The organism is Clostridium sp. ATCC 25772 (assembly GCF_001573875.1).
GTDB classification, from domain to species: domain Bacteria; phylum Bacillota; class Clostridia; order Clostridiales; family Clostridiaceae; genus Clostridium_J; species Clostridium_J senegalense.
Map to the genome: position 1 here is coordinate 1 of NZ_LFRG01000014.1, position 57,671 is coordinate 57,671.

Annotated in this window: 55 protein-coding genes and 1 riboswitch (1 of these 56 running past the window's edge); of the genes, 45 read left to right on the forward strand and 10 right to left on the reverse strand. The window is 27.5% G+C overall.

Going from position 1 to position 57,671, the window contains the following annotated elements; all coding sequences use genetic code 11:
* Positions 1-340: 340 nt before the first annotated feature.
* The 6 genes from AZI32_RS07670 to AZI32_RS07690 all read left to right on the forward strand — a co-directional run bounded on the left by AZI32_RS07670 (position 341) and on the right by AZI32_RS07690 (position 5,203).
* On the forward strand, positions 341-1,531 hold the full coding sequence (locus AZI32_RS07670; RefSeq protein ID WP_061995290.1) for a M20 family metallopeptidase: 1,191 nt from the start codon (positions 341-343) through the stop codon (positions 1,529-1,531).
* Between the two features lie 171 nt (positions 1,532-1,702).
* Entirely contained in the window at positions 1,703-2,275 is a 573-nt protein-coding gene (locus tag AZI32_RS07675; RefSeq protein WP_061995291.1) for a nitroreductase family protein, read from the forward strand.
* Between the two features lie 332 nt (positions 2,276-2,607).
* Complete coding sequence (locus AZI32_RS19100) at positions 2,608-2,763, forward strand: VOC family protein (protein WP_157450866.1); 156 nt, start codon at positions 2,608-2,610, stop codon at positions 2,761-2,763.
* 193 nt (positions 2,764-2,956) lie between these two features.
* Positions 2,957-3,655, forward strand: a complete 699-nt coding sequence (locus AZI32_RS07680) for a lantibiotic protection ABC transporter ATP-binding protein (RefSeq protein WP_061995292.1) — start codon at positions 2,957-2,959, stop codon at positions 3,653-3,655.
* 11 nt (positions 3,656-3,666) lie between these two features.
* Complete coding sequence (locus tag AZI32_RS07685; protein ID WP_061995293.1) at positions 3,667-4,425, forward strand: lantibiotic immunity ABC transporter MutE/EpiE family permease subunit; 759 nt, start codon at positions 3,667-3,669, stop codon at positions 4,423-4,425.
* Between the two features lies 1 nt (position 4,426).
* A complete protein-coding gene (locus AZI32_RS07690; RefSeq protein ID WP_061995294.1) occupies positions 4,427-5,203 on the forward strand; it encodes a lantibiotic immunity ABC transporter MutG family permease subunit in 777 nt (258 codons plus the stop codon).
* Positions 5,204-5,303: 100 nt separating this feature from the next.
* On the opposite strand, the gene mgtA is transcribed toward AZI32_RS07690, so the two are convergent.
* Together mgtA and AZI32_RS07700 are read right to left on the reverse strand one after the other, a co-directional pair.
* Positions 5,304-7,949, reverse strand: coding sequence for a magnesium-translocating P-type ATPase (mgtA, locus tag AZI32_RS07695; protein WP_061995295.1), 2,646 nt, complete (start codon positions 7,947-7,949; stop codon positions 5,304-5,306).
* A gap of 395 nt (positions 7,950-8,344) precedes the next feature.
* Positions 8,345-8,505, reverse strand: a riboswitch (M-box (ykoK) riboswitch).
* 311 nt (positions 8,506-8,816) lie between these two features.
* A complete protein-coding gene (locus AZI32_RS07700) occupies positions 8,817-9,557 on the reverse strand; it encodes a class I SAM-dependent methyltransferase (protein WP_061995296.1) in 741 nt (246 codons plus the stop codon).
* A gap of 337 nt (positions 9,558-9,894) precedes the next feature.
* On the opposite strand from AZI32_RS07700, the gene AZI32_RS07705 reads away from it, so the two are divergent.
* From AZI32_RS07705 to AZI32_RS07790, 19 genes are all read left to right on the forward strand, one after another.
* A complete protein-coding gene (locus AZI32_RS07705) occupies positions 9,895-10,596 on the forward strand; it encodes a response regulator transcription factor (protein WP_061995297.1) in 702 nt (233 codons plus the stop codon).
* A complete protein-coding gene (locus tag AZI32_RS07710; RefSeq protein ID WP_061995298.1) occupies positions 10,586-11,695 on the forward strand; it encodes a HAMP domain-containing sensor histidine kinase in 1,110 nt (369 codons plus the stop codon). The genes AZI32_RS07705 and AZI32_RS07710 overlap by 11 nt, the downstream gene beginning before the upstream one ends.
* Positions 11,696-11,776: 81 nt before the next feature.
* The gene (locus tag AZI32_RS07715; RefSeq protein ID WP_061995299.1) at positions 11,777-13,717 is read left to right on the forward strand and encodes a serine hydrolase domain-containing protein; all 1,941 of its coding nucleotides are present in this window, start codon (positions 11,777-11,779) and stop codon (positions 13,715-13,717) included.
* A gap of 107 nt (positions 13,718-13,824) precedes the next feature.
* The gene (locus AZI32_RS07720; RefSeq protein WP_061995300.1) at positions 13,825-16,194 is read left to right on the forward strand and encodes a peptidoglycan-binding protein; all 2,370 of its coding nucleotides are present in this window, start codon (positions 13,825-13,827) and stop codon (positions 16,192-16,194) included.
* A 348-nt stretch (positions 16,195-16,542) separates the two neighbouring features.
* Positions 16,543-16,701: a hypothetical protein gene (locus AZI32_RS18935; RefSeq protein WP_242865282.1), complete on the forward strand. Its 159-nt coding sequence runs from the start codon at positions 16,543-16,545 to the stop codon at positions 16,699-16,701.
* Positions 16,702-17,087: 386 nt separating this feature from the next.
* Positions 17,088-18,689 carry a Na/Pi cotransporter family protein gene (locus AZI32_RS07725; RefSeq protein WP_061995301.1) on the forward strand — a complete coding sequence of 534 codons (1,602 nt, stop codon included), beginning with the start codon at positions 17,088-17,090 and terminating at the stop codon, positions 18,687-18,689.
* A gap of 235 nt (positions 18,690-18,924) precedes the next feature.
* A complete protein-coding gene (arcA, locus tag AZI32_RS07730; RefSeq protein ID WP_061995302.1) occupies positions 18,925-20,151 on the forward strand; it encodes an arginine deiminase in 1,227 nt (408 codons plus the stop codon).
* Between the two features lie 39 nt (positions 20,152-20,190).
* The gene (argF, locus tag AZI32_RS07735; RefSeq protein ID WP_061995303.1) at positions 20,191-21,189 is read left to right on the forward strand and encodes an ornithine carbamoyltransferase; all 999 of its coding nucleotides are present in this window, start codon (positions 20,191-20,193) and stop codon (positions 21,187-21,189) included.
* Between the two features lie 199 nt (positions 21,190-21,388).
* On the forward strand, positions 21,389-22,795 hold the full coding sequence (locus AZI32_RS07740) for a basic amino acid/polyamine antiporter (protein ID WP_010298033.1): 1,407 nt from the start codon (positions 21,389-21,391) through the stop codon (positions 22,793-22,795).
* Positions 22,796-22,826: 31 nt separating this feature from the next.
* Positions 22,827-23,777, forward strand: coding sequence for a carbamate kinase (gene arcC / locus AZI32_RS07745; RefSeq protein ID WP_061995304.1), 951 nt, complete (start codon positions 22,827-22,829; stop codon positions 23,775-23,777).
* A 190-nt stretch (positions 23,778-23,967) separates the two neighbouring features.
* Positions 23,968-24,609 (forward strand): response regulator transcription factor, encoded by a 642-nt coding sequence (locus AZI32_RS07750; protein WP_061995305.1) that lies wholly within the window; start codon positions 23,968-23,970, stop codon positions 24,607-24,609.
* Between the two features lie 49 nt (positions 24,610-24,658).
* Positions 24,659-25,972, forward strand: a complete 1,314-nt coding sequence (locus AZI32_RS07755; protein ID WP_242865283.1) for a HAMP domain-containing sensor histidine kinase — start codon at positions 24,659-24,661, stop codon at positions 25,970-25,972.
* A gap of 158 nt (positions 25,973-26,130) precedes the next feature.
* Positions 26,131-26,544 carry a hypothetical protein gene (locus AZI32_RS07760; RefSeq protein ID WP_061995307.1) on the forward strand — a complete coding sequence of 138 codons (414 nt, stop codon included), beginning with the start codon at positions 26,131-26,133 and terminating at the stop codon, positions 26,542-26,544.
* Between the two features lie 154 nt (positions 26,545-26,698).
* A complete protein-coding gene (locus AZI32_RS07765) occupies positions 26,699-27,526 on the forward strand; it encodes a metallophosphoesterase (protein WP_061995308.1) in 828 nt (275 codons plus the stop codon).
* A 74-nt stretch (positions 27,527-27,600) separates the two neighbouring features.
* On the forward strand, positions 27,601-28,335 hold the full coding sequence (locus AZI32_RS07770) for a Fic family protein (protein WP_061995309.1): 735 nt from the start codon (positions 27,601-27,603) through the stop codon (positions 28,333-28,335).
* Between the two features lie 166 nt (positions 28,336-28,501).
* Positions 28,502-28,804: a hypothetical protein gene (locus AZI32_RS07775; RefSeq protein WP_206406631.1), complete on the forward strand. Its 303-nt coding sequence runs from the start codon at positions 28,502-28,504 to the stop codon at positions 28,802-28,804.
* A gap of 573 nt (positions 28,805-29,377) precedes the next feature.
* Positions 29,378-29,989, forward strand: coding sequence for an IS607 family transposase (locus tag AZI32_RS07780; RefSeq protein ID WP_061995310.1), 612 nt, complete (start codon positions 29,378-29,380; stop codon positions 29,987-29,989).
* A complete protein-coding gene (locus tag AZI32_RS07785) occupies positions 29,973-31,133 on the forward strand; it encodes an RNA-guided endonuclease TnpB family protein (RefSeq protein ID WP_061995311.1) in 1,161 nt (386 codons plus the stop codon). Before AZI32_RS07780 ends, AZI32_RS07785 begins: the two co-directional genes overlap by 17 nt.
* Positions 31,134-31,345: 212 nt before the next feature.
* Positions 31,346-31,507: a hypothetical protein gene (locus AZI32_RS07790; protein ID WP_157450867.1), complete on the forward strand. Its 162-nt coding sequence runs from the start codon at positions 31,346-31,348 to the stop codon at positions 31,505-31,507.
* 56 nt (positions 31,508-31,563) lie between these two features.
* Here the strand turns inward: AZI32_RS07790 and AZI32_RS07795 are convergent, their stop codons facing one another.
* From AZI32_RS07795 to AZI32_RS07825, 7 genes are read right to left on the reverse strand one after another with little or no spacing between them, the layout of a single operon-like run.
* Positions 31,564-32,436 carry a nucleoside hydrolase gene (locus tag AZI32_RS07795; protein WP_061995312.1) on the reverse strand — a complete coding sequence of 291 codons (873 nt, stop codon included), beginning with the start codon at positions 32,434-32,436 and terminating at the stop codon, positions 31,564-31,566.
* 20 nt (positions 32,437-32,456) lie between these two features.
* The gene (locus AZI32_RS07800; RefSeq protein WP_061995313.1) at positions 32,457-33,146 is read right to left on the reverse strand and encodes a TVP38/TMEM64 family protein; all 690 of its coding nucleotides are present in this window, start codon (positions 33,144-33,146) and stop codon (positions 32,457-32,459) included.
* A gap of 27 nt (positions 33,147-33,173) precedes the next feature.
* Positions 33,174-33,836 (reverse strand): TVP38/TMEM64 family protein, encoded by a 663-nt coding sequence (locus AZI32_RS07805; RefSeq protein WP_082761177.1) that lies wholly within the window; start codon positions 33,834-33,836, stop codon positions 33,174-33,176.
* Positions 33,823-34,971 (reverse strand): (Fe-S)-binding protein, encoded by a 1,149-nt coding sequence (locus tag AZI32_RS07810; protein ID WP_061995315.1) that lies wholly within the window; start codon positions 34,969-34,971, stop codon positions 33,823-33,825. The genes AZI32_RS07805 and AZI32_RS07810 overlap by 14 nt, the downstream gene beginning before the upstream one ends.
* Positions 34,955-35,638, reverse strand: coding sequence for a TIGR04282 family arsenosugar biosynthesis glycosyltransferase (locus tag AZI32_RS07815; RefSeq protein WP_061995316.1), 684 nt, complete (start codon positions 35,636-35,638; stop codon positions 34,955-34,957). The genes AZI32_RS07810 and AZI32_RS07815 overlap by 17 nt, the downstream gene beginning before the upstream one ends.
* 20 nt (positions 35,639-35,658) lie before the next feature.
* Positions 35,659-36,660, reverse strand: a complete 1,002-nt coding sequence (locus tag AZI32_RS07820; RefSeq protein ID WP_061995317.1) for a phosphotransferase — start codon at positions 36,658-36,660, stop codon at positions 35,659-35,661.
* A gap of 5 nt (positions 36,661-36,665) precedes the next feature.
* Entirely contained in the window at positions 36,666-37,340 is a 675-nt protein-coding gene (locus AZI32_RS07825; RefSeq protein ID WP_010297993.1) for a TIGR04283 family arsenosugar biosynthesis glycosyltransferase, read from the reverse strand.
* 639 nt (positions 37,341-37,979) lie between these two features.
* On the opposite strand from AZI32_RS07825, the gene AZI32_RS07830 reads away from it, so the two are divergent.
* The 10 genes from AZI32_RS07830 to lexA all read left to right on the forward strand — a co-directional run bounded on the left by AZI32_RS07830 (position 37,980) and on the right by lexA (position 45,801).
* Entirely contained in the window at positions 37,980-38,951 is a 972-nt protein-coding gene (locus AZI32_RS07830) for a sulfurtransferase (RefSeq protein ID WP_061995318.1), read from the forward strand.
* 129 nt (positions 38,952-39,080) lie between these two features.
* On the forward strand, positions 39,081-39,521 hold the full coding sequence (locus AZI32_RS07835; RefSeq protein WP_061995319.1) for a GNAT family N-acetyltransferase: 441 nt from the start codon (positions 39,081-39,083) through the stop codon (positions 39,519-39,521).
* Between the two features lie 178 nt (positions 39,522-39,699).
* Positions 39,700-39,903, forward strand: coding sequence for a helix-turn-helix transcriptional regulator (locus AZI32_RS07840; RefSeq protein ID WP_010297983.1), 204 nt, complete (start codon positions 39,700-39,702; stop codon positions 39,901-39,903).
* Between the two features lie 4 nt (positions 39,904-39,907).
* Entirely contained in the window at positions 39,908-40,354 is a 447-nt protein-coding gene (locus AZI32_RS07845; RefSeq protein WP_061995320.1) for a hypothetical protein, read from the forward strand.
* A 28-nt stretch (positions 40,355-40,382) separates the two neighbouring features.
* Positions 40,383-40,592: a hypothetical protein gene (locus AZI32_RS07850; RefSeq protein WP_061995321.1), complete on the forward strand. Its 210-nt coding sequence runs from the start codon at positions 40,383-40,385 to the stop codon at positions 40,590-40,592.
* Between the two features lie 240 nt (positions 40,593-40,832).
* Positions 40,833-41,036 (forward strand): hypothetical protein, encoded by a 204-nt coding sequence (locus tag AZI32_RS07855; RefSeq protein ID WP_010297976.1) that lies wholly within the window; start codon positions 40,833-40,835, stop codon positions 41,034-41,036.
* A gap of 1,449 nt (positions 41,037-42,485) precedes the next feature.
* Positions 42,486-42,677 carry a ferredoxin gene (locus AZI32_RS07860; protein WP_010297973.1) on the forward strand — a complete coding sequence of 64 codons (192 nt, stop codon included), beginning with the start codon at positions 42,486-42,488 and terminating at the stop codon, positions 42,675-42,677.
* 78 nt (positions 42,678-42,755) lie between these two features.
* Positions 42,756-42,944, forward strand: coding sequence for a ferredoxin (locus AZI32_RS07865; protein ID WP_010297970.1), 189 nt, complete (start codon positions 42,756-42,758; stop codon positions 42,942-42,944).
* A gap of 298 nt (positions 42,945-43,242) precedes the next feature.
* Complete coding sequence (locus AZI32_RS07870; protein WP_010297965.1) at positions 43,243-44,277, forward strand: pentapeptide repeat-containing protein; 1,035 nt, start codon at positions 43,243-43,245, stop codon at positions 44,275-44,277.
* 66 nt (positions 44,278-44,343) lie between these two features.
* Positions 44,344-45,801: a transcriptional repressor LexA gene (lexA, locus tag AZI32_RS07875; RefSeq protein WP_061995322.1), complete on the forward strand. Its 1,458-nt coding sequence runs from the start codon at positions 44,344-44,346 to the stop codon at positions 45,799-45,801.
* A gap of 1,296 nt (positions 45,802-47,097) precedes the next feature.
* On the opposite strand, the gene AZI32_RS07885 is transcribed toward lexA, so the two are convergent.
* A complete protein-coding gene (locus AZI32_RS07885) occupies positions 47,098-48,159 on the reverse strand; it encodes a DnaD domain protein (RefSeq protein WP_061995324.1) in 1,062 nt (353 codons plus the stop codon).
* A gap of 158 nt (positions 48,160-48,317) precedes the next feature.
* Between AZI32_RS07885 and AZI32_RS07890 the strand changes: the two genes are divergently transcribed.
* The 10 genes from AZI32_RS07890 to AZI32_RS07935 all read left to right on the forward strand — a co-directional run.
* Positions 48,318-48,539, forward strand: coding sequence for a DUF1659 domain-containing protein (locus AZI32_RS07890; RefSeq protein ID WP_061995325.1), 222 nt, complete (start codon positions 48,318-48,320; stop codon positions 48,537-48,539).
* A gap of 179 nt (positions 48,540-48,718) precedes the next feature.
* Positions 48,719-48,937 carry a DUF2922 domain-containing protein gene (locus AZI32_RS07895; protein WP_061995326.1) on the forward strand — a complete coding sequence of 73 codons (219 nt, stop codon included), beginning with the start codon at positions 48,719-48,721 and terminating at the stop codon, positions 48,935-48,937.
* A gap of 154 nt (positions 48,938-49,091) precedes the next feature.
* Positions 49,092-49,613 carry a hypothetical protein gene (locus AZI32_RS07900; protein WP_061995327.1) on the forward strand — a complete coding sequence of 174 codons (522 nt, stop codon included), beginning with the start codon at positions 49,092-49,094 and terminating at the stop codon, positions 49,611-49,613.
* 239 nt (positions 49,614-49,852) lie between these two features.
* A complete protein-coding gene (gene murI / locus AZI32_RS07905; RefSeq protein ID WP_061995328.1) occupies positions 49,853-50,629 on the forward strand; it encodes a glutamate racemase in 777 nt (258 codons plus the stop codon).
* 841 nt (positions 50,630-51,470) lie between these two features.
* Positions 51,471-51,860, forward strand: a complete 390-nt coding sequence (locus AZI32_RS07910; RefSeq protein WP_061995329.1) for a hypothetical protein — start codon at positions 51,471-51,473, stop codon at positions 51,858-51,860.
* The gene (locus tag AZI32_RS07915) at positions 51,860-52,936 is read left to right on the forward strand and encodes a cache domain-containing protein (protein WP_061995330.1); all 1,077 of its coding nucleotides are present in this window, start codon (positions 51,860-51,862) and stop codon (positions 52,934-52,936) included. The genes AZI32_RS07910 and AZI32_RS07915 overlap by 1 nt, the downstream gene beginning before the upstream one ends.
* A gap of 187 nt (positions 52,937-53,123) precedes the next feature.
* Positions 53,124-53,645 carry a peptidylprolyl isomerase gene (locus AZI32_RS07920; protein ID WP_010297934.1) on the forward strand — a complete coding sequence of 174 codons (522 nt, stop codon included), beginning with the start codon at positions 53,124-53,126 and terminating at the stop codon, positions 53,643-53,645.
* Between the two features lie 697 nt (positions 53,646-54,342).
* Entirely contained in the window at positions 54,343-54,714 is a 372-nt protein-coding gene (locus AZI32_RS07925; protein WP_061995331.1) for a DUF3783 domain-containing protein, read from the forward strand.
* Between the two features lie 38 nt (positions 54,715-54,752).
* The gene (locus tag AZI32_RS07930) at positions 54,753-55,421 is read left to right on the forward strand and encodes a helix-turn-helix transcriptional regulator (RefSeq protein WP_061995332.1); all 669 of its coding nucleotides are present in this window, start codon (positions 54,753-54,755) and stop codon (positions 55,419-55,421) included.
* A gap of 296 nt (positions 55,422-55,717) precedes the next feature.
* On the forward strand, positions 55,718-57,671 hold the 5' portion of the coding sequence (locus AZI32_RS07935) for a S8 family serine peptidase (protein WP_061995333.1). The gene runs 1,652 nt beyond the window's last position; only the first 1,954 of its 3,606 coding nucleotides appear in the window; it begins with the start codon at positions 55,718-55,720; the stop codon falls past the right edge of the window.

Consider the following 57,671-nt stretch of genomic DNA (forward strand, 5'->3'; position numbering starts at 1 on the left):
ATTATTTTAATTAAAAGTTAAGAGTGAATAGTGAACAGTTGTAGTTATTACTACTCACTTTGTTCCTAGTAATTCTCAACGTATCTTTTTATAAATTTGCAAAGCAAATTATATTGATATATTTTTTAAAATCATTTTCAGAAAGTGGTTGCCACTTTCATCCTAAATTCTTAATTCATAATTCTTAACTAACTATATTTGTACTTATTTTTCTCAACTGATAACAAAAATTTGATGAATAAATTTAAATGGGAGCTTGTTTCCCTATAAAAGCTTTATCCAAGCTAGAGTTTTTACTTGAAATTGTTAAATTACTAGTTGTTTAAAGGAGAAGATAAATATGAAGATGATAGATAGAGCTAAAAATATTGAAAAAGATATTATAAATTGGAGAAGAGATATTCATAAAAATCCTGAAGTGGGATTAAATACACCAGCAACTCAAGAATATGTAAAAAAAGAATTAGAAAAAATGGGAATAGAATGCAAAACTTATAAAAACTGCTCAGGTATAAGTGCTGTAATAGGAAAAAAAGAAGGAAAAGTTATAGCATTAAGAGCAGATATAGATGCACTTCCTATTAAAGAAGAAACAGATTTAGAATTTAAATCTACTAATGGAAATATGCATGCATGTGGCCATGATGCTCATACAGCTATGCTTTTAGGAGCAGCTAAAATTTTAAAAGAAAACGAAGATATATTAAATGGAAAAGTAAAACTTATATTCCAGCCTGGTGAAGAAATTGATGGCGGAGCAAAAGTTATGATTGAAGAAGGTGTGTTAGAAAATCCTAAAGTGGACGCACTAATAGCTCAACACGTTGCAATAGCTAAAGGTTTTGAATCAGGTAAAATAGCATTGAAAGAAAATCAAGTTTTAGCATCATCAGATAAAGTTTTTATAAAAATTAAAGGTAATGGAGGTCATGCTTCAACACCAGAGCTTTGTATTGACCCTATAATGGCATCTGCTCAACTTATAAATAATATTTATAGTATAGTTAGCAGGGAATTAAGTGCCACTGATTCAGTAGCTTTAAGCATAGTAAATGTAAAAAGTGAGCAACCAGAACATGCTGTTACTAATATAATACCTAATTATGTAGAAATGATGGCGTCAGTTAGATCTTTAGATAATAATTTAAGAGATTATATAAATGAAAGAATAGGTCAAATATTAGAATCTAATAGTTTATCTATGAGAACAAGCTATGAATATAAGTATGTATATGGCTATCCAGCACTTATTAATAACAATAATATGGTGAAACTAGTGGACAATACATGCAATGAATTATTAGAAAAAGGTTCCGTTGTAAAATTACCTAAGCCTGCTATGGGTTCTGAAGATGCAGCTTATTACTTACAACAGGTTCCAGGAGTATATTTTGCATTAGTAGTTGGTGATTTAGGTAAAGAAGGTTATTATCCACTTCACAATCCTAAAATGAAACTTGATGAAGAAGTGTTATATAAAGGAACTGCTGTTTTAGCAGAAAGTGCTATAAACTATTTAAATGAAAAATAAAAATTAATTAAATTTATATATAAGAATATGCTCATATGAGTATATTCTTTTTTAATAATAAATTAATAGAAATATCCTTTTAACTCCTTATAATAAAAAGAAAAATACAAACACTAAATAATAGATAAATTTAACCTACAAACAAAAGAGTATTATAAAAGGAGATTAAAAATGGAAAAGATTTTTTTAGATGTAATAAAAAGTAGAAGAAGTGTAAGGGCATATAAAGATGAACAAGTAAAAGACGAGCAACTTGAACTTATATTAGAAGGTGGAATGTGGGCTCCAAGTGGGATTAATCAGCAGTCATGGCATTTTACTGTGGTTCAAAATAAAGAACTGTTAAATGATATAAGTAATGAAACTAAAAAGATTTTACAAAAGGGTGAAAATGATTATTTAAGAAAGTTAGGTGAAAATGAAAACCTTCAAATATTTTATAATGCACCTACAGTAATATTAGTTTCAGGGGATGAAAAAGCTGCAACTCCTATGGAAGATACTTCAGCAGCAGTTCAGAATATGCTTTTAGTGGCAGAAAGTATGTCTATAGGAACTTGTTGGGTTGGAACAATACAAGGTTTATTTTCTCATCCACAATTAGGTGAAATATATAAAAAGAAATGTAATATACCAGAAGGTTATAAAGTGTATCATGCTGTTTCAGTAGGATATAAAAAAATAGAAGGTCAAAAGGCTCCAAGAAGAAAAGAAAATAAGATAAATTATATAAAACATTTATAGGAAAATAAGCTCAGATTTAAGTTTATTCATCAAATTTTTGTTATTAGTTGATAAAAATAAGTATAACTGTAGGTAGTGAATAGTTAATAGTTAAAAGTTAAAAGTTTAGGATGAAACTGGAATCCAGTTTTCTTTAATCTAATAATATAATTTGCTTTGCAAATTTATATAAAATAAAAAAAGTATGTTTAATATTATTAGGAATATAGTGAGTAATAATAAACGCAACTATTAATATGATTTTAATCTTAAGCTTTTTCATTTGATAAATAAATTAAAATAAGTAATATAAAATTTTTATAATACAAAAGAAGAAAATGTTTTTATAAAGCATGAGGAGGAATACTAGGATTAACAAAATTAGAAAAATAACATTATATGTTAATAATCAGCAAGAGGCAGTAGAGTTTTGGACTAAAAAGTTAAACTTTGTAATTAAGTTTGAAAAACAAATGGGACCTAATATGAAGTACGTAGAAGTTGGATAAATATGGAAATAACTATTTAGTTCGTGAAGATAACTATTAAATAAAATTATAAAAATAACAGTCTATTTGTAAGAGAATAGGCTGTTTTTACTTTACACTAAAATATTTTTAAAAAAAATTAAAAACTTTATAAAGTCTTTAAAATTAGTTGTTAATATACACATATCAGATAGAAATATAAGAGGTGTAAAGAATGAGTGAATATATAGTACAAACTAAAAAATTAACTAAGAAATTTAAAAATCAATTAGCAGTTAAAGATGTTAATTTAAATATTAAATCAGGAAAAATTTATGGATTATTAGGACCTAATGGTGCTGGGAAATCTACAACTTTAAAGATGTTAACTGGGTTGTTGCATCCAACATCAGGGGAGATACATTTTGATGGACATCCTTGGACTAGAAATGATTTAAAAGATATTGGTGTTTTAATAGAGTCACCAGCCCTTTATGGAAACCTTACAGCAGTAGAAAATCTTAAAGTTCATGCAAAATTATTAAATGTATCAGATAGAAGAATTGAAGAAGTTCTTGAAATTGTAGGTTTAAAAAATACAGGTAAAAAAAGAGCATCTCAATTTTCTTTAGGGATGAAACAAAGGTTAGGTATAGCAATAGCCCTTTTAAATAATCCAAAATTATTAATTTTAGATGAACCAACTAACGGATTAGACCCAGTAGCAATACAAGAACTTAGAGATATGATTAGATTCTTTGCAAAAGAAGGAATAACAGTAATTTTATCCAGTCATATATTATCAGAAGTTCAACAGGTTGCTGACTACATAGGAATTATTAATGACGGAAACCTTATGTATGAGAATGAGATAAAAAAAGATGAAGATTTAGAATCATTATTTATGAATGTAATAACTAGAAAAATTGGATAGGGTGATGAAAAATGTTTAATATGATACAATCAGAAAACTTAAAATATAAAAGAACTTTTTCAAGAAAAATGCTAGTTTTAATGCCACTATTAATAGCTCTTTTCGGAATATTTTTACTTAGGTATTTTGACCCTAATGCAGCGGTGTTTTCCAGTTATTTTTCTCAGAGTGCTATTAATTATTGGTGTATAACTATAATGCCAATAGGTATGGCACTGTTAGCTTCTCTTTCTGCTATGAAAGAAAAAAAGTCAGGACAATACAGAGCTTTAAAATCTAAAAATGTTAGCATAAGTAAAATGTGGATTAGCAAAATAATAGTTATATCATTTTATACTTTAATTACAACAATATTAGTTATGGCTGTAATAATAGCGTTATATTTATATGAAAATAAATTTATAGGGAATTTATCACAAATGTTAATAGCATATCTAGTTGTTTGGGTAACTACATTAGCATTAATTCCTATATATTTATTTCTTGCAGAACTATTTGGAACCTTTGCTGCTATATTAGCAAGTATTGTTGGGATTATAGTAAACGTATTTATTTCAATTAAACCAATGTGGTTTATATGGCCTTGGAGTTGGAGTGCTAGATTAATGTGTCCTATAGTAAAAGTACATCCTAGTGGAGTTTTACTAGAAGGTGTAGATCCACTTTTAGACCCATCTGTAATAACATTAGGAATGGCCATATCAATAATAACTTTTTTAGTATTATCATTTTTAACAGCAAAATGGTTTGCTAAAAGGGAGGTCCTATAATATGAGTATTTTAAATAAAATATCTTCAGATTGGATGCGAACAAAGCATACACCTATAAGAATAATGGTATACTTTTCTCCCATAATATACCCTATTTTAATGCTTTGGTATTCATCTTTTAGTAGAGGCAGTGAGTTATGGCAATTAAATATTCATAGTATTTTTAGTCAAGGGCTAGGAATCTTGTTACCAATGATTGTGGCACTACTAACAACACTTGTAGTTCAACAAGAAGAACAGGCAGCATCTTTTATTGGATTATTAGCAGAACCAGTTTCTAGAAAAAGTATATATGTTAGTAAGTTACTTATGGTTATTTTTATAACTATAATTGATTTACTTTTAGCTACAGCAATATTTTTAGTAGGAATGAAATTTGTATTACATGTAGAAAATATTTATTATATTAAATTCTTTGAATCAGCATTGTTATTAGCACTTGGTACCTTATTCTTATATGGTTTTCATCTTATAGTTGCTTTTATGTTTGGCGTAGGACCGAATATAGTAATTGGCTCTATAGGACTTATAGCAGCAGGATTAATGGCAACAGGTTTAGGCGATGGAATATGGCAGTATATACCTTGGGCATGGCCTATTAGATTAGGTGGAATGATAGGTGCAACTTTTCCTGAATATTCTTATTCATCTGTAATAGCGAATTATTTTAATAGTGAATTACTTAAAGGAGTAGTTCCAGCTGTAATATTATTTATTTTAGTATTAATAATAGGTAGTTTATGGTTTGAAAGATGGGAAGGTAGAAAAGAAGATTAATGAGGGAGTAAATAAAAAGGTTTGAAAAAATATATTTTTTCAAACCTCTTTTATATAGTTTCAAGATTAATATGATATTTATAATTGATAGCTTATTTTATTATAACCAACTATTAAACTTTTTAATATACCATGTTTTTACAAATTGTGTTACTATGCAATATGATAGTAAAATACCTACAAGCCATGGAAAGTAAGATAGTGGTAATGCTTGTAAACCTACTGAAGCTCCGAAGGCTGTGAATGGTATACAAATACCGACTACCATTATAAGGCTTGTTAATAAAAGAACAGGAGTTGTAGCTCTACTTTGAACAAATGGTATTTTTTTAGTTCTAATCATATGAACTACAAGGGTTTGAGATAATAATCCTTCAATGAACCATCCTGATTGGAATAAAGATTGCATTTCTGGAGCATTAGCTTTAAATACAAACCACATAACAAGGAATGTAGTTATATCAAATATAGAACTTATTGGTCCTATAAATATCATAAATCTTCCAATATCATCTGCATTCCACTTTTTAGGCTTTCTTAAATATTCTTTATCCATAGTATCCCATGGAATGGATATCTGAGAGATATCGTAAAATAGATTTTGTAGTAAAAGATGTATAGGAAGCATAGGTAAAAATGGTAAGAATGCACTTGCAACCAATACACTAAATACATTACCTAAGTTTGAACTTGCAGTCATTTTTATATATTTTATGATGTTACCAAATATTTTCCTACCTTCAATAACACCTTCTTCTAGAACCATCAAGCTTTTTTCAAGTAAGATTATATCTGCAGATTCTTTTGCAATATCTACAGCAGTATCAACAGAAATACCAACATCTGATTGACGAAGAGCAGCAGCATCATTAATACCATCACCCATATAACCTACAGTATGACCTTTATCTTGAAGTATCTTAATTATTCTTGATTTTTGAAGTGGAGAAAGCTTAGCAAAAACGTTAGTAGTATCTACTAGAGAAGATAATTTTTCATCACTCATATCATCCAGTTCTGTTCCAAGAACAACGTTACTAACCTCTAAACCAACTTCTGAACATATTTTTTTAGTTACTGAATCATTGTCACCTGTTAATATTTTTACTGCTACACCGTTATTGTGTAGTGCTTTTATTGCAGCGGCTGCAGAGTCTTTTGGTGGATCTAAAAATCCTATATATCCCATTAGAACCATATCATTTTCGTCTTTTACACTGAAATTATTCTCATCTGGAATGTTATTTTTTTGTGCAACTGCAATAACTCTCATACCGTCATTATTTAGTTTTTCTACCATATTAAGAACTTTAGTTTTAATTTTATCAGTAAGTTCTACAACATTTCCTTTGTATTCTGCATAAGAGCAACTTTCAAGCATTTCCTCAACAGCACCCTTTGTTATAAGTTGTCTTTTTCCTTCATGATTTTTTAATACTACAGACATTCTTCTTCTAGAAAAATCAAAGGGAATTTCATCTACTTTTATATAATCTTTTTCAAGCTTATCAAAACCATTGGTTACTCCATGTTCTAAAATTGCAACATCCATTAAATTACGTAAGCCTGTTTGATAAAAACTGTTTAGATATCCATGTCTTAAAACTCTTAAATCTTCTTCACCGTGGATATTTAAGTGTCTTTCAACAACTATTTTATCGCAAGTTAAAGTACCTGTTTTATCAGTACATAATACGTCCATTGCACCGAAGTTTTGTATTGCATCAAGTTTTTTAACTACAGTTTTATGCTTTGCCATTACAACAGCACCTTTTGCAAGGTTTGTTGTTACAATCATTGGTAGCATCTCAGGAGTAAGACCTACAGCAATTGATATTGCAAAAATTAGTGCTTCTAACCAGTCACCTTTTGTAATTCCATTTATTAAAAATACTACAGGAACCATTATAAGCATAAATTTTATAAGTAGTGCGCTTACACTGTTTACTCCTTTTTCAAAACTAGTTTGAGTTTTAGTGCCAACTAAAGTTAATGCCATTGAACCTAAATAAGTATTATTTCCAGTAGCTATAACCACAGCTGTAGCACTTCCACTTATTATATTAGTACCTAATAAACATATATTATCAAGATCTGTGACAGTTAGATCTTTAGTGTCATTTTTTAATGTTGAATATTTTTCTACTGGCTCTGATTCACCAGTTAAGGAAGATTGGCTAATGAATAAATCCTTACTACTTATTATTCTTACATCAGCAGGAATCATGTCTCCAGCGGCAAGATATACTATATCTCCCGGTACAATGTCTGCCATGTTTATTTCTTTAACCCCAGATTCTTTTCTACATATAGCAGCAGTTGTTTTAACTAATGCTTTTAACTGCTGTGCAGCTTTTCCTGATTTAAATTCTTGAAAAAATTGTAAAAGACCACTTAGCGTTACCATTATTGTTATAACAGCTACAGTTGTAAAGTTTTTCTCTGCTGGAGAGACTAATATAACATCTGTGATTAAGGACACTATAGCAAGTGCTATTAAAACTAAAATAAAAGGATTGATAAAGGCTTTAAGTAATTGAATATACCATGGTGATGGTTTTTCATGGGCAAGTTCATTTAGTCCATATATTTCAGCTCTTTTTTCTACCTCTTCTTTGGATAGTCCATTAACTTCTGTATTCAACTCTTTATAAACTTTATCTAAATCCATTTTGCTAAAATTAAAAAGTTTATTTGTAGAATAATTTGCTTTGCTTTGAGTGTTCACTTTTCTTTTTTTTATCATAATTCACACCTCCGAATTCTTAAAAAAGACAATAAACAACTAAAGGTTAATAAGTACATTTTTTAAAAACCCTAATTTATTATTTCTATATATAGTTTTACTATTTTTTTGTTTATAATACTTGTGAATTGATATTAGTAAAGAAACAGTGAAGATGGTATAGATATGATTCTATTAATTGCATTTATTTTAAACGTGAATTTTTATAAGATGGAGTCACATTATAATCAGTTTAAAAGACTGGATGTGACTAAATAATATATTAAATTTTTGTCATAAATATGCGTATCTTCACCGTCTAAACTACTACCGTCTACTTCCATTCTTTTTCACCTCCAATATTTTTAAAATAACGTAAAAAAACTTCGTCAACTTGAACGTGACGAAGGTATATAACAACACTTTCTCGTTCAAGTTTTGGCTCTGCAAGGCGATGAAGTTGCGTTAAGTTAAGCCTTCTTTGTTCGGCAAAACCTGCTAACCAGTTCAGAATGTTTCCATCCTTTTACGGCAGCAACCCGTATCCTTGTAGTAACCTCCCCTACCGAGGCAATATTCATTTACATGAAAAGTATAGCTATGTTTGTTGAATATGTCAATTGAATTTTTTTAAAACAAATTAATAAAAAATATTATATAAAGAAATTATATTGGATTATGTAAATGTTTTAATTATAGCAAAACGGACAAAGAACAAACTCGAATAAAGTCGAAATTTGTTCAAAAAAAATTAAAAAATAAATTAAAAAAATATTTTAAGAAATTGATTTTAAGTTTTATTTATAACTTTTAACCAACTATAGTTGTATTTAGTATTTTAAACTGACAATAAAAAGGAAGCACGTATCTAATGCTTCCTTTTTATTGTTATACTTGGCATTCATATAAAAACATTTCAGCGTTATTATCTTTTGCTATTTTTTTAGAAAAAGAAGAATATACTTTTATTTCACTAAAACCTATTTTATATAAAATCTCTTCCAATTCTCCTAATTCATATAATCTTATTTGAAAATCCATTGATTCAGCTTTAATAATTTTTTCCTTATCTCTTAATTCATAAATACTAGGAGAATAGAGAATTTTATTTGTTGGGTTATAAATATTTTTAGTTTTTAACACCAAATCAAGTCCATTTCTTGTTTTGACTTTTTCAATAATTTTATATTCATCTTCATTCTGGCCTTTATTGGCTACTGTATCAACAGCAAATACAAATTTGCCACCTTTTTTCAGTAATGTATATATCTTTTGTAGAATAGATTTGCATATATTCATATCAGTGAATAAAGATACGGAACCAGAGGATATAAAAATATAATCAAACTGTTCTTTCGGATTATAACTTTCAAGGGATACATTAGTCACTTGAGCTTCTGGTAATTTTTCAGTCAGCTTACTTAACATTTCTTTAGATAGGTCAAGTCCTTTAATATTAAATCCACTTTCATAAAAGGGTATTAAGAATCTTCCACTACCACATAAAGGTTCAAAAATTTTCATTTTTGATGTTGCATATGAAAGATAAAAAGCTAGTTCATCTTCTGGAGCTTTTTCGTGTAAAATCTCATACATTTCTGTACATAAGTTACCATAATAATTTATCATAAATTTTCCTCCTAAACTTTTTTCTAAGTATAACAATTTTAAAGTGAGAAAACTGTTCCAATATTGCTAATTTACTATAGTCTACCTTCTATATAAAAATGGCTAAATTAAAAGATTATATTAATTTGTGTAAATGTTATAATTATATAGGGAAACAAGCGGGAATTTAAATTTATACATCAAATTTTTGTTATCAGTTAAGAAAAAATAACAACAACTGTTAACTATTCACTCTTAACTTTTAACTAAAAAAATCTGTTAGTTATTGATAAAATATTAATTTAAGTTTTCTTATTTGATAAATATGAAAAATTTATAAAGAGAATAGGGGTAATTTATGAGTAGTGAAAAAATTCTTATAGTAGATGATGATAAAGAAATATTAGATTTAGTTAGCTTTTATTTAAAGAATGAAGGATATGATATTTTAAAAGCCAATAATGGAGAAGAAGCAATTAAAATTATTGAGGGTAATTCTATAGATTTGTTAATTGTTGATATAATGATGCCTGGAATTGATGGTATTGAAGTTTGTAGAAGGGTAAGAATGAAAAAAAATATTCCAATTATAATAGTAAGTGCAAAATCTTCAGAGATAGATAAAGTTATAGGTCTCAGTTCCGGTGCAGATGATTATATGATAAAACCTTTTAGTACGATAGAACTAGTGGCAAGGGTTAAAGCACAACTTAGAAGATATATTTATCTAAATAATAATGAAAAAGAAAATGTAAAAAAAGATTTGATAAAAATTAATGGATTACAAATAAGTAAAGAAAATTTTACTGTTAAAGTTTATGGAAGAGAAGTTAGTTTAACTAAAACAGAATATGAAATTGTATTGCTTATGGCTGAAAATCCAAACAGAGTTTTCCCTTTAGAAGAAATTTTTGAAAGAGTATGGAAAGAAAAATATTTTCATGGTAACAATACAGTTATGGTACATATCGCTAGAATTAGAGAAAAAATTGAAGAAAATCCTAGGGAACCTAAAATTGTAAAAACTGTTTGGGGGGTAGGATATAAAATTGAAGATTAATTTATTTAAAGGAATTCAGTTTAAAATATTAAAGTCATTTTTATTAAGTATTTTATTATCATTTTTTTTAGTTCTTTTTTTAGTATTAAAATTTTTAAATATAAAATACAATGTTACTTATACTAATTGGGGAAATTGGGCCAATGAAAATCTTATGTTAAATACATATATATTAATTATATTTTTTCTAATGTTTATTTTAGTTACTACAATGTTTTTTTATATATTCACAAAGAAGTTTATAAAACAGATAGATGATATAAATAAAAAGATTTCTATAATTTCAGAGGGTAATTTTAGTACAATAATTCCAGTAACTACAGATGATGAGATTGGAAAGTTAGCTAACAACATTAATATAATGTCTAAAAAACTTGAGGCTCTAATTAAAAAAGATGCGAAAAATGAAAAACTTAAAAATGATATGATAAGCAATATTTCTCATGATTTAAGAACACCACTAACATCAGTGATAGGCTATGTGGAAATTATGAAAAATTTGCAGTATAAAGATAAAACAGCTTGTGATAATTGTATAGATATTATATTGAAAAAATGCGATGAGCTAAAAAACTTAGTTGAAGATTTACTTGAATATACAAGCATAAATTTTAAAGGAATTAACATAAAAAAAGAGCCTATAAGCATAAAAGATGTAATAGAGCAGATAATGATTGGTTTTATACCAAACCTTGAAAAAGTAAAAATGTCATTTAGCATTAAAGCACCAGATGGAAAAATATTTATAGATGGTGACATGAATTTAATAATAAGACTTTTTGAAAATATAATAAATAATAGTATTTTTTATGGACAAAAGGGTAAAAAAATAGATGTTGAAATTGGTGAAATAAATAATATGGTTTCCATAAAAATAATAAATTATGGAAAGAGAATATCACCAGAAGATCAAGCCTATATTTTTGAAAGATTTTATAGAGGTGAAAAATCTAGAAATGTAAACACTGGCGGAAAAGGTATGGGACTTGCCATTGCTAAAAGCATTGTTGATTTACATAAAGGAAAGATTAATGTGGATAGTGATGATAATAAAACGGTCTTTGAAATTTTATTGTTACTTTCACATGAAAAATTGTAAGATTTTCTTAAGAATTTATTAAACGGTTTGTAAGATGTTTTTTCTAAACTTATTTTGAGTTAAAGTTTAGGAGGAAAATTTATGAAATATGTTAATAAGTTCTTATTTTTTTTAGTCACTGTTTTTACTTTTATAAGTTTATTAAGTCCGTGCAATGTATTTGCTACAGAGCTTAACAATGAGGATTTAAAAATATTTTTAGATAATATAACAAAAGAAAACTTTGAAAAATATAAATTACCAAGTTTATCTATGATAGTTGTTAAGGATGGAAAAGTAATTTATGAAAATTCCTTAGGGTATGAGGATGTTGAAAATAAAATTAAAGCTAATATAAACACTACTGCGTATAGAATAGGGTCTACATCAAAACTTTTTACAGAGACTGCAATAATGCAACTTTATGAACAAGGAAAAATTGATTTGAAAGAAGATGCTAATAAGTATTTAAAGGATGTTCAGATTGAAAATAAATTTACAAAAAAAGTAACTGTAGAAAATTTACTTACACATACTTCTGGAATAGATGAAGCTACAACTACATATATTGGTGCAAAAACGGAAAAGGATATGATGTCTTTATCACAGTTTTTCAAAAAACACACACCAATAGTTGTAACTGAACCAGGAAAGGTATGTTTATATAGCAATATAGGAATAGATTTGTTAGGAAAAATTATAGAAGATGTATCTGGTTTGAAATATGAAGATTATATAGAAAAAAATATCTTTAACCCTTTAGAAATGAAAAATAGTAAAGTCGCATTACCTTTAAACAATATGGCAAAAAACTATGATGTGCTGGCTCAAAGTGAATATTATTACTATAATGATAACCCTGCTGGTGGAATAAACTCAACGGCATCGGATATGGCAAAATTTATGATAGCCCATCTTCAAAAAAGTGATAAAAAAGAAAATAATATTTTAAATGAGTCTACATTAGAATTAATGCATAAAGAGCAATTTTCAAATGATAAAAGTTTGTTAGGCGTTACCTATGGGTTCTGGGAAAAAGACTTTAATGGAAAAAGAGTTATAGGCCATGAGGGGGCACTTGCTATAGGCTTTTTTGGTGATATGCTACTTTGTCCTGAAGAAAATGTTGGGGTTTATATTGTATCAAATAATTTAACTAAAGCTGCACCAGCTATAACCAATATAGAGAATGATTTTTTTAATAGATATTATCCTAAAACCGAAGATAAAGAATATAGTAACAAAAAACTTGATTTAAATGATGAGAAAAGATACATAGGAACTTATAAGTCCTATCATGATAGTGCTAAAGGCAACTTTTCAAAATTTTTGAGTTTTTTAGGTTCTATTGAAGAAAATGAAGATGTGAAAATTAGATACGATGAGAAGAAAAATTCTTTAATTTATAATGGAACAAGTCATTTAAAAGAAAGTGAAGAAACTATTTTAATAAAAGTTTCAGATAATCTTTTTAAAAGAGAAGATAACAATGAATTAGTTGCTTTTAAAGAAGAAGATGGCAAAATTCAATATGTATTTTTCAATAATATGCCTTATGATAACTTTGAAAAAGTGACTTTAAAGGATAACTATAAATTAAACTTAACAATATTTATCATTGGAGTAGCTTTTTTTATTATTCAAATAATGAAAACTATAATCTTATTTTTAAAAAGCTTTTATAAAAAGAAAGTTTTATGTAATGAAGTAAAAAGTACCAATTCAACAGGTATTATAAGTAAAAAATTTAGGTTAACAATTTTTTTTATAAGTTTATTAAATGTAATTTCTTTATTTATAATTATGTATTGGATAATATCTTTTGATATGTACTATAGTGCTACATGGTATGTGAAAATAGCATTGATTCTTTTAATAGTTTCAATAATTTTAAGCCTTATTGTTAGCATTTTATTTTTAGTAAGTATTAAAAAAGAAAAAACTAATATTTATTATAAAATTTCTGGAGTCATTAGTTTAGTAGTTATATATTCTTTCCTATTATTTTTGTACAATTGGAATTTAATTGGATTTAAATGTTAGTAAAATTAAGAAGGTGAGCTTTTAGCATATAATAAGTTTACATTTATTCACAATAAGATATGAAGCTGTATAAAATGATATGAGAATAATTTTAAAAGGTGAAAATATTGGGAAAAGGGTATATATTAGTAAGGTTATTTAAATTTAAAAATGCTTTGCCAAAGACAACAGGTAAACTTAAAATTACAGATTCAGATAGTGGTAATGTAATTTATGAAAGTGATGATGCTTTTGATATTAGTGGAAGAAGTACATTAATAGAGGTACCAACTCCAGATAAAAGTCTATCTCAAAAGCCATATGAAGAGGGGGTAACACCCTACGGACGATATAACATATATATTTCAACTAATGGTTATAGGGACGTTGAGGTAGATAATGTAAGTGTTTTTGATGAAACTACTTCAATACAAAATATTGAAGTAGAAGAGGAAAATGGGCTTAGTAAACTTGGCAAGTCTACAGAAAAAATTGTATTACCACCACAGCAATTAGTATTTAATGCCCCAAGAGATAAACAAGTGGGTACAATGGTAACACCCTTTGTTTTAGAAAGGCCATATATACCAGAATTTATTATAGTTCATTTAGGACCACCAAGTGTTCCAGCTGAAAATGTAACGGTAGGATTTATTGATTATGTTAAAAATGTTGCGTCAAGTGAAATATATCCAACATGGCCAGAAGAATCATTAAAAGCAAATATATATTGTCAAATATCTTTTGCATTAAATAGAATTTATACAGAATGGTATAGAAATAAAGGATACCCATTTCAAATAACAAATTCTACAGCTTATGATCAATATTTTGTTAAGGGTAGAAATATATTTGATAATATAAGTAAAATAGTGGACGAAATTTTTAGTGAATATATTGTAACTATAGGCAATAAAACACCATTTTTCGCACAGTATTGTAATGGAACAACTGTTACATGTGCCGGATTATCACAGTGGGGAACTGTAACATTAGCTAATAATGGAATGAAAGCTTTAGAGATTATAAGGTACTATTTTGGATACGATAAAGATTTAGTTAGAGCTACAGTGATTGAAGGAATTCCAGAATCATATCCAGGAAGTCCTTTAAGGCTTAATGATGAAAATGAGAATGTTGCAGTGATTCAAAAGCAATTAAATAGAATATCAGATAACTTCCCTGCTATTCCTAAAATACCTGTAACAAATGGTAAGTTTGATAAGACAACAGAGGATGCAGTTAAAACATTTCAAAAGATTTTTAATCTAACTCAAGATGGTATTGTAGGTAGAGCTACTTGGTATAGTATATCTAATATTTATGTTGCTGTTAAAAGACTGGCAGAACTTGAACAGGAACCAGAACCAGAGGGACCTGGTGGAGAAGGACAATATCCAGGACAGATATTGAAATATGGTTCAACAGGAGAAAAAGTTCGAGAAATGCAAGGTTATTTAGCTGCAATTTCTAAAGAATATAATATACCAACTATTAGACCAGATGGAATATTTGGGAATATGACAAAGGAAGCTGTTATAGCGTTTCAAAGGTTGTTCAATCTAGTTCCTGATGGCTTAGTAGGAGTGGAAACTTGGAATAAAATTTATGAAGTTTATAAAGGGTTAGAAGAAGAAAATCCAGAATATCCAAATCCAGAATTTGATGGTAAGTACCCAGGATATTTATTAAGATATGGCTCAACTGGAGAAAAGGTTCGAGAAATGCAAACTTATTTAGCAGCTATTTCACAACAGTATAATATACCAACTATTAGACCGGATGGAATTTTTGGAGAAGCAACTAGAAATGCAGTTATACAATTCCAAAGATTATTTGGGTTAGCACAGGATGGAATAGTAGGAGAAATGACTTGGAATAAAATATATGATGTTTATACTGGTTTAAAAAAGGCCACTTTAACAGAACCGTCTATTTATTCACCAGATTACCCTGGTTATGTTTTAAAAGAGTATTTAACAGGTGAAGATGTGAAATGGCTACAGACCTATTTACAATCAATATCAAAATTCTATAAAGAAATACCTAGTATTGAAGTAGATGGAGTCTTTGGTAAAAGAACTAAAAATGCTGTAATGGCTTTTCAAAGAATTTTTGGGTTAAGTGAAGATGGTAAAGTTGGATTAAATACTTGGGAAAAACTATTAGAAGTATATAACAGTTTAAGTGGCGATAGAAATATAAATATGTCAGACATATTATACCCTTATCCAGGCGTTGATTTAGAACTTGGCGATATGAATGGTTATGTTAATGTTTTGCAACAATATATAAATGTCATTGCCAAAAATAATTACAAAGTGAATGAAGTTGAAGTTACAGGTGAGTTTAATGATGAAACTTATAATGCTGTGAAACAACTTCAAAGAGAGCTTGGATTAAAGGTTACTGGAATAGTTGATGAAAGAACTTGGAATAAGACAGCAGAGCTTTATGAAACTTTGTATAGTGGAAAGAGACTTAGAAAATCTAAATAAATATGTTAGACCGTACTTAAATTAAGTACGGTTTTTTATGTAATAAAAAATAAATACAGCAATAGGTAATTAAAAGTTAAGAGTTAAAATAATTGACATTTGACAAAGGACAATTGGCAATTTAGGTTGAAACTGGATTACCAGTTTCTTTTAAATTTAAGGGAGTAAATTCTGAGTTTATGATATTAAATTAAACAAAGTTATATTCAAAGTTTACAGCCGTAACAAGAAGGACAGGCGTACCAAAGTATATTTTCCATAAGTTATTTTTACAGTGAAATCGAAAGATTATCAATAAAACCTAAAGCAATCAAAGCCGGTCCTTAAAATAGTAGCTTTGCTGCGTAGATGTTCGGGACTGGCTTTGATTTATTAGTTGAAAAATATAAAACTAGGAGAGCATCAAGTGTTAGCGAAGAAAATAAATTTACCGCGCCTGTCCCATTTGTGATGGAGCCAACACTAGGAGTAATTGCTTATTTAAAGGCCTCACTAAAACCCAAATAGGGGTACTGGTTCTTTACTTGTTTTATTATGGAAATAAAATGAAAAAAATTAAGGATTAAGAATTATGAATTAATAATTTAGGAGGAAAGTGGCACCACTTTCTGTTTAATCTATAAATATAATTTGCTTTGCAAATTTATGAAAAGATACGTTTAGAATTACTAGGAACGAAGTGAGTAGTAATAACCATAACTGTTAACTATTCACTATTAACTTTTAACTAAAGAACCCCACAACTATTCACTTTTAACTCTTAACTAGAAAGGTTCCATTTGTAATGGATAGGTTAAAAACAAGTTAAATTTTGGTTAAAATTCAAAATTTGGTTATTATATATAATAGAATAATTGTGTGTAGCACTTTATGGTTTAAAAGGAGAGATAAAATTGGATATTTTTACTATGGTTATTCAATTAATTGGTGGTTTAGGTTTATTCTTATTTGGTATGAAACTTATGGGCGATGGGCTGGAAAATGCAGCTGGAGAGAAGCTAAAAGGCATACTAGAAAAGGTCACTAGTAACAAGTACATAGGTGTTCTTGTTGGTGCAATTACAACGGCAGTTATTCAAAGTTCTTCTGCCACAACAGTAATGGTAGTTAGCTTTGTAAATGCAGGACTTATGACATTAATGCAAGCTATAGGCGTTATAATGGGTGCCAATATAGGAACTACAATTACAGCACAGATGGTTTCTTTTAAATTAGATGCAATAGCACCATTATTTATTGGTATAGGTGCAGTTATTATATTGACAGCTAAGAAAAAAAGAACAAAAGACATAGCATATATAACATTAGGATTTGGTATATTATTTTTAGGGATGGGTATGATGTCAGAATCCATGGAACCATTAGCACAATCAGATGCTTTTAAAAATATTATACATGTTATAGGAAATAATAGAATTTTAGGGGTTTTTGCAGGATTATTAATGACAGCGATAGTTCAAAGTTCTTCTGCTACAACAGGAATTTTAGTAGCATTGGCAACAACAGGAAGCATAGATATGAATGTAGCGCTGCCAATAATTTTTGGATGTAATATTGGAACTTGTGTTACTGCTCTTTTAGCATCTATTGGTTCTAATAAAACAGCAAAAAAGGCTGCCTTATTACACGTTTTGTTTAATGTTATTGGAGTAATTATATTTTTACCGTTTATGGGTATGTTGGTAAATTTAGTAGAAGATATAAGCCCTTCAAGTGTAGCAAGACAAGTAGCAAATGCTCATACTATATTTAATATTGTAGTAACAATAATACTGTTACCTTTAGCAAAAATTTTAGTTGATTTAGTTAATAAGATAGTGCCAGGTGATGATGGAATTAGTAAAATAGGGCCTATATATTTAGATAAAAAATTGTTAGATACTCCTATTGTGGCTGTAGGTCAAGCGCTTAAAGAAACAATAAGAATGGGAGATATAGCAAAAGAAAATGTTACTTTAGCTATGAGGGCTTTTTTAGATAATGATGAGGAATGTATAGAAAAAGTTTATGCAAATGAAGCTATAATTAATGAATTAGATAAGGAAATAACAGATTATTTAGTTTTAATATCTGGACATGATTTAGCAAGTGAAGATAGTAAAATATTAAGTTCAACATTTCATGTAATCAATGATATTGAAAGAATTGGAGATCATGCAGAGAATATAGCAGAACTTGCACTAGAAAAAAGTAGAATGAATATAGAAATAAAAGGTGAAGCTAGAAATGAAGTAGAGGGTATGTATAGTAAAACCCTTGAATCACTTATGTTAGCATTAGAATGTTATAGCACAAAAAATAGTGAAAAAGCAAAAAATATAAAAGAGATTGAAGATAGTATAGATAAGTATAAAAAGGATATTAGAGAAAATAATATACAAAGATTAAATAAAAGGATATGTAAAGCTAATGGTAGTGCTGTATTTTTAGATTTAATAAGTAATTTAGAAAGAATAGGTGATCATTCTACTAATATAGCAGAACGAGCAATGTAAAAAATTTCATTAAAGTGCATTAAAGTGGATTATAATATCTGCTTTAATGCACTTTTTCTATTTAAAAATATGGACATATTAAATCACACCATAAATGAGTATATTTTAATGAACATTAAATAATACTACATTATGTATAGATTAAATAATGAATTAAAGTTGATGATTGTAGTAAAAAGTTACAAATATCATTAACTATAAAATTAAGCTAAATAATAAACAAGGAGGGAAAAGTATGGATAACTTTATAAATGTTACATCTGAAATTGGAAAACTTAATAAAGTAATGTTACATAGACCAGGAAAAGAAATAGAAAATTTAGTTCCTGAGTATTTAGAAAGATTGCTTTTTGATGATATTCCATATTTAGAAGTAGCTCAGAATGAACATGATAGGTTTGCTGAAATATTAACTGAAAATGGTGTGGAAGTATTATATTTAGAAAATTTAGCAGCAGAAGCCTTAGAAGATAAAAACGTAAAGGATGAGTTTTTAAATCAGTTTTTAAAAGAAAGCCATATTAATAACATCGACATATATCAAGCGTTGTATGAAGATTTAATGTCTAAAACAACTAAAGATATGGTTGATACTCTTATGGCTGGAGTAAGAAAAGAAGATATAAAAATAAAAACAAGACGCTCTTTAAGAGAGTTAATGGAAGATAAATATCCATTTTACTTAGATCCTATGCCAAATTTATATTTTACAAGGGATCCAGCTGCATCAGTAGGAAACGGCATTATAATTAATACGATGAAAACTTCAGCAAGAAGAAGAGAAACTTTATTTATGAAATATATTCATAAATATCATAAGGATTTTAAGATGTCTGAGATTCCATTATGGTATGATAGGGGCTTTAATTGTAGTGCAGAAGGTGGAGATGAGTTAGTATTATCAGACAAAATTATTGCTATAGGTTGCAGTGAGAGAACTTCACCAGAAGCAATTGAAGTCATAGCGAAAAATTTATTCGATAATAATACATCATTCGAAAAAGTACTAGTTTTTGAAATACCATCACGTAGAGCATTTATGCATCTTGATACAGTGTTTACTATGGTGGATTACGATAAATTCACAATACACCCAGGTATTGAAGGACCACTAAATGTTTTTGAAATTACAAAAGGAAAAAATGGAAGATTAGACATAACTCATAATAAAAACACATTAGATAACATATTAAAAACTGCACTAAATTTACCAGCAGTAGATTTAATCAGATGTGGAAATGGTGATGAAATAGTATCTGCAAGAGAGCAATGGAACGATGGTTCTAACACTTTAGCAATATCTCCAGGTAGAGTTATAACTTATGAAAGAAACTATGTAACAAATGAACTTTTAACAAAACGTGGAGTTGATGTTATAACAATGCCAAGTGCAGAGCTTTCAAGAGGTAGAGGCGGCCCAAGATGTATGAGTATGCCTTTAAATAGAGATAACTTAGTGTAAATCATACTTAATATATGAAAGAAATTAGGAGGAAAAAATATGTTTAACTTAAGAAATAGACACTTTTTAACTTTAATGGATTTTACACCTAAAGAAATAAAATATTTTCTTGAATTATCAAGAGACCTTAAAAAAGCAAAATATACAGGAACAGAAGAGCAAAAATTAAAAGGAAAAAATATAGTATTATTATTTGAAAAAGATTCAACAAGAACAAGATGTGCATTTGAAGTTGCAGCACATGATCAAGGTGCACATATTACTTATTTAGGACCAACTGGAAGCCAAATGGGTAAAAAAGAATCAATAGCTGATACAGCAAGAGTACTAGGCAGAATGTATGATGGTATTGAATATAGAGGGTTTGGTCAAGAAATAGTTGAAGATTTAGCTAAATATTCAGGAGTACCAGTTTGGAATGGATTAACTAATGAAGATCACCCAACTCAAATTTTAGCAGACTTTTTAACAATAACTGAGCATTTTGATAAACCATTAAATAAAGTTATATTTGTTTATAGTGGAGACGGAAGAAATAATATGGCAAATGCTTTAATGATTGGTGCAGCTAAGATGGGTATGGATTTTAGAATTCTATCTCCAAAAAGTTTATTCCCAGAAGAAGATTTAGTATCTAAATGTGAAGAAATTGCAAAAGAAACTGGCGGAAAAATTACTATAACAGATAATGTTGATGAAGGCGTTAAAGATGCAGATGTTATATATACTGACGTTTGGGTATCTATGGGTGAAGCACCTGAAGTTTGGGGTGAGAGAATAAAATTATTAAAACCATATCAAGTAAATATGGAAATGTTAAATAAAACAGGTAATGAAAACGTTAAGTTTATGCACTGTCTACCAGCATTCCATGATTTAAGAACTACTGTAGGAAAAGATATCAATGAAAAATTTGGATTAGAATCTATGGAAGTTACAGACGAAGTTTTTGAAAGCAAACATTCAATAGTATTTGATGAAGCTGAAAATAGAATGCATACTATCAAAGCTGTGATGGTTGCTACATTAGGACAATAAATTAAGGTAGGGATACAATTTGAACTTTAAAATTATGAAAGAAATTTAATGATAAAAAAGTAGATAATATTCACTGTTAATTTTTAACTGAATATTATTGTGATGTTAATTTTATCATTTGATATATTCATAAATTAAACCTTAAAATTGTGTCCCTATAATTAAAAAATAATAAAACTAAAGAAAAGGAGCAAAACAAATGGATGGTGATAAAAAATTAGGATTATCGTTATTAGTTGCTCTTGGAGTAGGCTCAATGATTGGTGGAGGAATATTTAACAGCCCTACTGATCTTATTAGTAATACAAATCCACAAGCAGTGTTATTATCTTGGATTATTGGTGGTATTGGAGTTATATTTTTAGCATTAGTATTTCAATTACTTGCAAATAAAAGACCGAAGCTTATAGGAGGAATTTTTACTTATGCCAAAGAGGGTTTTGGTGACTTTACAGGGTTTAATTCAGCTTGGGGATATTGGTTAAGTGCATGGCTTGGAAATGTTGCTTTTTTTATCCTTATGATTAAAACTTTAAATAGTTTAATTGGTGGAATAAGGCCTATAATGTCATTTTTAATAGCATCTTTAATACTTTGGATAGTTCATTGGATTCAATTAAAAGGAACTAAAAGTGCAGGTATAATAAATGCAATAGCAACAGTTGCAAAAATAATTCCATTATTATTAGTAATTATATTAGGATTTACAGTATTTGATTTAAATATATTCAACGTAGCAAATTGGAGAAACATACTTGTTGCAACAGGAGAACCTACAAATTTATTTAAGCAAGTTAACAGCGCAATGGGTATTATTTTATGGTGCTTTATTGGAGTGGAGGCAGCTACAGTATTATCAGAAAAGGCTGAGTCATCAAAAATTGTTGGAGCTGCAACAGTTTTAAGTTTAATTATAACATTAGCCTTATATATGCTTGTTTCTGTGGTATCAATGGGTGCAGTTCCAGGAAAGGTACTTTTAAATTCACAAACACCACTTGCCGATGTACTAGGAAGAACGGTAATAGGTAGGTCAGGACCATTAATAGTTAAAGTAGGACTAATTATTTCATTATTAGGTTGTTTAATTAGTTGGGTAATGCTTGCAGCAGAAATTCCTTATGTTGCTGCAAAAGGTGGAACAATGCCAAAATGGTTTATGAAACAAAATGAAAATGGAGTACCATCAAATTCACTATTAGTAACAGATATATTAACTCAAATCTTTTTATTATCTTTGCTTTTACCAGCACTTCAAGCAGCATATAACAATATATTTTTAATTGCTACTACTTGTATATTAATTCCATATTTATTTTCAAGCTTATATGCTATCAAGGTATCAAGAGAAGATAAATTAGGATTTAAAGATATGTTTATATCAATAATGGCATCAATTTATTCTGTATATGTAATTTTTGCAGTAGGACTACAGTATTTAGGTGCAGCATTAATAATGTATGCCTTAGGAGTAGGAATTTATACAAAAGCTAAGAAAGAAAAAAATGAAGAAATTACTTCAAAAGAAAAAGTGGCAATGACAGTAATAATAGTATTAGCAATAATTATGGTAGTAATGATCGGAACAGGAAAAATAAAATTGTAGAAGAGTATTTACAAAGAAAGGAGAATTATAAATGGCAAGAATAGTAATAGCACTTGGAGGGAATGCACTTCAAGCTAATCCAAAGGATACTACAGCAGAGGCGCAACTAATAACAGCAAAAGAAACTTCACAAGCCATTGTAGATTTAATCCAGGAAGGACATGAGGTAATCGTAGCACACGGTAATGGTCCTCAAGTAGGTCAAATTGTAGCTACTTATGAACTTGCAGCATCTGTAAATGAAAATAATCCGATAATGCCGTTTCCAGAATGTGGAGCCATGAGTCAAGGATATATCGGATATCATCTTCAACAAGCTATAAGAGAAGAACTTAAAAATAGAGGTTCAAATAAAGAAGTTGCAACAGTTATAACTCAAGTTATAGTAGATAAAAATGATGAAGGATTTAAAAATCCAACAAAACCAGTAGGTTCATTTTTTACAGAAGAACAAGCAAAGAAACTAATGGAAGAAAAAGGATATACAATGAAGGAAGACTCTAATAGAGGATGGAGAAGAGTAGTTCCGTCACCTATGCCAGTATCTGTAGTAGAGGAACCTATTATCAAAACCTTAGTAGATGCAGGTCACGTTGTTATAACTGTTGGTGGTGGTGGTATACCAGTGATAGATAAGGGAAACGGACAACTTGAAGGTGTGCCAGCAGTAATTGATAAGGACTTTGCATCCTGTAAAATAGCGCAGTTATTAAATGCAGATACATTCATCGTACTAACAGCTGTTGAACAGGTAGCTATTAACTTTGGAAAGCCAGACCAAAAGAACCTTTCAAAATTAACATTAGGTGAGGCAGAAAAATACATACAAGAAGGACATTTTGCACCAGGTTCAATGCTTCCTAAAGTAAAAGCTGCTATGGGATTTGTAGAATCAAAGGAAGGTAGAACTGCTATTATAACTTCTCTTGAAAAAGCAAAAGAAGCTATTAATGGATTAACAGGAACAACAATAGTAAAATAAATTGCATAGTACATAAATAAAAGTATAGTTGCTTTAAATTTAATAAGTAGCTATACTTTTAGTATTTTAATTAATAGTTCAGTGTTCTTAATTATTAACTAAATATGACATTGTATCTCTATGTAGTGAAGTAGGTTTTCATTTTAAATTATTTAAGAAACTTATGTAAAAGTGAAAGGAGGAGAAAATTTTGAGAGTATTAATAGCTGATGATGAGAAAGATATGGTAAAAATTTTAGACGCATATTTTAAGAAAGAAGGTTTTGAAACCATCTTGGCATATGATGGAGAGTCTGCTTTACAATTACTTTCATCTAATAAAGTGGATTTAGCTATACTAGATTGGATGATGCCACAAATTAATGGAATAGAAGTATGTAAATATATAAAAGAAAATAGTGATACTAAAGTTTTAATGTTAACAGCAAAGGTTCAAAATGAAGATGAAATAGAAGCTTTAAGTTGTGGAGCAGATGAATACATAAAAAAACCTTTTGATCCAAGGATATTAATTATAAGAGCTAAAAAATTATTGGATTTTAGTGAAGGGGTTAGATTTAAAGATTTAGAAATAAATTTAAAATCAAAAAAAGTTTATAGGAATAATGAGCATTTAAATCTAACAAAAATTGAATTTGAACTTTTAGTGTGTTTAATGAGAAATAAAGGAATTATTCTATCAAGAGAGAAACTTTTAGATTTAGTTTGGGGAATTGATTATGAAGGGGACTATAGAACTGTAGACACTCATGTTCGTAGATTGAGATCAAAAGTAGGTGATGAGATAATAAAAACTTATAGAGGATTAGGCTACAGTTTGGAGGAGGATTAAAATTAAAATAAACAAAAAACTTTCAATTGGAATATCTCTAATACTATTTTTGGTAACTATAGCGTCCATATTAATTAATAATTTTTTTATTGGTAAATACTATATTCATGAAAAAAGAAAAATATTAGATAAAGTAGAAAATGAAATAAGTAGTAGTTATGTTATAAAAGCAGATAAGATTCAGTCTATTGAAGAAGATAACAATGTTACTATTGCATATGCCTCATTAGATAGAGATATTGAAGACATTAACGGAAATATATTATCACAGTTCGAAAGCAAAGGCATAAAGTTAAATAAATTTTGGGTTACAAAAGATACACTGGACCAGTTAAGCGAAGGAAGTATAAACAAAATATATTATCAAGGTAAGGTAAAATATAAGTTTTTATCAAAATTTATATTGCATAATGATTATGTATTTGCAATAGGAATTTCACTACCTTATTTAGATGAAACGGTAAATATGGTAAATAAATTTAATACATATTTGATGATGTTTTTATTAATTATAACTATAATATTAGCTATTATTTTTTCAAAGCATATAACAAGACCATTAGAAAAATTAAAACTCTTATCAAAAGATATAGCTAATTTAAATTTTAGAACAGAAAAAATAGAAACTAATGATGAAATCGGAGAACTTGCAACAAGTATAAATTCTATGAGTGTAAGTCTAGAAAAAGCACATAAAGATATAAATTCTCAAAATGAAAGACTTAAAGCATTAGTTTCTGATATATCCCATGAATTAAAAACGCCATTATCTTTAATTAATATCTATGCACAAGGGATAGAAGACGGACTTGATGATGGAACTTATTTAGAAACAATTAAAAAACAAACAGAAAACATGAGCATGTTAATAGATAGACTTTTATATTGGGCAAAACTTCAAAAAAAACCTATTAATAAATCTAAATTTTCATTGAAAGATAGTGTTGTTGATATTATTAAAAAGTATAAATTGATAATAGGAGAAAGTAACATTGAGTTAATATTAAATGTTAAAGAAAAAGAGAAATATTATATATATGCAGATGAAGAACAGATAGATATAGTACTAAATAATTTGGTAACCAATGCTATAAAATACACTAATAACAAGAAGATAGAGATTAGTTTAATAAAAAGTAAAGATGATATAAAAATAACCATTAAAAATGGAATAAAAAATCATAGTAACAATGACATAGAAAGTATTTGGAAACCTTTTTACGTTCTTGAAAAGTCTAGAAACAAAGATTTGTCCGGTACAGGATTAGGTTTATCAATTGTAAAAGACATATTAGAGAATCATAATTTAAAATTTGGGTTTGAAACAAGTGATGGTAGTATAGAATTTTATATAATATTTTAAAGAGAAGCTTTAATTACTAATGACTAAATGGAGTAATTAAAGCTTTTTAAAATAATTAACATAAATTAAATTATATAGTATAATATTATAAAATATACTTAAGTGTGTAATCGCAGAAGTGAAGGTGAAATTATATATTTTATTAAGGGGGTATTAATTTGGTTTCTGATTTAAACGACAAAAAAATAGTACGAACTTGGATAATAGTATTAGTGTTAATTGCAATTTTCGGTTTAATATTATTTACGGTTTTTGGCACGGGAAAAATGTCTGAGAGTATTACAGGTAATGTGAAAATTGTAGAAAAGGAAGATATAACAACTATAGAAGATGCAAAAAAATCAAGAAATTCTTATGCTTATAAATTAGATAAAGATGGATTATTTTATATTGAGATGTTTAAAACTAAGATGGACTCTGATGAGTATATAAGTGAAGGGACATTTGAAATAAGCAAAGAAAACTATGATAAATTAAATAAAGGAGAGTACTATTATTTTAAACTAATAATGAATGAGAAAACTAAAGAGGGAAAAGTAAAAGAAGTGTATAATGAAAATCCTGTTCAATAATAGGGGTTAGGAGTATCTAATATTTAGATGCTCTTATTTTAGTTTTTAGTATTATTTTCAACCCATTGTTATATCCTTTCGTAACATTAGTGTAACAGTAAAAACTTATAGTAATAATAAATATTTATTTTAAAGCTATTAGGAGGAAAATATTTTGAAAGTAATAGGTAAGATAATAAGTGGTTTTACTATATTAAGTTTTATGTTGATAATATATGCTACGTACATAGAAAGAACTTTATTAACTGTGAAAAAAGAGGATATGGTTTTAAATGATAATTGGAAAACAGAGCTTAAAGTTGTTCAGTTTACAGATACTCAACTTGGAGAATTTTATGATTTAGATGAACTTGGACGAGCGGTAGAAAAAATTAATGGTGAAAATCCAGATATAGTGGTCTTTACTGGTGATTTAATAGATAATGCATCTCAATATGATAGTTTAGATAAAATATCAACTGTACTAAGTAATATAGAAGCAAACTATGGAAAATATGCGGTATATGGAAATCATGATTATGGTGGAGGAGCAGTAAATTATTATGAAGACATTATGAATGAAGCAGGTTTTAAAGTACTGAAAAATGAAAATGATAGAATTGAATTTGATAATTTTAACTTAAATATTTTAGGTGCAGATGATGCTTTAATAGGAAATTATAGCCCAGAAGATACGGTTATGAATATTAATAGTAAAGATGTTAATATATTGCTATTACATGAGCCTGACCTTATAAGAGACTCTTTAGATTATCCAATTAATTTAACATTAAGTGGACATAGCCATGGTGGACAAGTATATATACCTTTTTATGGACCGTTAAAAAAGACTTATTTAGCAGAAACTTATACTAAAGGTATATATAAGTTTGATAATGAAAAAAATACAAAATTATATGTTAACAGTGGACTTGGAAATACAAAGTTTCCTTTTAGATTTTTTAATGTGCCACAAATTACAGTTTTTAATTTAAAAATATAAAATATTGTATTATAGTTAATGTAAGAATAGACTATAATAATATATAAATAAGTTTTGATATGGAGGAGATTAGAGTGTTTGAAAAAATAGATGATAAAAAGAAAACACTAGATTCTAAGAGACCGTTAAATAATCATCAATTAAAAAATCTTAAGAAATACTTTGATATAGAGTTAACATATAATTCAAATGCGATTGAAGGTAATACATTAACAATAACGGAAACCAAGGTTATATTAGAAGATGGAATCACTATAGGAAAAGGAAAAAGTCTAAAAGAACATTTAGAAGTTATAAATCATAAAGAAGCTATCGATTATGTTGATGATATAGTAAGTAAAAACTTAGATATATCAGAGAGTGTAATAAAAAATTTGCATTATATAATATTAAAAAGCATAGATAATAAGAATGCTGGTCAATATAGAAAAACTAATGTATTAATAAGTGGTAGTAAACATAGACCACCAGAAAGCTTTTTAGTAGAAGAAAAAATGAGAGAGTTATTGGGTTGGTATTTTGAAAATAAGAATATTTTACATCCAATACAATTAGCAGCAGAGTTCCATTTCAGATACGTATATATACATCCTTTTATAGATGGAAATGGAAGAAGTGCAAGATTACTTATGAATTTAATCTTAATGAGAAGTGGTTATCCTATAACTGTTATAGAAACAGAGCACAGAGAAGAATATATGCGAGCTTTAGAAAAGGCTTCTACAGAAGGAACCTTGCATGATTTCATAAATTTAGTAGCATCACAAGTAGAAAAAAGTATAGACACATATTTATATATAATAGGTTAAAAGGAAAGTCATTTCAAAAAATATGGTATTGAAATGGCTTTATTTTTATATAATTTTTTAAAATTTTAAGTAAAATTTTGCATGTTGACAGTATGAACAAAAAGATATAAAATAGTTCGCATAGAAACTAATTTAATTTTAATGTTCTAATTAGGAGATTACATTTATGAAAAATTTAGATAAATTAACACCAAGAGTAAGTAAAAAAATATTATTATTAATTGGTGGAATAGTTTGGGGTTTTGCAGGTTTTAGAGTATTAACTATAGGATTAAATGATGTAAAGATAAATAATGGTTATAGTATATTAAGTTTAATTATAGCAACTGTAATATTATTTATGTTTTTTAAATTTATATTTAATAAAATGTTAAAAAAACACACTAAAAGAATTATAAATAGTAGTTTAGAAAAGCATTGTGCATTTTCATTCTTTGATTTTAAAAGCTATATAATAATGGGTAACTAAACTGTTACAACAAATTTAAATAAAACTATACAAATATGTATAGAAGTATAGATTTGAAAACAGAAAGCCCTCTGTATCATGTGAGTGGTGCAGACTCGGTGTTAATTGCTTTGAATCCCTAAAGCCTTACAACCAAAGCGAAACTAAAAATAGTAGGCGTAATGGTGCGAAAGCAGAAAAAATAGTAAGGATGGCATAAGCTGAAAAAAATCCAATTAGGTTATATGAATGGATAATCGTGACACATATAATACGTTGGGCGTTAAGTGCTGTAAAACAATGGGTGTTTAGCAGGGAAGTCCCTAAGTCAAATGATATGGGAAACCTTCAACGACCATCTCCTTGAGGGAGAGTAAAACCACAAGCTAAAGGTGGAAGAAAAATACCGCATCTCAAAAGAGATGAAGAAATGGTCTACGCTCATGTGAAAGCATGAGAGGTCTACTTGTAAGAGAAAGACTGCTATAATGTTGCGAATTATAGTGAATTAGAAAAATATATACAAATATAAAAAATGTTTACAAATCTCTTGAGTAATGATATTATAATCTTAACAAAAAAGAGGTGGTATATATGGAATTAATGTCCATTGGAAAGTTTGCTAAAAAAGTTGGTGTAAATGTTGTTACGTTAAGAAGAATGGAAAAGAAAGGTGAATTATTACCTGCTCATGTTTCTTCTGGCGGCACAAGATATTATTCAATAGAACAATTGAGTTATTTTGGAAAAGCAACAAATACAAACAAATTAGTTATTGGCTATTGTCGAGTTAGTACGCCAAGTCAAAAAGATGATTTAGTTAATCAAGTAAATAACGTTAAATCTTATATGATTGCCAAAGGTTATCAATTTGAAATAATAACTGATATTGGTAGTGGAATTAATTATAAGAAAAAAGGACTAAAGCAATTAATTAATAAAATCAATAATCGTGAAATAAGTAAGGTTGTAATCTTGTATAAAGATAGACTTGTTAGATTTGGTTATGAATTGATTGAATATATGTGTGAAATTAACGGAATTGAACTTGAAATTATAGACCATAGTGAAAAATCTAAAGAAGAAGAATTAACAGATGATTTAATTCAAATTATTACTGTATTTGCAAATAGATTGTATGGTCAAAGGTCTAAAAAAACTAAAAAGCTTATAGATGAGGTAAAGAATAATGATAATAGCAACTAAAATAAAGTTAAAGCCTACAAATGAACAAGAAATTTTATTTTGGAAATCTGCTGGAGTTGCAAGATGGTCTTATAATTATTTTTTAGCTGAAAGTGAAAACTATTATAGCCAGTATAATAAAACACTTAAAGAAGGTGAAGTCAGAAAACACATTAATAACGTATTAAAAAAGACTACACATACTTGGTTAAGTGAGGTTGGAAGTAATGTAATGAAACAAGCTGTGAAAGATGCGAATTTAGCTAGAAAAAGATGGTTTGAAGGTCTTTCAAGCAAGCCAAAATTTAAAAGTAGACGAAAAAGTAAAATTAGTTTTTATGTGAATTATGAAAGTTTGAAAGTAGTCAATGGTGGCTTTAGAGGTGAAAAAATTGGATTTATAAAAACATACCAGCCTTTACCTAAGTTAAAAAAAGGTGAAAAGTATTCTAATCCTAGAATATCATTTGATGGTAGGAGTTGGTTTTTATCAGTTGGATATGAAAAAGAGTTTGAAGCAATTGAGTTGACAGGTAAAAGTTTAGGTATTGATGTCGGTATTAAAGAACTTGCTGTTTGTTCAGATGGTGAATTTAAAAAGAACATCAATAAAACTAAAAAAGTAAAAAACCTTAAACGTAAATTAAGAAGAGAACAACGTAAAGTAAGTCGTAAAATTGAAGCTAATATAAAGAGCTATGATAAAAATAGAAGACCAATTTATAAAACACCTTTAAGAGATATGAAAAATATCCAAAAGCAAAATCAAATAATTCGTAATTTATATAAAAAACTTACTGATATAAGAACAAACCACTTACATCAATGCACAAGCGAGATAGTGAAAACCAAGCCATCTCGAATTGTAATGGAAACTCTTAATATCAAAGGGATGATGAAAAATAAACATTTATCAAAAGCAATACAAGAACAAAATTTATATGAATTTAAAAGACAAATAAAATATAAGTGTGAAATTTATGGAATAGAGTTTGTAGAAGCTGATAAGTGGTATCCATCATCAAAAACTTGTAGCTGTTGTGGAGCTATTAAGAAAGATTTAAAACTTAAAGATAGAACTTATGTATGTCCTTGTGGTTTAAAATTAGATAGAGATTTAAACGCATCAATTAATTTAGCAAATTATTCAATTCAGAGTGCCTAACACTAACTAGGTTCTGAATATGTACGTAACGATACTACGGAATTCAAGCCTGTGGAGGGTTATAACAAATGAAAGTAGTATGTGATTTATCACTACAAAATCAGATTCGTTGAAACAGGAAGATACAAAATGAAAGCCTTATGGTATAAGTTGTATCACAGTAGAAATGTCAACATTATTATAATAATGTATATATTTTTCGTATCGGATTCATGATTTCATTAGGTGTAGGTGTAAGAAGTATAGGTGTATTTAACCCTGTATATGTAGGAGATTTTTATATAGGATTAGGCTTTGCACTATTTATTTCAGGATTATTATTTTTAATAAACTCATTAAACTTTCAAAGAACTATAGAGAAATATAAAATTTAGTAATTAAATTAAAAACCACATCTTTAAAGTAAAAGATGTGGTTTTTTAGCTAATTTTTAATTATTTAAATTTGCATCAAGTTTAAGTAGTGAGTCTATGAATGTTTCATTAAAAGTTTTAAGATCTAGTATGGAAGATGGCATATTTACTTTTTTACCATAACTATCAAGTTTTAAACATCCTGTAGCAAGATCTGATGAATTACTATTTATAGTAGCAATTTCATCTTTAAAAAGCTCTGGATTAGTTATATAAATAGCTGCAGCTACATCCCAGTTACAAAAACCATTAAATCCAGTTAAAGATTCATTAAGGTTACACCAAGGAAGTATTTTATCATAAATGTAATTAAGAACCTTATTAGGACTAGTTTTAATTTTTTCTAATTCACAAGGTCCAAACAATGCTTCCATAGTAGTGTGGCCATTAAGTATAGATATCTTAGATGAAGAGTTTATAACCTTACTAGATGCTTCAGGGTCACAAGAAAAGTTAAGTTCATTAACTTTATGACCTGATATAATTAAAGGTTTTGTAATTCCACCCATAAGAACAATTTCCTTTACATTATCAAAAAAACTATTGTCATAAAGATATGCACCATATATATTAGTTAATGCTCCAGTAGCCAGTACTATAATTTCTTTAGGATTATTCTTTACAGTATGGGCTAAAAACTTACTAGCATCACTAATTCTATTATTTTTGTCTTCACTACCTTTATAAATTGATATATTTAAATTTAAATCTTTAATTAGGCTTAAAGTAGTATCATAAACTACATCTAAAGAGTTATTTCCATAAGTTAAGGTAACCCCTTCAAGGGATATATCATCTTTACCTAAAAGATATAAAAGAGTTAGTCCATCATCTACATCACAATTAGGTACGCCCATAGTGTTATCACAATCAAAAATTATTCTTTTCATAAGTAGTCCTTTCGATCTATTTAAGTCAATTTTTTCTTAGCATTTTTATTAGAAGCAAATTTTTTTATAGCTAGTCCTAAAGCAACTAATGCTATTACACCAGTTATTATTCCAAGGAAAAACTTTGAACCTTGATCTATATTTTCGCCAAGCATTGAGTAGACTATTGTAGCAGGAAGTTGTCCAAGTCCAGTAGCCCAGAAAAAAGACCAAAGGCCCATGCTAGTAAGACCGGCAGCATAACTAACTACATCAAAAGATATAAATGGTAAAAGGCGAGCTATTAATATTGCGTAGTTACCATATTCATCAAAAAAGTTATCTGTTTTATCAAGAAGTTTTGATGAAGCAAATTTTTCAGCAGCAGGTCTACCATAAATTCTAGTTATGTAAAAACACATTACTGCTCCAAGCATAGCACCAGTCCAAGAAATAAAAGCACCAAATCCCCAACCAAAAACATATGCGTTAGCAAAAGTAATAACAAAGGCAGGTAGAGGAGCTGCTATTGATTGGAACATCATAAGTAGTATAGACACTATTGGTCCCCATGCGCCAAAGGAAATAATATATTCTTTCAATTCTACTATGTTAAGAGTAGCTAATAAAGTTACAACATAGTTTAAGTTTTCTCTAACTGTTGGTACTAAAAAATATATAAGTATTAAAATTACTAGTACCGATAATTTATAAATTGTAGATTTTTTCATGTAGTTACCCCCTTTATAAATTTATGATTAAGAGTTCTTAATTTCTTTTGATTTTTGAAGTTTATTTTTTAGTATAAAAGATATACCAAAAAGTAATATAAGCATAAATATTGCAAAGATAAATTCTGGTGATTTAAAATCTAAGGCTTTATCACCAAGATTTGAAAATACAACTACTCCTGGAATTATACCTATAATTGTTGCTAGTAAAAAATTTTTAAATTTAATACCTGTAAGTCCCGCACCATAACTTATTATATCGAAAGGGATTAAAGGTATAAGCCTTAAAATTAATACAGTAAAAAATTCTCTATGCCCTTTTGATAAAAAATTAAAGCTATGTTTATTTTTAGTTAATTTTAAAATTAAATCTTTACCAAAATAAGAGGCTATAAAAAATGCAAGGCTCCCTCCAAAAACAGCACCAATAATTGTGTATAGGCTACCTTTGACCACTCCAAAAGCCATGCCACCTGCAACAGCTAGCAGTGCATCAGGAAAAAATGTAAGTGGAACAAAGGTAAACAAAATGATATAAATTATTGGTCCTAATTTCCCAAAGGATTCTATAAATTCTTTTAACTGCTGCGGAGAAGCTTTTCTTAAAAATTCCGTATTAGTGAAAAGAAAGTAGCAAATTATTAACAGCCCAATAAAGGAAATAATTTTAACATATTTATTTTTTTTCAAGATGTGAATCCTCCTTAACCAAGTCCTTTTTTATTTTATATCTATTTTTCCAACTGCTTAAAGCGGATATATTTACTTTTCTATCAACAAAAAGAGTATCTTCATCTTCAAAAATTAACTCTAAAATATGATAGCTATTCTTGTCAGAGTTATTTATAGCAGAAAGACATCCACCACAATAAGTTATTACATTATCACTATTAAGTGAGTTTATGCAATTGTCTTTAGTTTTTTTAGATAATACTGGATTACTTAAATGAACAATACCACCTAAACCACAACAATTATTAGTGACATCTTTAGAATTTAGATTATATCCTAGACTTTCAACTACATACCTAATTCCATCACCAATTTCTTTGTAATCTAGTCCTTGGCAAGAATCTTTAATAGAGAAAGTTAAATTGGAGCCTAGGCCTTTTCCTATAGAGTTTTTAGGAATACCTATTTCACTAAATAATGACCAAAGAGAAGTAATTTTTATATCTTTAGTTTCATCTTTTAAAACTCTAAAACAAGATTGACAAGCTGTTATTATTTCAATATCATCATTGTTAAACTTTTTTAAAGAGCTTATAAACTGAGAAAAACGTTTGTCAAACAAATCACGTTTGCCAAGGTCTTTAGTAGGTTTGTTACAACAATTTAGTATAAGTCCTACATCTCCTAATTTTTCTTTTAAATAGTTATAGGTTTTAAGTGAAAGATTAGGGCTATATCCATTTAAAGAACAACCAGGCATAAAAAACTTTTTAGTATTTTTCTTTCCATAAACTCCTTTAAAGATAGTATTATTACTAAAGTTTTGGTGGAAATCCATAGCTTTATGACCTTTAATAGGTGTTTTACCGTTATTAGTAGTTGTTATTTCTTCTCTTAATAAAAAGAAAAGCTGTCCTAAATCTATGTCTTTAGGGCAAACTCGTTTGCAACAACTACATAAGCTACAATAGTAAGGAAGATTTATATCAATAGATGAATTTTCTAAATCACTTATAAAAGATTTAGGTGATTTTATATATTCTTGTAGAAAAGGACAAATATTTACGCACTTTTTACAATTAATGCAATCACTTTTATAGGTTTTAAATATAGAAGTGTTTATAGTTTTTTTAGATTTAAACTCTGTTTTCATAAATAATCCTTTCCTCAACTTTAAATTTTTCAACAAAGGATAATGTATTGCTATCTTTTGTTGCTGTTGATTTGAAATACAATAAATCTTCGAAGGTATCTATATCACTAATTTTTTCAACAATACCATAGTTTTTATTATTATTTTTTATTATCTGTAGTGTATTTTCAAATACATCAAAATTGCTCCAACGAATTGGACAAAGCAGAACATCATCAATAAAATTTTTACATCCAATTAAATAGTAGCCACCATCGAAGGTTGGCCCAATAACAATATCTTTACTGTCTAATACTTTAAAAGCATTTTTTATTATTTCGCTATTTAAAGTAGGTATATCACAGCCAGTTAAAACTACTTTTTCATAACCTTTGTTAAGTAAAAACTTTATAGAGTTATTCATCTTTTCCCCAAGAGATTTACCTTTCTGTGGATAAAAATCAATAAAACTTGGAGCGATGTGGATTAAATCTTCAACATTACCATCATTTAAATAAGTTAAATATATATCTGAGCAATCTTTTAATTCATAACTCATATTAAATAAATCTTTTAAAAAGGCAGTATGTAAGCTAGCACATTCATCACCACTTAAAAAAGGCATTAAACGTGTTTTAGTTTTCCCACTAAGAGGGATTCGAGACATTATTACATAAGCATTTTTCATTACAATTCCCCCTTAATTTGTTAATCTACTGAAAAATATGGTTTTAATAGTTTTGAAATAAAATCTATATCTAAATAGCTTTTAATTTTCAAGAAAATCTCTTCATTTTTTATAAGTTTATCTTCACTTTGATATTTTACAAAAGCCATAGCACACCAACTTAATGCTCTTAAATATAAATAAGGATTATAAATATTTATAGATTCTTTTATATTTTTATATTTAAATCCACTTTTATTACAGTATTCTTTTAAAAAGTCATCCTTATTAATATCACTTATAATGTAATTACTACGCCAAAGAGTAGTTGTATCAGCTAAAAATTGAGTTAAGTCTTGGCATGGATGTGACAAAACAGGTTTTTCCCAATCTATTAGATAGTTTTCGTCTCCAATTATAAAATTATGTGAATTAACTTCTGTATTATTTATAGATAAAATAGGATTTTCTATGAAATATTTTTCAAGATGCAAATTATCTTCACACCAGTTAATATATTTTTCAAAGAAATTTTTAATTTTTATGTCAGGAATATCACTTTTAAAAAAGCTTTCTAAAAGCCAATTTCCTTCTTTTATTCTGTCTTGTAGAATGTTATTTTCTATTATAAGTCCATGATTTTTAGGAACTTTAAGAGTATGTATTTTACTGAAAATATTTGAAGCTTTAATTAAGTCAGTAGAGTAGTTTAGGGGTTTACCTTTTAAAAACTCCATTATAAGTATTCCAAAAGGAAAGTTTTTTCTAGAACCATCTACATATATTGGTTTAGGTGTGACATTAGAACCTTCAAGAAGTTTTAATGCGTTAAATTCATATTCTATTTGGTTATCCAATCTTAATTGGCTAGCAGTATTAATTCTAAATACTAATTTTAAAGTTTTATCATATAAAATATAGTTAATGTTATATTCTCCTTGAGCTAGGAATTTAACTTTAAAGTTTTTGTCTAATCCAACTTTACTGTATAGATTATTAATATTTAAATAGTTTTTTATATCTAATGAAAAATCCGTAGTCATTAAAATCACCTTATATCTTTGTATATTTTAGATAGTTTATCTGGCGGAGTTCCTAATAAATATAATATTTTTATTTTATGCATTAAAATATGGGTTTTAAATTGGCCACCATTTATAAATCTTCGAGCTGAGGTACCTATTGGTGTTTTTAAAACTTTAGTTTTTCCTTCTCTTTTTAGCCTTGTAGAGAACTCCCAATCCTCCATAATAGGCATTTTTTTAAAACCTTCTAATTTGAAAAATACATCTTTTCTTATAAAAAGTCCTTGATCTCCAAAAATTAATTTTAGATATTTTGCTCTTAGATTTGAAGTATAGGAAATATATTTTAAAAATATGGTTTTAAAGTCATAAAAATAAAGTGAGAAACACCCACCTATAAAGTTTTCTTTAATTGTTCTTTCTATATGATTAAAGCTATAATCATCAATTATAGAATCACAGTGTAAAAACCATAAAATATCACCTTTTGCATTTTTTGCTCCAAAATTTAGTTGATTACATCGACCTCTAGGGGATGTTAAAACTTTTCCATATTTAGATGCTATAAGTGCAGTTTTATCATTACTACCACCATCTACTATAAGAATTTCTTTAGGATAATTTATGTTATTTAATTTTATAAGTAATTTTTCAATATTTTTTTCTTCATTCAATGTTGGAATTATAACTGAAATCATAAAAAATCCTCCATACCTATTCTACCTGTATTATAGCATAGGGTATGTGATACTCTTATATTTAAAATATAAATAGAACATGAAGCTTCTATAGTTTAATTAAATAATACATAAAAATAATTGTGTTTTAAAATTATTGTTTGTAGAATTGAGGTGAATAAAGGTAAATAAAAATACGTAGGGTTTTAAGATGGATATTAAATTAGTTAGCATAAAGAAGCTAAATATATATGCTAAAATCCTATGGAACTATTAGAGATATAGGGAAACAAGCTCCAGTTTAAATTTATTCATCAAATTTTTGTTATCAGTTGAGAAAAATAAGTACAAATATAGTTAGTTAAGGATTATGAATTATGAATTAAGAATTTAGGATGAAAGTGGCAACCACTTTCTGAAAATGATTTTAAAAAATATATCAATATAATTTGCTTTGCAAATTTATAAAAAAATACGTTGAGAATTACTAGGAATGAAGTGAGTAGTAATAACTACAACTGTTCACTATTCACTCTTAACTTTTAACTAAAGTAATCTGTTAGTTATTGATAAAATATTAATTTGAGTTTTCTCATTTGATAAATGAATAACTTTAAGACTTAACTTGGAACCATATAGTTATTAAGGGGGAATATAAAAATGTTAAGAAATAATAAAAAAATAGTGGCTTTATTATGTGCAGTGGTAATGACATCATCTATATTTATAGGATGTTCATCTAATAATGAAGCTAAAAAAGATGGAAATAATGCAGCTCAAGAGCAAAAACAAGAAAATAAGAAAGAAGAAGATAAAAAAGAAACTGCAAAAGAATACATAAATAAAGACTATATAGTAGATGCAGATTGGTTAAAAGAAAATATTGATAATAAAGATGTAGTTATTGTTGATTGTAGAGAATCTAAAGATTATAAAAAAGGTCATATAAAAAATGCAATTAATATAGTTTGGAAAGACTTATCTAATGACGAAAACAATGTTTTAGATGCAGAAGCACTTTCTAAAAAACTATCAGAATTTGGTTTAGCAAAAGATAAAACAATAGTTCTTTATGGTGTTAAAGGTAGCTGGGGTGAAGACGGAAGAGTTCAATGGACTTTAAGATATGCAGGTCTAGAAAATGCTAAAATGTTAAACGGTGGATTTGATCTTTGGCAGTCTAAAGAATACGAAACTTCTAAAGAAGAAGTAAAACCTACTGCCGCAGAGGTTAAAGTTGATAGTTTTAAAGAAGATTTAAATATAACTACAGAACACTTAAAAGAAAATTTAGGAAAAGTTAAGATTATAGATACAAGAGAAAAAGATGAGTATGAAGGTGCTACAAAGTATGGTGAGGCTAGAGGAGGACATTTACCTGGAGCTATAAACATTAATTTTAGTACTTTATACAATGAAGATGGAACATTAAAATCACAAGATGAAATAGAAAAAATAATGACAGATAACGGAATAAGTAAAGAGGATGAAATAGTAACTTACTGTACATCTGGAATACGTTCAGGACATATGGCTATGGTATTAAGATTAGCAGGATACAATAATGCTAAAAATTATGATGCTTCATATGTAGCATGGGCAGGAACACCAGATTTAGAAGTGGAAAAATAATATTTAAATTAAATTTAGAAGCATAAAACTTTAAAGTTTTATGCTTTTTTTAACTTTAGAAGAGTATACTTAAAGTATATAGGCATTAAAGCCTATAATAATATTGTGATTTGAAAGCGAGATGGAATTGTGAGTGTAAAAATTAAAGATGTAACACAAAAAAACTGGAGAGAAGTTGAAAAACTTAGGGTAGGTGAGAATCAAAGGGCATTTATAGAGCCTAATAGTTACTCTTTAGCACAAAGTTGTTTTGAACCAGAATGGAAGTCAGTAGCCTTATATTGTGATAACTTATTAGTTGGATATGCCATGTATGGTATGGAAAAAACTAAAGGTAATGTATGGATAGATAGATTTATGGTAGATAAAGACTTTCAGGGAAAGGGTTATGGAAGTCAATGTATAAAGGCTCTTATAAACCATGTAAAAAATATATATAATTGCAATGAAATCAGACTAAGTACTCATTTAAATAATAAATTTGCACAAAAATTTTATGAAAAAATAGGCTTTAAAATAAATGGTGAGATAGATTCTAATGAACAAGTTATGATAATAAAGAATATATAGTTTAATTATGGAGCTATTACTAAACTAACTAAAGGTTAGAGGAGTAATAGCTTCTTTTATGTTTAAAATTTATTATATAAAAATGCAAAGTAGGCTTGACATTAAATGTAAAGCAAACTATACTAAAAATGTAAAGTTAACTATACAAGTATTAAAATACATAAGGCGGTGTGAAAGTATGAAAACTAGAATTTCACAGTTAAGAAAGGAGAGGAAAGTTACGCAAGAAGAACTTGCGTTAGCTGTAGGTGTTACAAGGCAGACTATTACGTCTATTGAACGTGAAAAGTATACTGCATCTTTAGTTTTAGCGTATAAAATAGCTAAATATTTTGATTTAGCTATTGAAGAGGTTTTTGATTTTTCAGAGGTGGGGGATTAGTAAAATGGAAAGATATAATGAAGTATTAAAAAAGAAAGTATTAATGTGCGTATTATTAATAGCTATAACTATACCAGCTATAATAGCTTTAACAATGATAAATGCTAAAATACCAAGTAATCATTCAACAGATTTTATTAAAGGTGTTCAATTTGGTATGTTTTTTGGATTAGAAACATTACTTTTAATGAATATTATAAAATTTAGAAATGCTCTTAATAATAAGGAAAAACTTAAATTATTATATATAAAAGAAAATGATGAACGTGAAAAGTTAATTTTATTAAAGAGCAGTTTAATGGCAATAAATATAATAACAGTTATATTAGCTTTAGGAATTATTGTATCTGGTTTTTATAATGAAATTGTATTTTTTACTTTAATAATGACCTTATTCATTGTAGGGGTAGTAAGGATTGGTTTAAAGATTTATTACAATAAAAAATATTAAATAATTAATCATGTAAGGGGTAGATGTTATGAAAGAGTTAAATAATTACATAAGGTTTGGAATATTGTTTTATGGTGTGTTTCTAATATTTAATTGTATTAATATAATTCCTGAATTTATAAAAGGACTATGTGTAGGTATAGGATCTGCATTAATATTTTTAGGAATATATTCTGAAAAACATGATATGTCTAAACTTAAAAATTGTAAAAAAGAGTTGTTTAAAAAATTTGTATAACAGTAAGACAAAGTTTTAGATGTAAGTTCTAATTGAAATAGATATCTAAGGCCTATAGTAACAATTTATTTTGATTTTAAATTATAATATATTAGCATTAATTTAAAAGGATGTTTATTCCTTGAACGTATTAAATATTTTTATTTGAGTTTTTCTATTATAGGTGCTATTATGTTTTCCTTTGGTATTAATTCAATCTTTTTTATGATATAGATAATAAATTAATGGGGGATAGGAAAAGTGAATAAAAGATTCCAGTTTATAATGTTATTAATTTCTGCATTAGGCTTTTTAATTTTATCGTTAAGTCATATATTTAGAGACTCCTTGACAGAGTTTACATTGGGGTTATGTGAAGGACTTTCTTTTGTGTTTATAATTACTTGGGGTATATATATGTGTTGTTGTTTCGCAAAAAAGAAAAATCCATATAAAATAAGTTAGAATAATCATTAAATTAATCATATATTTTGCTGTAATAAAGGGGTAATCTAGTATGAACTACCCCTTTATTATGTTACAAATTAACAATTTAATCTAACAGAGCCTAAAATTTTAAGGACAGGTTCAATTAGGTTGTACAACAATAAAAATTTCTATGCTCAATAAAACAGGGTAGACAAAATAAATTACCGAGCAAAGAACCAGTACTTGAGCTGCAAAGCAGCGTATCTGTTAGGTACTGGTTCTTTGCTTATTTTGTTATAGGAATAAAATAAAAAAAATTAAGGATTAAGAATTATGAATTAAGAATTTAGGAGGAAAGTGGCAACCACTTTATTTGAAATTGTTAGGGACTGGCTTTGATTTATTAGCTAAGAAGTACAAAGCTAGGAGAGCATTTAATTTTAAGCGAAGTAAATAAATTTTTCGTGCCTGTCTCATTTGTGATGGAGGCAACACTAGAAGTAATTGCTTATTTAAAGGCTTCACTAAAACCCAAATAAGGGTACTGGTTCTTTGTTTATTTTGTTATGGGAATACAGTAATTGTGGAATCTACAATTAAACGAAGAAAATAGACATAAATGAACCTGTCCCTCTTGTGATGGAAGTAGAACTTTGAACGATTGCATACTTAGTTGAGGTATAGATTTTTAAAAAATTGACAAAGGACAAAGGACAATGATGGAGAAAACTAGAGTTTAGTTAGTTAATAGTTAATAGTTGACAATTGGGTTAGGGATTGACAATGGACAATTGACATTTGACAATGATGGTTGAAACTGGACTAGTCCAGTTTCTTTAAATTTTAATGGAGTAAAACTTGAGGTTGAAACTGAAAATCTAAGCAGAAGTTAATAACAACGTGTAACACCGTAACAAATGGGACAGGCACGAGCAATGTAGCTCCATAAAATAAAAATCAGCTATTAAAAATTAGTTACCGTAGATAAAAAAAGCTAGCCAGTCCCCTTAAATAGTTAAAAGTTAATAGTTAAAAGTTAAGAGTTCAGCATGAAACTGGATTACCAGTTTCTTTTTAATTTAAGGGAGTAAATTCTGAGTTTATGATATCAAATTAAACAAAGTTATATTCAAAGTTTATAGCCGTAACAAGAAGGACAGGCGTACCAAAGTGAAATTTCCATAATTTATTTTCACAGTGAAATCATAATGTTATCAATAAAAACTAAAGCAATCAAAGCCGGTCCTAATAAAGTACGTTTAGTATTACTAAGAACAAAGTGAGTAGTAATAACAATAACTATTAATTATTAACTCTTAACTAGAAAAGTCCCATTTGTGATGGTGTGAAAATTTCATTTGTTATAGAAATATTATTTTTTAGAGTTTAAAAAAATAAACTTTATAGTAATTAAGTTATATGGATAAATTATCAATAAAAAGTGCAAACTAAATTTATAGAAGAACATTTTAGGAGGCGATTTGGATGAAAGCAGTAGTTGATAAAGACACATGTATTAGTTGTGGATTATGTATTGCAACATGTCCATCAGTTTTTGATTTTGGAAGCGATGGTAAGTCAGAATCTATAGTAGATTCTGTACCAGAAGATTCTATAGATGCAGCAGTGGAAGCTAGAGATGGTTGTCCAGTAAGTGCAATATCATTAAACGAATAAAAAAATTTGAAAATGGTTATTATAACTGAGAATGAATAAAGACTTATTATTTTATGGGCTTTAATAGGAGGATTTTTTATGAAACCAGTAGTAAATCAAGATGAATGTATAGGATGTGGATTATGTCCAGCTACATGTCCAGAAGTTTTTGAAATGGGCGATGATGGAAAAGCACATGCTACCGTAGACGAAGTTCCAAATGGAGCAGAAGATTCTGCAAAAGAAGCAGCAGAAGGATGTCCAACAAGCGCTATATCAATAGATTAAAGTTTTAGCCATCTTTTAATCAAAAGGATGTAGAGTGATTGGACTTGAAAAAACTCCTCACTTCATAAAAAGTAGAGGTAATCTAAAAAGAGTATTTACCGTAATGATAAATACTCTTTTTTAGTTTATTAACATTTATTTTAAAACTATAGTAAAGAATATAAAAAATGGGAAGTGAAAGATTCAGAGTATATTTGTCATAAAATAAAGATATGAAATCTAGTAATAGTGGCATTATGAGTATATCAACGAAGTATTCATTTAAACATACTTAAAGGAATTGAAAGGGTTTAAATATATGAAAATTGGTAAGAAAAGAGTTCTTATTGCAGAAAATGGTGTAATAGAATTAAAGGAGTTTAAAAAAGAAAGAAAAGAGAATTTAGATTTTACAGGAATTAAATATAGGCGTTGTACGTTTTTAAATATAGATTTTAAGAATGTGAGATTTGAAAATGTTATTTTTGAAAAATGCACTTTTCAATTTTGTACCTTTACTAATTGTAGTATAGCTAGCAATTCTATTTTAGGTATTTATAATACTGAGTTAATAAATTTGAATTTTAGTAATTGTAATTTGAAAAATATAATTATAAGAAAATCCTATTTAAAAACTATTGCATTCAAAGATACTTTTTTAGGGCAATGTAATCTAGTTAAAAACTCCTATGAAAAAGTTAAATTTATAGATGAATGTATTTTAACTAATTGTTTAATAAAAGGAACTAGAAAAAGATTTGATATACAATTTATAAATAATAGAAAAAATAGTAGGTTAAATTTAGCTTCATATGTAGGTGGTTTTAATTATAATATTATTGATTTTTTTAACAAAGGAAGACCTGAATTTTATAATGAAATATCTAATAGTTATTTAGCCTTTGCTAACCAATATCTAAAAAATGATTTAGGTGATAAGTATGGTTATTGTTTTTATGAAAGTAAAAAAGCAGACCATAAAACATTAAAGGGTTGGAGAAAACTAAAATCTTTCGCATCATATTGGGTTTGTGGGTATGGAGAAAAGCCATTTAGAGCCTTTAGTTTTTCACTTATTATAGTTTTAATATGTTCAATATTATATTTATTTGGCGGGGTAAGAATAGAAGATAAAGTTATTCAATATAACTTAAATAATGTTTTTAGTAAAAGTTTTTTAACTGATTTTTTATATTGTTTTCATTTTAGTCTAGTAACTTTTGCTACTGTAGGTTATGGAAATATAACTCCAGAAGGAACTATAAGTATAATAATAGCTAACACAGAAATAATGTTTGGTGTTCTCATGATAGCTATATGGACATCAACACTTGTAAGAAAGATGACTAGATAAATTAATTAAAAACATTATAATATTAAGTAAAAGACAATAGAAAAATATAACAAAGGGGGTGTTATTTTGATTTCTAAAAAACAAAGAAATATAATAAGCTCAAAATTTAGTGGGGTACTTATTATAAAAGGGGAAAACTTAACAGGAAAAACAACTACAGCAATAAATAGGATATTATATTTAAAAGATAATTACTGTTTATATGAAAATGACGATATATTAATGATAGTAAGTAATGATGAAGAAAAAAATGATGCTATTTTAAAATATTATAAGTATCTTGAAAATAAGAATATGATAAGTTTATTTTCATATATACAAAATAAAGTTGATATTATGACCTTTGATGAATTTATAAAGAAAAACTATGGCGAATTTGATATCAATAAAATAAGTAAAAGTGTACATTACAAGCTGTTATATGATTGTATGGGAACATTAAAAAATAGCAATAAAAGGTCAAAAATATTAAAAAAGCAGTATGATGAGTTCTTTTTAAGTGAGTTTAAATACATAAAAAATAGAAATATAAATCAATTAGAGGATTATCAAAAATTAATAAGACGTGGACGTAAAATAGAATGTTTAGCTCCAAAATCATTACCTAGAAATTCTGTTACTAGAAAAATTATATATGAGTTAATGGAAATGTATTATTTAGCTTTAAAAGAAAATAAAATCTCTGATGAAATTTCTATTTTAACTAATAAGGTAAAAGCAACGAATTATACACATTTAGTATTAGATGAAATTAATAAATTTAGCAAATTGCAATTAGACACATTATTAGAATCTATGGATATAAAAGATTACTCAAATATAATACTTACCTTTAATAACAAAGATAAATCCATAGAAAACTCCTTAGGATATGAAGGCATAAATATAAAGAATCTATTTAAAGAATATAAAAATGTAAAAACTTTTATATTAAAAGAAAAATTCATACCGAAAAAGCAAGAGCAGCTATGTGAGATTAAAGAGGAGGAAGAAAATAATTTATTTATGGAGAGTTATAAATTTTTAGATATTAGGCATAATATAGAATTTGATTTTGCCAAAGATACAAGTAGTGAGGGGAATTTTATATTAGATCCTAATGGCAAAGGTGAAGTTTTATTAGAGGACGAGCTGTTAGATATACCTATATACAATGATATAGCAGCAGGAGAACCAATTATGATAAATGACACTTTTGAAGGAGCATTTAAAATGCCAAAGTATTGGTTAAAAGGTGCTGAAAGTTCTTTTATATTAAAGGTAAAGGGAAATAGTATGATCAATGCCAATATAGATGATGGTGACTATGTACTTATAAGAAAACAGTATAATGCTAATAACAATGATATTGTTGCAGTAGATTTAAATGGGAATGCAACATTAAAAAGGTTAAATATAAAGGATGGCAAAGTATTTTTAATGCCAGAAAACGAGAAATATGAACCTATTGAAGTGGTAGATGAAAATGCTATGATAATAGGTAAAGCTATAGGAATAATAAAAGATAAGCACAACTATAGTTAGCCAGTCCCTTAGGTAGTTAATAGTTAAAAATTAATAGTTAATAGTTCAGGATGAAACTGGATTGCCAGTTTCTTTGAATTAAAGGGAGTAAATTGTGAGTTTATGATATTAAATTAAACAAAGTTATATTCAAAGTTTACAGCCGTAACAAATGGGACAGGCACGACTAACGTAGTTCCATACAATAGATAGTAGCTCTTTAAATTTAATTGCCATAAATAAAAAAAGTTAGCCAGTCCCTTAAAATAGTTAAAAGTTAAGAACATTATATAATTGACAATGGACAATTGACATTTGACAATGATGGTTGAAACTGGACTAGTCCAGTTTCTTTGAATTAGAGAGAATAAATTCTGAATTGAAGATATAAATCTAACTAAAGCTAAATTCAAAATGTACAGCCGTAACAAGAAGGACAGGCGTACCAAAGTATATTTTCCATAAGTTATTTTTACAGTGAAATCGAAAGATTATCAATAAAACCTAAAGCAATGAAAGCCGGTCCTAAAATAGCGGCTTTGCTGCTTAGATGTTCGGGACCGACTTCGAGTAATATTGGAGAGAAACTAAAATCAACAAAAGTATCAAGTCTAAAGTATAGTAAAGTAGCCAATTACGCGTCTGTCCCTCTTGTGATGGAAGTAGAACTTTAGAGGATTGCTTACTTAAATTTTGTTAGCAGAACTAGATTTAAAAATACGTTGAGAATTACTAGGAGCAAAGTGAGTAGTAATAACAATAACTATTAATTATTAACTCTTAACTCTTAACTAGAAAAGTCCCATTTGTGATGGAGTTGAAACTTTAGTAAATTGCTTACTTAAATTTTGTTAGCAGAACAAGGTTTAACAATAACTTTTAACTAAAAATATGTAATATTTTCATAGTGTGCATCAGTAACAAGAAGGACAGGAGTTAAGTTATCTGTGCCTGTCCATTTTGTTATTGTTATATGCTTGAAATATATATTTAGGTTATTTTGTCTTAGTAAATTTAGTGAGTTTAATAAGTTTAGATTTTGTGTAAATATAGATTACTGGAAGTAGATACATGAAAAATAAACCTATAAAATTATGATTATCTATATTATCAAAAAAGAATATATTAAATCCAAAAGAAAACATAACAGCACCTATTATAGAAAATACTGAAAATAAAAATACTGAAATAGCGGTGCTTTTAATAGAATCAATTTTAAATAACAAAATTAAGTTTAGAATTGATAAAAAAATTAAAAAAACATTGAATAAGTTCAAAGAATACACATCCTTTAAAATTAATGTTAATATATTATAATTAAAAATTAAAAGAAGTGTTACAATTAGCAGCCATAGTTTCAAAAACATCATCACTATGTGCTAAAAGATCCTTTTCAAGTTCATCAAAATCATAGTTTCTTTGTTTAAAATTATTAAAGCTATCTTTAGATTTGGATGAAGAAAAATTAGCCTTAGATGATATGTTATATGCAGTTTTTTCAGTTTTGTTTTTCCAATTTCTAAGTATACCCTCTACATAGCAAATATTAGTATTACCTTTTTTTACTGCTTCTGTCATAGCATCTTTTACATCAGTAATATTATTTTCATCTACAAGTTTATCTAAAAGGCTTATAACAGTTTTGTTTAAAATACCAAAGCCAGATTCGCTATAGTAGGAATAAATTTCACTGTTAGTAGAATTAAAATCCATATCTAAACTATAATTAATATTATTGTTATTATTACTATTACTACAATTATAAAATCTATTTATAGATTTTATATTATTAAATAACATAACTATGTTATTTAATATATTATATATATCTTTTGTTAAGGAGTTATTTTCGAAGAGCTCTTTAAAAATTCCAACTAGTTCGGATTTATCTTTGGCTAGATTTAAAAATAATCCGTTAGAGTTAGAATCAAAATCCGTATTATTGGATAAATTTTGGGTAGCTGTTGAATTTAAATCCGAAGACATAGGATTAATATTAGATTTTAAAATATTATCATTTACAGTATCTTCTATGTGATTATTAATATTTTTATTAGAATTAGTATCGAAAATTTTATAAAAATTATCTCCAAAAGCATAAAAAGAATAAGTGCCACCACCTCTAACAACTTTATGAATCAAGATATTACTACTACAAAGTTTTTTCAGTTTTCTATAAAGTGTATCTTTTTTTATATTAAGAATAGGTAAAGTACAAATAATATTTTCATAATTAATCCAATAAAAGTCAGTATTATTAAAAGTTTTGCATATAAAGTTTTTATAGTTTTCCTTAAGATAACTTAAAATTAAAATATCATCTAAGTTCACATTTAATTCTAAAGCTTCCTTTTCGTTAAAATTTAACATATACAACATAATAAAAACCTCCAATTTAAATAAAAAATAAAATAATCTATTCACCTTGTATATATGCATTAAATGGACGGAGTTCCGAAATATTTACAAAATATTTAAATTTGCTGTGAACTGGTAGCTATTTTTGTATATATATAAGGTGAAAGGGGTTGATAAACATGGCAGTAAATAATGTTAAAACAAGTAAAGCCATTAATTTAATTTGTAAGGTAGGTGTAGATAATGATGGGAAGGACATTTTAAAATCACAAAGATTTTCAAAAATTAAAGTATCTGCAACAGATGAAGAGTTATATGAATTAGCAACAGAGGTGGACAACCTTTTGGCTGGAGAAATGCAACAGGTTGTTAAAGAGGAGAAAGGTTATCTTTTAGGTTAGTATGGGGAGGGGAGATGGTATAAACAAAGTATCTTCCCTGGTGAAAAATTTATTTTCTAAAATAGTTACACTTAATATAGAGTCTAAAAGTTTAGGTTTTTCTATATTATTTAGGAATTTTAAAATAATAGTCACCATAAATTTCAATTTATAGTGTTTTATATTTAGGAGGGGTTTTCATGGAAAAGGATTTAATTATGACGTTTATAACAGAAGAAGGAAATAAAAATAATGTTACATTGAAAAATGTAAAGGATGATATAACTGATGAAGAAGTTTCAAATTTTATGGATGGTATAATAAATAAAAACATATTAGATTATAAAAAAGGGGATTTAGTTAAAAAATCATCTGCTAAATTAGTAGAAACTAAGAAAACTGAATATAACTTAAATTAAAAATATGCCTTCGGGCATATTTTTTTATTTAAAGCAAAATATTTGAAATATTCTTACTTATTTTCAGCCAATTATTGTATAATATAATAGATGGAAACTTTAGTATAAAAAATGCATATTAAATATGTAAATAAATATAAGGGGAGTTTTGAATATGTTACAAAGGATTAAGTTAAACCTTGAAGCTGTGGAAGCAATGCTGTATTTTTGGCAGGCTGCTAGTGAAAAGGATAACATACCAGAGAGCTTTTTCTATGATGTATCAGAAATGACAGCATTAAGTGTAGCTTATGATGATGAATTTAATGCAGAATCAGTGAGAAGAGCGCTAAGTTCTATAAAAAATAGAGAGCCATTTGTAGGAAATAAAAAAGAAAAGAAATTCTGGAATAATAATATGTGGATGATGGAAGATTTAGAATATACTAATGCTATGGCAGCTCCTGTTAAGCAGTTAAATTTAGATTCTTTAACATCACAAATAAAAGGAAGTAAATTTGAAGAAGTTGAAGTTATATTTGCACCATTACATTCAGAGGAATATATAATTTCTGATAATAAATTAATAATAAATTTCTTTAGAGTAAAGCCACCTATAATGGATGATAAGACTTGTATTGGCGAGAAAGAAATAACAGAATATATAAAAGAAAAGTTAGAAGAAATTTGTAAATAATTATATTGAAAAATAACTAGCTATAAAAAAATAAATAGCTAGTTATTTTAGTTTTAGAATAAGATTCTTTATTATTTATAATTAATGTGATATATTTTTTTATATATAAAATGAGAAAAAATGTATAGTAATTAAGAATTATGTTTAAAATTTTATTAAACTTTATTATGTTTAGATTCATGAGAATTAAGGTATAATCAAATAAATGATAAGACAAATATATTTGGGTGGTGAAAGTAGTGAATTTAAGTAAGGGAGATTATATAGGATTTTTCGATTCAGGTGTTGGTGGTCTTAGTGTTTTAAAAGAAACTTTAAAGATTTTACCTAATGAAAACTTTATATATTATGGAGATTCGGCAAATGCTCCATATGGAACAAAAGAATATAGTGAAATAAAAAAATTGACTTTCGATGCTATAAAGTTTTTATTAAGTAAAAATGTTAAAGCAATAGTTATAGCCTGTAATACAGCCACAAGTGTAGCTGTAGAAGATTTGAGAAAAGAATATAAATCTATTCCAATTATAGGTATAGAACCAGCTTTAAAGCCAGCAGTAGAATTAAAAAAACAAGGTCAAATTGTTATAATGGCTACGCCAATGACATTAGTAGAGAAAAAGTTTGCAAAGTTACAACAAAAATATAAAAAAATAGCAGATATAAAGCCACTTCCTTGTGGTGGATTAGCAGAGTTAATAGAAACTGGCAATATAGATGGTATAGAAATACATAATTATTTAAAAGAAAAACTAGAGAATTTAAGCAATGAAAATTTAGGAACAATAGTTCTTGGTTGTACCCATTATCCATTTATAAAAGATAAGATTGTAGAATTTGTAGGAAAAGATGTGGACATAATAGATGGAAGTTTAGGTACTGCTAAACAGTTAGAACGTTTGTTAACTATTAGAAATATGAAAAATCCACAAAGTGAAAAAGGGATAGTAGAAATATATAATTCATTAAATAAAAAAGAGATGATAGAGCTTAGTTACAGATTACTTAATTCTTAATTAAAAGCCTAAATTTTACTTATACAATTAAATAAGTAAAATTTAGGCTTTTTAATATAAAAATTAGAAGTTTAAACTAATAAAAACGTATTTATTAGTAAAATACTTTAACAACATACCCCTTTATTTCATAAGTTAATTATATAGTAAAAAGTGAAATCAGCTCAAATTTTAAATTTTTTGAGTATGTACTCACTTTTTTTGAATATGGAAAATTTAAATGATACTGTAATTTGAAACTATATAAAGTATTGTAAGTTTTATAGTGTTCTAAGATTAACATTACACTAGCAGTTTATGATAGTTTTAGTTAATAGTTAAAAATTGAAAGTTAAAAAATTGAAAATGGACAATTGGGTTAGAAATTGACAATGGACAATTGACATTTGACAATTAAAAAAATTAAGGATTAAAAATTATGAATTAAGAATTTAAAATGAAAGTGGCAACCACTTTCTGAAAAATTGTTTGGGACTGGCTTCGATTTATTAACTAAGAAGTGCAAAGCTAAGAGAGCATCTAATTTTAAGCGAAGTAAATAAATTTATCGTGCCTGTCCTATTTGTGATGGAGCCAACACTAGGGGAATTGCTTGCTTAGAAGTTTTACTTTTGTAGATTAAAAAAAGATACGTTTAGTATTACTATGAACAAAGTGACTAGTAATAACCGCAACTATTAACTATTCACTCTTAACTTTTAACTGACAAAGTGTTGCAACTAGTAACTAATAACTAAAGAATATGTTAGTTATTAGTGAAGTATTAACTTGAGGTTTCTAACTTGATAAATGAATAGCTTTAAGTAGAACTACTTTAAAGAAATAAGGTGGGTAGTATGAAATGAAAGTATTTAAGATGGAAAAAGCAACGGATGAGAATGAATTTAATAGTTTTATTGAGCTTAAGATGAAAGAGGATTCCAATAAAATAAATATTATCAATCCTAAAAATAGTAACAGCATATATATCATAAATGATATTATTGTTAAAAATGCTAAAGAAAAAAATGAGGTAAAAATTTATGGTTGTAATTTAGAAGATTCTATAGATAATGAAGATAAAAATTTTGATTATGATTTATTATTTTATAAAACTAAGGTAGATAAAAATACTAATATACTTGATAAAGATTACTTTATTGTGCTGCCAGGTGCATCGTTAATTATAGAATTTATAAAGTATGATAAAAACTTAGCATTAACTGTTAACTCTTATGAAGAAGAATTATAATGATTTGTATTAAAAAATCTAAAAAACCTAAAAATAGATTTGTAATAAGTGTTATTATCATAACTTTATTCTCTATAGTTTTTTCCATGGCAGGATTTTTAAAAGTAAATAAGGACAATTTAGAAAAAAATAATGAAATGATAATAAACAATATATATGGGACAGGTAAAGATTTATCGCAGACGGTACAAGATGTTATAGATCAGGTATATTATGAAATCAAGTTATATTCATTGGCAGATGGACTTAGTGATATGGATGAGAAAAAAATAATGAAACAAATGAACTTTATTACAGCAAGTAAACAACGCTATGATAATATAGTAGTTTTAAATAAAGAAAAAAAAATAGTTTATGGGTATGTTGATAATCCAGATGTTTTTTCAAATTCAGAAGCAATAAATAACGCTTTAAATACTTGTCAGTTTCAAGTGGAAACTATATTTAATGAGGGGGAGTACAAAGTGGATATGTACAACCCTATAGTAGATGAAAACAAAAAGATATCAGGGGTAATTTTTATCAGAATAAATATAAAAGAATTAAATGATATAATGAAAAGATGTAGATTAGATGAATATTCAGAGGCTTATATAGTAAATGAAAAAGGTATGTTTTTAACTGAATCTAAATATATACCTGGAGCTATAGGAAAAGAAAAAATTGATATAGATCGTGTTAAATTAAATATTGATTATTCTAGGTATACACCATATAAAGACTATAGGGGACAAATAGTTTATGGAACGTATTTTCCTATAGATGAAGAACTTAATTGGACTTTAGTAGTTGAAGTAGATAAAAATATGATGGAAAAACTTGATGAGAATAATAGTAAAAAGGCAACGGTTTTAGCTACACTACAAGGGATTTTTTTAGTAATTGTACAAATTTTATTGAAAAGATTCTTAGGTGTAGATATTAATTTAAAAGATATAACTAATTCTGATGGAACAATGAATTATGAAAAACTTACTGAATATGCAGATAAGATATTAGAAAATAAAATAGAAGAAGGAAATAAGGACAAAAGTGAAGACGAAGATAAGAATAATGATAAAAAAGGCAAAGAGTAAATAAAAATTTAGGCGTAAAATCTTTTATTAGATTTTGCGCCTAAAAATCTTTAAAAAAACCTATAATTATATTTGTTGTGGTGAATAATAATATAAAATGGATTTTTTTCATGTATTTTCTTTAGGACAGTAGTTCAAATATGTTATAATATCTAAAAAATACAATGTTTAAAGGAGCGATAAATAAATGCAAAATCCTATAGTAACAATAAAAATGGCAAATGGAAAAGTAATGAAAGCAGAGTTATATCCAGAGATAGCACCGAATACAGTTAAAAACTTTATAAGTCTTATAAAAAAGGGATTTTATAATGGTCTTATATTCCATAGAGTAATCCCAGGATTCATGATTCAAGGTGGATGTCCAGAAAAAACAGGTGCAGGAAATCCTGGTTATAGTATAAAAGGAGAGTTTAGAGCAAATAACTTTAAAAATGATTTAAAACATACTCCTGGTGTATTATCAATGGCAAGAACAGTTGTTTTAGATTCAGCAGGATGTCAATTCTTCGTAATGGTTGCTGATTCACCACATCTTGATGGTCAATATGCTGCATTTGGAAAACTTACTGAAGGTTTAGATGTTGCAAATGAAATAGTTTCAGTTCCAACAAACTATATGGATAAACCAAAAGAAGATCAGGTTATGAAAGAAGTTACTGTTGAAACTTTTGGTGTAGAATATGACGAACCAGAAAAAATACAATAATTAATAGAGTTTAAGTGATTGACAATAGCCAGTAAGGATTTTATAGCTATTGTCAATTTTCAATTACTTAAACGGTTATTTAGTTAGTTAAGAGTTAAAACAATTGACAATGGACAATTGGGTTAGAAATTGACAATGTTGGGTTAAACTGGGCTGCCACTTTCTTTTGAATTGTTGGCGACTGGCTTTGAGTTATTGTGTTAGTAATATAAAACCAGGAGAGCATCAAGTGTTAGCGAAGAAAATAAATTTACCGTGCCTGTCCCATTTGTGATGGAGCCAACACTAGGGGCAATTGCTTATTTAAAGGCTTCACTAAAACCCAAATAGGGGTACTGGTTCTTTACTTGTTTTATTATGGAAATAAAATGAAAAAAATTAAGGATTAAGAATTATGAATTAATAATTTAGGAGGAAAGTGGCACCACTTTCTGTTTAATCTATAAATATAATTTGCTTTGCAAATTTATGAAAAGATACGTTTAGAATTACTAGGAACGAAGTGAGTAGTAATAACCACAACTATTAACTATTCACTCTTAACTCTTAACTAAAATAATGTCTTAACTAAAATAAGCTTTTAACTAAAATAAAGTATGGTATGAAAGGAGGGCATTAGCTATCTCACAAAATAGAAAGATTAAAATTTGTGGGAATACTACTTAAAATGATTTAGTAGGTTTAGCTAATAAAATTTATGAGTGATTTAAATGATAAGTTATTGATAACATATGGTTTAACTAATGAGGAAATAGACAAATTAAATGAAGTATTTAAAAACAAAGTTTCAAAAGAATGTATAGTTATTAAAGATGGTATGGCAAAGTTTAAAATGAAAGAAATAATTTTAGGTAATAAAGGTAATGAAGGTGTAGAAGAATTACCAAAGGAAAAGGTTATTATATTTAATGGATTAGCAAATAATTCATTACAAAATGCCATAAAGGCTGTTAGAAATAATTTAGAAGACAAACCAATACTAGCAGCTATAACGCCAGTGTCTATAAATTGGAGTTTTAAATTTTTATTAGAACATTTAATAGAAGAGAAAAAAAGATTTTCTAAATAAATATTATATATTAACATGTAAAAAGAAAGGGAATAGTTATGAGTAAAGTAGGAGATAGCATCAGAGACGCTAGAAATGCTAAAGGAATGAGTCAAAAACAACTAGGTAAAAAACTTGGTGTTTCTGAAGGTTTTATTAATGAAATTGAAAGTGGAAAAAAAGTAATAAATGAAAAATTTATGGAACGTATAGGCAAGGTATTAGGTGGTAGTGTACAAAACATGAGTAGTATGTTTCAAAATATAGCTTATGAAGAAGAAAAGAGCCAACCAGCGCCTAAAGCTAAAACTCCAGAAAAGGTAAATGATGTATGGAATGACGCTTTTGGTTCTGTTATAAAAACAATAGGTATATATGGCTATGATTTAAACAAAACTGTAGGAACTAAACAATTACCTGTAATATCTAAAAAAGTTGAGGGTTTTAATCCAGAAAAAGTTTTATTTATTAAAATAGAAAATGATGATTTGATGGGTTTCAGAATTTGTAAAGATGATGTTGCTTTTGCAAACTTAACAAATGAGATAGAGAATAATGCAATTTGTCTTATAGATTATAATGATACTAGAGTTATAAGACAAATAAAAAGATTAGATAATAATAAATTACTTTTAATAAGTAACAAAAATTCATTAAAAACAGAGACTGTATCACATAAAGATATAAAAGTTGTTGCTAAATTAAATAGAGTTGAGTTTGAACTTTAGGCAAATTATAAGTAAATTTAGTTAAGGCATAATCAAATAAATAATAAGCCAGTATTCTCACCTATTTGCCATGAATACTTCGTCAGTAAAATACAGACATAGCCCCACTATGACTAGATTTTACTTTCTTGTCTCATGACAAATATGTTTCGAATCTTTCACTTCTTATTTCTTTTCATATGCCTAAAAAATATTAATATTTTATCTAAAAAGTATTCATAATTTTTTATGAATACTTTTTTTGTACTTTCAATCATAAAATATTAATAGAGTAATATTTTTGGAGTGAAATTTACATGGCTAGGACTGAAGGTTTCTATAATTTGTTTTTAAGCATACCAAGAGCTTTAATTGGAAAACTAACTCAAAAATATAAATTTGATATAGATGAAAATATAGAGATAGCAGCACTTTATGGTGAGGAAAGAGACGCAGTTAGAAGGCAGGTAGAAGCAATAGGGGCTACCTTTGAGGATTTAGGATATGGGTTTGGCATAATAACAATTAAGTTTAGTGATTTGGAAAAACTTGAAACAATAAAAGAAATACAGTATATAGAATTACCTAAAAATCTTTATTATAATAGTGAAACTACAAATAGGGCATCTTGTATAACTGATGTAAAAAGTACTTATGGCTTAACTGGAAATGGGGTCTTAGTAGGATTCATAGATAGTGGAATAGATTATATGCATCAAGCATTTAGAAATGAGGAAGGGCTATCAAGAATTGATTATATATATGATTTGCAGTTAAAACAGATATATAATAAAGCACAAATTGATGAAGCAATAAAATCTCCTAATCCATATAATATTGTGCCACATCAAGATAGGGTAGGCCATGGAACACATGTTGCAGGAGTAGCCTGTGCAGGAGGTAAAATTCCAACTAAATACTATGGTGTAGCCCCTGAAAGTTCTATTGCAATGGTTAAACTTACAGGTGAAGCTACTGGTGGATTTACAAAAAGTAGTCAAGTAATGAGAGGAATTAAATTTTTAGTAGATAAAGGAAAGGAGTTAAATAAACCGTTAGTAATAAATTTGAGCTTTAGTACAAATGATGGTGCCCATGATGGAAGGTCATTATTTGAAGAATATATATCAACAATATGTAAATTAGAACGAATAACATTTTGTGTTGCTGCCGGTAATGAAGGAAATAAAGGCCATCATGCAAGGGAACTTATAGAAGGGGAATCAAAAGAAATATCTTTTAACGTGGACAAAGGAGAAATTGGAATAATATTAAGGATATATAAAAGGTTTTTAACTGATATAAGTATAGGTATTAGGTCTCCAGATGGAAGTGTAACACCTAGAATAAATTTAACAAGAGGTTTTGTAGAAGGAAATTTAAGAGGAACATATTACTATGTATATTATACAGGACCACTTCCTTTCAATATTTCAGGAGAAATTTTGGTAACACTAGTAGCTCAAGGCGATGAATTATTAGAAGGTGTTTGGTCACTTATAATTTATAGAGAAAGTGATGAAATTACAGATATAGATATATGGCTACCTATAAGTGAAGCATTAAATGATAAAACAAGGTTTACAAGACCAACAGTCTTTAACACTGTAGGGATACCGGGAACTGTTGAAGATGTTATCACTGTCGGAAGTTATAACAGTGCAATAGGTGATATATCACCATTTTCAGGAAGAGGAAGAGAAGGAGCTGAAATAGTAAAACCTAGTTTAGTAGCACCAGGAATAGATGTAGAAGGACCAATACCTGGTGGTGGCTTTGATGCATTAACAGGAACATCAGTTGCAGCGCCGTCAGTTTCAGGTGCTTCAGCACTACTTATGGAGTGGGGATTTATAAAAGGAAGAGATCCATACCTATATGGACAAAGGTTGAAATATTATTTGTTAAAGGGAGCAAAGGTAGTAAGAAAAACTGAAGTATATCCTAATCCTACATGGGGTTATGGAACGTTATGCTTAAGGAATGCTTTAGAAGTTTGGATTAATGAAGAGCCGTTAAGAGAGGGAGTTATGGATAAAAATAATCGAGAAGTAAATATTAAGCCTAATGAAACTTTGACAAGTGAGTCATCTAATAAACCAAATGATAATATTCCTGAAGATTTACTTAAGTGTGAAAAGTTATATCAAGATTTAAATTATGATATATTTTTAGTTGAATATTCTGGAGATATAGTATCTGAATTTAAAAATAATCCTAAAGCATGTGTTTTCATTTTAACACCAACTTATGCAATACTAATAGTAAAGC

Coding starts and splice junctions, on each gene's coding strand:
- AZI32_RS07670 (WP_061995290.1), top strand. CDS start 341: ATGAAGATGATAGATAGAGCTAAAAATATTGAAAAAGATATTATAAAT.
- AZI32_RS07675 (WP_061995291.1), top strand. CDS start 1,703: ATGGAAAAGATTTTTTTAGATGTAATAAAAAGTAGAAGAAGTGTAAGG.
- AZI32_RS19100 (WP_157450866.1), top strand. CDS start 2,608: ATGAGGAGGAATACTAGGATTAACAAAATTAGAAAAATAACATTATAT.
- AZI32_RS07680 (WP_061995292.1), top strand. CDS start 2,957: ATGAGTGAATATATAGTACAAACTAAAAAATTAACTAAGAAATTTAAA.
- AZI32_RS07685 (WP_061995293.1), top strand. CDS start 3,667: ATGTTTAATATGATACAATCAGAAAACTTAAAATATAAAAGAACTTTT.
- AZI32_RS07690 (WP_061995294.1), top strand. CDS start 4,427: ATGAGTATTTTAAATAAAATATCTTCAGATTGGATGCGAACAAAGCAT.
- mgtA (WP_061995295.1), bottom strand. CDS start 7,949: ATGATAAAAAAAAGAAAAGTGAACACTCAAAGCAAAGCAAATTATTCT.
- AZI32_RS07700 (WP_061995296.1), bottom strand. CDS start 9,557: ATGATAAATTATTATGGTAACTTATGTACAGAAATGTATGAGATTTTA.
- AZI32_RS07705 (WP_061995297.1), top strand. CDS start 9,895: ATGAGTAGTGAAAAAATTCTTATAGTAGATGATGATAAAGAAATATTA.
- AZI32_RS07715 (WP_061995299.1), top strand. CDS start 11,777: ATGAAATATGTTAATAAGTTCTTATTTTTTTTAGTCACTGTTTTTACT.
- AZI32_RS18935 (WP_242865282.1), top strand. CDS start 16,543: ATGTTCGGGACTGGCTTTGATTTATTAGTTGAAAAATATAAAACTAGG.
- arcA (WP_061995302.1), top strand. CDS start 18,925: ATGGATAACTTTATAAATGTTACATCTGAAATTGGAAAACTTAATAAA.
- argF (WP_061995303.1), top strand. CDS start 20,191: ATGTTTAACTTAAGAAATAGACACTTTTTAACTTTAATGGATTTTACA.
- AZI32_RS07740 (WP_010298033.1), top strand. CDS start 21,389: ATGGATGGTGATAAAAAATTAGGATTATCGTTATTAGTTGCTCTTGGA.
- arcC (WP_061995304.1), top strand. CDS start 22,827: ATGGCAAGAATAGTAATAGCACTTGGAGGGAATGCACTTCAAGCTAAT.
- AZI32_RS07775 (WP_206406631.1), top strand. CDS start 28,502: ATGAAAAATTTAGATAAATTAACACCAAGAGTAAGTAAAAAAATATTA.
- AZI32_RS07780 (WP_061995310.1), top strand. CDS start 29,378: ATGGAATTAATGTCCATTGGAAAGTTTGCTAAAAAAGTTGGTGTAAAT.
- AZI32_RS07785 (WP_061995311.1), top strand. CDS start 29,973: ATGATAATAGCAACTAAAATAAAGTTAAAGCCTACAAATGAACAAGAA.
- AZI32_RS07790 (WP_157450867.1), top strand. CDS start 31,346: ATGATTTCATTAGGTGTAGGTGTAAGAAGTATAGGTGTATTTAACCCT.
- AZI32_RS07795 (WP_061995312.1), bottom strand. CDS start 32,436: ATGAAAAGAATAATTTTTGATTGTGATAACACTATGGGCGTACCTAAT.
- AZI32_RS07800 (WP_061995313.1), bottom strand. CDS start 33,146: ATGAAAAAATCTACAATTTATAAATTATCGGTACTAGTAATTTTAATA.
- AZI32_RS07810 (WP_061995315.1), bottom strand. CDS start 34,971: ATGAAAACAGAGTTTAAATCTAAAAAAACTATAAACACTTCTATATTT.
- AZI32_RS07815 (WP_061995316.1), bottom strand. CDS start 35,638: ATGAAAAATGCTTATGTAATAATGTCTCGAATCCCTCTTAGTGGGAAA.
- AZI32_RS07820 (WP_061995317.1), bottom strand. CDS start 36,660: ATGACTACGGATTTTTCATTAGATATAAAAAACTATTTAAATATTAAT.
- AZI32_RS07825 (WP_010297993.1), bottom strand. CDS start 37,340: ATGATTTCAGTTATAATTCCAACATTGAATGAAGAAAAAAATATTGAA.
- AZI32_RS07830 (WP_061995318.1), top strand. CDS start 37,980: ATGTTAAGAAATAATAAAAAAATAGTGGCTTTATTATGTGCAGTGGTA.
- AZI32_RS07840 (WP_010297983.1), top strand. CDS start 39,700: ATGAAAACTAGAATTTCACAGTTAAGAAAGGAGAGGAAAGTTACGCAA.
- AZI32_RS07845 (WP_061995320.1), top strand. CDS start 39,908: ATGGAAAGATATAATGAAGTATTAAAAAAGAAAGTATTAATGTGCGTA.
- AZI32_RS07850 (WP_061995321.1), top strand. CDS start 40,383: ATGAAAGAGTTAAATAATTACATAAGGTTTGGAATATTGTTTTATGGT.
- AZI32_RS07860 (WP_010297973.1), top strand. CDS start 42,486: ATGAAAGCAGTAGTTGATAAAGACACATGTATTAGTTGTGGATTATGT.
- AZI32_RS07865 (WP_010297970.1), top strand. CDS start 42,756: ATGAAACCAGTAGTAAATCAAGATGAATGTATAGGATGTGGATTATGT.
- AZI32_RS07870 (WP_010297965.1), top strand. CDS start 43,243: ATGAAAATTGGTAAGAAAAGAGTTCTTATTGCAGAAAATGGTGTAATA.
- AZI32_RS07885 (WP_061995324.1), bottom strand. CDS start 48,159: ATGTTGTATATGTTAAATTTTAACGAAAAGGAAGCTTTAGAATTAAAT.
- AZI32_RS07890 (WP_061995325.1), top strand. CDS start 48,318: ATGGCAGTAAATAATGTTAAAACAAGTAAAGCCATTAATTTAATTTGT.
- AZI32_RS07895 (WP_061995326.1), top strand. CDS start 48,719: ATGGAAAAGGATTTAATTATGACGTTTATAACAGAAGAAGGAAATAAA.
- AZI32_RS07900 (WP_061995327.1), top strand. CDS start 49,092: ATGTTACAAAGGATTAAGTTAAACCTTGAAGCTGTGGAAGCAATGCTG.
- AZI32_RS07910 (WP_061995329.1), top strand. CDS start 51,471: ATGAAAGTATTTAAGATGGAAAAAGCAACGGATGAGAATGAATTTAAT.
- AZI32_RS07915 (WP_061995330.1), top strand. CDS start 51,860: ATGATTTGTATTAAAAAATCTAAAAAACCTAAAAATAGATTTGTAATA.
- AZI32_RS07920 (WP_010297934.1), top strand. CDS start 53,124: ATGCAAAATCCTATAGTAACAATAAAAATGGCAAATGGAAAAGTAATG.
- AZI32_RS07925 (WP_061995331.1), top strand. CDS start 54,343: ATGAGTGATTTAAATGATAAGTTATTGATAACATATGGTTTAACTAAT.
- AZI32_RS07930 (WP_061995332.1), top strand. CDS start 54,753: ATGAGTAAAGTAGGAGATAGCATCAGAGACGCTAGAAATGCTAAAGGA.